Annotated in this window: 59 protein-coding genes and 1 tRNA gene (2 of these 60 cut by a window edge); 36 read left to right on the top strand and 24 right to left on the bottom strand. The window is 67.2% G+C overall.

All coding sequences use genetic code 11. The features are described 5' to 3' along the window. Positions 1–148, top strand: the 3' portion of a protein-coding gene (locus tag J2753_RS11880) for a hypothetical protein (RefSeq protein ID WP_209492272.1). Its footprint begins 257 nt before the window's first position; the window shows 148 of its 405 coding nt (coding positions 258–405); the start codon falls outside the window, past its left edge; the stop codon is at positions 146–148. Positions 149–153: 5 nt separating this feature from the next. Here the strand turns inward: J2753_RS11880 and J2753_RS11875 are convergent, their stop codons facing one another. Further along, positions 154–1,581 carry a serine hydrolase gene (locus J2753_RS11875; RefSeq protein WP_209492271.1) on the bottom strand — a complete coding sequence of 476 codons (1,428 nt, stop codon included), beginning with the start codon at positions 1,579–1,581 and terminating at the stop codon, positions 154–156. Positions 1,582–1,678: 97 nt separating this feature from the next. On the opposite strand from J2753_RS11875, the gene J2753_RS11870 reads away from it, so the two are divergent. After that, positions 1,679–2,467 carry a creatininase family protein gene (locus J2753_RS11870; RefSeq protein WP_209492270.1) on the top strand — a complete coding sequence of 263 codons (789 nt, stop codon included), beginning with the start codon at positions 1,679–1,681 and terminating at the stop codon, positions 2,465–2,467. A 292-nt stretch (positions 2,468–2,759) separates the two neighbouring features. Here J2753_RS11870 and J2753_RS11865 read toward each other — a convergent pair whose 3' ends face one another. Continuing rightward, positions 2,760–4,586 (bottom strand): S9 family peptidase, encoded by a 1,827-nt coding sequence (locus J2753_RS11865; RefSeq protein ID WP_209492269.1) that lies wholly within the window; start codon positions 4,584–4,586, stop codon positions 2,760–2,762. A gap of 398 nt (positions 4,587–4,984) precedes the next feature. Here J2753_RS11865 and J2753_RS11860 point away from each other — a divergent pair, with 398 nt between their 5' ends. Next, the gene (locus J2753_RS11860) at positions 4,985–6,406 is read left to right on the top strand and encodes an MATE family efflux transporter (protein ID WP_321168818.1); all 1,422 of its coding nucleotides are present in this window, start codon (positions 4,985–4,987) and stop codon (positions 6,404–6,406) included. Positions 6,407–6,427: 21 nt separating this feature from the next. On the opposite strand, the gene gatB is transcribed toward J2753_RS11860, so the two are convergent. The 4 genes from gatB to J2753_RS11840 all read right to left on the bottom strand — a co-directional run bounded on the left by gatB (position 6,428) and on the right by J2753_RS11840 (position 10,511). Beyond that, a complete protein-coding gene (gene gatB, locus J2753_RS11855) occupies positions 6,428–7,915 on the bottom strand; it encodes an Asp-tRNA(Asn)/Glu-tRNA(Gln) amidotransferase subunit GatB (protein ID WP_209492268.1) in 1,488 nt (495 codons plus the stop codon). Positions 7,916–8,113: 198 nt separating this feature from the next. Beyond that, positions 8,114–8,878 carry an amino acid ABC transporter ATP-binding protein gene (locus tag J2753_RS11850; RefSeq protein WP_209492267.1) on the bottom strand — a complete coding sequence of 255 codons (765 nt, stop codon included), beginning with the start codon at positions 8,876–8,878 and terminating at the stop codon, positions 8,114–8,116. Next, a complete protein-coding gene (locus J2753_RS11845; protein ID WP_209492266.1) occupies positions 8,875–9,585 on the bottom strand; it encodes an ABC transporter permease in 711 nt (236 codons plus the stop codon). The genes J2753_RS11850 and J2753_RS11845 overlap by 4 nt, the downstream gene beginning before the upstream one ends. Positions 9,586–9,587: 2 nt before the next feature. Then, the gene (locus J2753_RS11840) at positions 9,588–10,511 is read right to left on the bottom strand and encodes a substrate-binding domain-containing protein (RefSeq protein ID WP_379809843.1); all 924 of its coding nucleotides are present in this window, start codon (positions 10,509–10,511) and stop codon (positions 9,588–9,590) included. Between the two features lie 274 nt (positions 10,512–10,785). On the opposite strand from J2753_RS11840, the gene J2753_RS11835 reads away from it, so the two are divergent. From J2753_RS11835 to J2753_RS11795, 9 genes are read left to right on the top strand one after another with little or no spacing between them, the layout of a single operon-like run. Beyond that, entirely contained in the window at positions 10,786–11,820 is a 1,035-nt protein-coding gene (locus J2753_RS11835) for a monovalent cation/H+ antiporter subunit E (RefSeq protein WP_321168817.1), read from the top strand. Further along, positions 11,817–12,086, top strand: a complete 270-nt coding sequence (locus J2753_RS11830) for a monovalent cation/H+ antiporter complex subunit F (protein ID WP_209492263.1) — start codon at positions 11,817–11,819, stop codon at positions 12,084–12,086. The genes J2753_RS11835 and J2753_RS11830 overlap by 4 nt, the downstream gene beginning before the upstream one ends. Then, positions 12,083–12,394 (top strand): monovalent cation/H(+) antiporter subunit G, encoded by a 312-nt coding sequence (gene mnhG, locus J2753_RS11825; RefSeq protein ID WP_209492262.1) that lies wholly within the window; start codon positions 12,083–12,085, stop codon positions 12,392–12,394. Before J2753_RS11830 ends, mnhG begins: the two co-directional genes overlap by 4 nt. Further along, positions 12,391–12,927 carry a DUF4040 domain-containing protein gene (locus J2753_RS11820; RefSeq protein WP_209492261.1) on the top strand — a complete coding sequence of 179 codons (537 nt, stop codon included), beginning with the start codon at positions 12,391–12,393 and terminating at the stop codon, positions 12,925–12,927. The genes mnhG and J2753_RS11820 overlap by 4 nt, the downstream gene beginning before the upstream one ends. Further along, positions 12,924–13,391, top strand: coding sequence for an MnhB domain-containing protein (locus tag J2753_RS11815; RefSeq protein ID WP_209492260.1), 468 nt, complete (start codon positions 12,924–12,926; stop codon positions 13,389–13,391). The genes J2753_RS11820 and J2753_RS11815 overlap by 4 nt, the downstream gene beginning before the upstream one ends. Then, complete coding sequence (locus tag J2753_RS11810; RefSeq protein WP_209492259.1) at positions 13,388–13,744, top strand: cation:proton antiporter subunit C; 357 nt, start codon at positions 13,388–13,390, stop codon at positions 13,742–13,744. Before J2753_RS11815 ends, J2753_RS11810 begins: the two co-directional genes overlap by 4 nt. Beyond that, complete coding sequence (locus J2753_RS11805; protein ID WP_209492258.1) at positions 13,737–15,248, top strand: monovalent cation/H+ antiporter subunit D family protein; 1,512 nt, start codon at positions 13,737–13,739, stop codon at positions 15,246–15,248. The genes J2753_RS11810 and J2753_RS11805 overlap by 8 nt, the downstream gene beginning before the upstream one ends. After that, positions 15,248–16,885: a cation:proton antiporter gene (locus J2753_RS11800; RefSeq protein WP_209492257.1), complete on the top strand. Its 1,638-nt coding sequence runs from the start codon at positions 15,248–15,250 to the stop codon at positions 16,883–16,885. Before J2753_RS11805 ends, J2753_RS11800 begins: the two co-directional genes overlap by 1 nt. Next, positions 16,885–18,660, top strand: a complete 1,776-nt coding sequence (locus J2753_RS11795) for a Na(+)/H(+) antiporter subunit D (protein ID WP_209492256.1) — start codon at positions 16,885–16,887, stop codon at positions 18,658–18,660. Before J2753_RS11800 ends, J2753_RS11795 begins: the two co-directional genes overlap by 1 nt. A gap of 15 nt (positions 18,661–18,675) precedes the next feature. On the opposite strand, the gene J2753_RS11790 is transcribed toward J2753_RS11795, so the two are convergent. Continuing rightward, positions 18,676–19,416 (bottom strand): Lrp/AsnC family transcriptional regulator, encoded by a 741-nt coding sequence (locus J2753_RS11790; protein ID WP_209492255.1) that lies wholly within the window; start codon positions 19,414–19,416, stop codon positions 18,676–18,678. Between the two features lie 285 nt (positions 19,417–19,701). On the opposite strand from J2753_RS11790, the gene J2753_RS11785 reads away from it, so the two are divergent. Genes J2753_RS11785 through J2753_RS14690 form a run of 4 tightly spaced genes read left to right on the top strand, consistent with a single transcriptional unit; the run spans position 19,702 to position 22,648 of the window. Continuing rightward, positions 19,702–20,154 (top strand): zinc ribbon domain-containing protein, encoded by a 453-nt coding sequence (locus J2753_RS11785; RefSeq protein ID WP_245334614.1) that lies wholly within the window; start codon positions 19,702–19,704, stop codon positions 20,152–20,154. 2 nt (positions 20,155–20,156) lie between these two features. Next, positions 20,157–20,843 carry a potassium channel family protein gene (locus tag J2753_RS11780; protein ID WP_209492254.1) on the top strand — a complete coding sequence of 229 codons (687 nt, stop codon included), beginning with the start codon at positions 20,157–20,159 and terminating at the stop codon, positions 20,841–20,843. Between the two features lie 57 nt (positions 20,844–20,900). Further along, the gene (locus J2753_RS11775) at positions 20,901–22,451 is read left to right on the top strand and encodes a TrkH family potassium uptake protein (RefSeq protein WP_209492253.1); all 1,551 of its coding nucleotides are present in this window, start codon (positions 20,901–20,903) and stop codon (positions 22,449–22,451) included. Beyond that, positions 22,448–22,648 carry a hypothetical protein gene (locus J2753_RS14690; protein ID WP_345777190.1) on the top strand — a complete coding sequence of 67 codons (201 nt, stop codon included), beginning with the start codon at positions 22,448–22,450 and terminating at the stop codon, positions 22,646–22,648. Before J2753_RS11775 ends, J2753_RS14690 begins: the two co-directional genes overlap by 4 nt. 571 nt (positions 22,649–23,219) lie before the next feature. Here the strand turns inward: J2753_RS14690 and J2753_RS11765 are convergent. Then, entirely contained in the window at positions 23,220–24,176 is a 957-nt protein-coding gene (locus tag J2753_RS11765; RefSeq protein WP_209492251.1) for a permease, read from the bottom strand. A gap of 1 nt (position 24,177) precedes the next feature. Continuing rightward, on the bottom strand, positions 24,178–24,561 hold the full coding sequence (locus J2753_RS11760) for an ArsR/SmtB family transcription factor (protein ID WP_209492250.1): 384 nt from the start codon (positions 24,559–24,561) through the stop codon (positions 24,178–24,180). Between the two features lie 642 nt (positions 24,562–25,203). On the opposite strand from J2753_RS11760, the gene J2753_RS11755 reads away from it, so the two are divergent. From J2753_RS11755 to J2753_RS11725, 7 genes are all read left to right on the top strand, one after another. Further along, entirely contained in the window at positions 25,204–25,548 is a 345-nt protein-coding gene (locus J2753_RS11755) for a DUF7518 family protein (protein ID WP_209492249.1), read from the top strand. A gap of 6 nt (positions 25,549–25,554) precedes the next feature. After that, positions 25,555–29,142, top strand: a complete 3,588-nt coding sequence (gene smc, locus J2753_RS11750; protein ID WP_209492248.1) for a chromosome segregation protein SMC — start codon at positions 25,555–25,557, stop codon at positions 29,140–29,142. Between the two features lie 105 nt (positions 29,143–29,247). Beyond that, positions 29,248–30,249: a segregation and condensation protein A gene (locus J2753_RS11745; RefSeq protein WP_209492247.1), complete on the top strand. Its 1,002-nt coding sequence runs from the start codon at positions 29,248–29,250 to the stop codon at positions 30,247–30,249. Between the two features lie 40 nt (positions 30,250–30,289). Then, the gene (locus J2753_RS11740) at positions 30,290–30,460 is read left to right on the top strand and encodes a DUF7859 family protein (RefSeq protein WP_209492246.1); all 171 of its coding nucleotides are present in this window, start codon (positions 30,290–30,292) and stop codon (positions 30,458–30,460) included. A gap of 10 nt (positions 30,461–30,470) precedes the next feature. Beyond that, positions 30,471–31,652, top strand: a complete 1,182-nt coding sequence (locus tag J2753_RS11735) for an inorganic phosphate transporter (RefSeq protein ID WP_209492245.1) — start codon at positions 30,471–30,473, stop codon at positions 31,650–31,652. Between the two features lie 58 nt (positions 31,653–31,710). Then, positions 31,711–31,986, top strand: coding sequence for a hypothetical protein (locus tag J2753_RS11730; RefSeq protein ID WP_209492244.1), 276 nt, complete (start codon positions 31,711–31,713; stop codon positions 31,984–31,986). After that, positions 31,983–32,411 carry a type II toxin-antitoxin system VapC family toxin gene (locus tag J2753_RS11725; protein ID WP_209492243.1) on the top strand — a complete coding sequence of 143 codons (429 nt, stop codon included), beginning with the start codon at positions 31,983–31,985 and terminating at the stop codon, positions 32,409–32,411. Before J2753_RS11730 ends, J2753_RS11725 begins: the two co-directional genes overlap by 4 nt. A 9-nt stretch (positions 32,412–32,420) precedes the next feature. On the opposite strand, the gene tgtA is transcribed toward J2753_RS11725, so the two are convergent. From tgtA to J2753_RS11700, 5 genes are read right to left on the bottom strand one after another with little or no spacing between them, the layout of a single operon-like run. Then, the gene (gene tgtA, locus J2753_RS11720) at positions 32,421–33,902 is read right to left on the bottom strand and encodes a tRNA guanosine(15) transglycosylase TgtA (RefSeq protein ID WP_209492242.1); all 1,482 of its coding nucleotides are present in this window, start codon (positions 33,900–33,902) and stop codon (positions 32,421–32,423) included. Between the two features lie 46 nt (positions 33,903–33,948). Next, positions 33,949–34,716, bottom strand: a complete 768-nt coding sequence (locus J2753_RS11715; protein WP_209492241.1) for a CPBP family intramembrane glutamic endopeptidase — start codon at positions 34,714–34,716, stop codon at positions 33,949–33,951. A gap of 42 nt (positions 34,717–34,758) precedes the next feature. Then, positions 34,759–35,355, bottom strand: a complete 597-nt coding sequence (locus J2753_RS11710) for an NUDIX hydrolase (protein ID WP_209492240.1) — start codon at positions 35,353–35,355, stop codon at positions 34,759–34,761. Positions 35,356–35,395: 40 nt separating this feature from the next. Beyond that, the gene (locus J2753_RS11705) at positions 35,396–36,721 is read right to left on the bottom strand and encodes an arylsulfotransferase family protein (RefSeq protein WP_209492239.1); all 1,326 of its coding nucleotides are present in this window, start codon (positions 36,719–36,721) and stop codon (positions 35,396–35,398) included. Positions 36,722–36,770: 49 nt separating this feature from the next. Continuing rightward, positions 36,771–37,286 carry an AAA family ATPase gene (locus J2753_RS11700; RefSeq protein WP_209492238.1) on the bottom strand — a complete coding sequence of 172 codons (516 nt, stop codon included), beginning with the start codon at positions 37,284–37,286 and terminating at the stop codon, positions 36,771–36,773. On the opposite strand from J2753_RS11700, the gene J2753_RS14685 reads away from it, so the two are divergent. The 3 genes from J2753_RS14685 (at position 37,247) to J2753_RS11685 (ending at position 38,809) form a co-directional block, all read left to right on the top strand. Further along, the gene (locus tag J2753_RS14685; protein ID WP_345777192.1) at positions 37,247–37,768 is read left to right on the top strand and encodes a GAF domain-containing protein; all 522 of its coding nucleotides are present in this window, start codon (positions 37,247–37,249) and stop codon (positions 37,766–37,768) included. The genes J2753_RS11700 and J2753_RS14685 overlap by 40 nt on opposite strands. A gap of 51 nt (positions 37,769–37,819) precedes the next feature. Further along, positions 37,820–38,428: a sensor histidine kinase gene (locus J2753_RS11690; protein WP_209492236.1), complete on the top strand. Its 609-nt coding sequence runs from the start codon at positions 37,820–37,822 to the stop codon at positions 38,426–38,428. 141 nt (positions 38,429–38,569) lie between these two features. Beyond that, positions 38,570–38,809 (top strand): hypothetical protein, encoded by a 240-nt coding sequence (locus J2753_RS11685; protein ID WP_209492235.1) that lies wholly within the window; start codon positions 38,570–38,572, stop codon positions 38,807–38,809. A 902-nt stretch (positions 38,810–39,711) separates the two neighbouring features. Here J2753_RS11685 and J2753_RS11680 read toward each other — a convergent pair. Then, positions 39,712–39,784, bottom strand: a tRNA-Pro gene (locus J2753_RS11680). 75 nt (positions 39,785–39,859) lie between these two features. Next, positions 39,860–40,645, bottom strand: a complete 786-nt coding sequence (locus J2753_RS11675; protein ID WP_209492234.1) for a hypothetical protein — start codon at positions 40,643–40,645, stop codon at positions 39,860–39,862. A 152-nt stretch (positions 40,646–40,797) separates the two neighbouring features. On the opposite strand from J2753_RS11675, the gene J2753_RS11670 reads away from it, so the two are divergent. From J2753_RS11670 to J2753_RS11655, 4 genes are read left to right on the top strand one after another with little or no spacing between them, the layout of a single operon-like run. Further along, positions 40,798–41,598: a CopG family transcriptional regulator gene (locus J2753_RS11670; RefSeq protein ID WP_209492233.1), complete on the top strand. Its 801-nt coding sequence runs from the start codon at positions 40,798–40,800 to the stop codon at positions 41,596–41,598. Continuing rightward, positions 41,591–42,106 carry a hypothetical protein gene (locus J2753_RS11665; protein ID WP_209492232.1) on the top strand — a complete coding sequence of 172 codons (516 nt, stop codon included), beginning with the start codon at positions 41,591–41,593 and terminating at the stop codon, positions 42,104–42,106. The genes J2753_RS11670 and J2753_RS11665 overlap by 8 nt, the downstream gene beginning before the upstream one ends. A 34-nt stretch (positions 42,107–42,140) precedes the next feature. Next, positions 42,141–42,464: a transcription factor S gene (locus J2753_RS11660; RefSeq protein ID WP_209492231.1), complete on the top strand. Its 324-nt coding sequence runs from the start codon at positions 42,141–42,143 to the stop codon at positions 42,462–42,464. A gap of 42 nt (positions 42,465–42,506) precedes the next feature. Continuing rightward, entirely contained in the window at positions 42,507–42,932 is a 426-nt protein-coding gene (locus J2753_RS11655; protein ID WP_209492230.1) for a hypothetical protein, read from the top strand. On the opposite strand, the gene J2753_RS11650 is transcribed toward J2753_RS11655, so the two are convergent. Continuing rightward, positions 42,933–43,592, bottom strand: coding sequence for an alpha/beta hydrolase (locus J2753_RS11650; RefSeq protein WP_209492229.1), 660 nt, complete (start codon positions 43,590–43,592; stop codon positions 42,933–42,935). 96 nt (positions 43,593–43,688) lie between these two features. Between J2753_RS11650 and J2753_RS11645 the strand changes: the two genes are divergently transcribed. Further along, entirely contained in the window at positions 43,689–44,516 is an 828-nt protein-coding gene (locus J2753_RS11645) for a PspA/IM30 family protein (protein WP_209492228.1), read from the top strand. Positions 44,517–44,546: 30 nt separating this feature from the next. Next, positions 44,547–45,587, top strand: a complete 1,041-nt coding sequence (locus J2753_RS11640) for a hypothetical protein (protein ID WP_209492227.1) — start codon at positions 44,547–44,549, stop codon at positions 45,585–45,587. On the opposite strand, the gene J2753_RS11635 is transcribed toward J2753_RS11640, so the two are convergent. The 7 genes from J2753_RS11635 to J2753_RS11610 all read right to left on the bottom strand — a co-directional run bounded on the left by J2753_RS11635 (position 45,588) and on the right by J2753_RS11610 (position 50,736). Further along, positions 45,588–46,628 carry a dipeptide epimerase gene (locus J2753_RS11635; protein WP_209492226.1) on the bottom strand — a complete coding sequence of 347 codons (1,041 nt, stop codon included), beginning with the start codon at positions 46,626–46,628 and terminating at the stop codon, positions 45,588–45,590. After that, the gene (locus J2753_RS11630) at positions 46,625–47,650 is read right to left on the bottom strand and encodes a DUF1611 domain-containing protein (protein WP_209492225.1); all 1,026 of its coding nucleotides are present in this window, start codon (positions 47,648–47,650) and stop codon (positions 46,625–46,627) included. The genes J2753_RS11635 and J2753_RS11630 overlap by 4 nt, the downstream gene beginning before the upstream one ends. A 69-nt stretch (positions 47,651–47,719) precedes the next feature. Then, positions 47,720–48,619, bottom strand: coding sequence for a Vms1/Ankzf1 family peptidyl-tRNA hydrolase (locus J2753_RS11625; protein ID WP_209492224.1), 900 nt, complete (start codon positions 48,617–48,619; stop codon positions 47,720–47,722). 40 nt (positions 48,620–48,659) lie between these two features. Then, positions 48,660–48,791: a hypothetical protein gene (locus tag J2753_RS14570; protein ID WP_281064215.1), complete on the bottom strand. Its 132-nt coding sequence runs from the start codon at positions 48,789–48,791 to the stop codon at positions 48,660–48,662. A gap of 60 nt (positions 48,792–48,851) precedes the next feature. Next, positions 48,852–49,193, bottom strand: coding sequence for a DUF5802 family protein (locus J2753_RS11620; RefSeq protein ID WP_209492412.1), 342 nt, complete (start codon positions 49,191–49,193; stop codon positions 48,852–48,854). Positions 49,194–49,320: 127 nt separating this feature from the next. Then, positions 49,321–49,896: a peptidylprolyl isomerase gene (locus J2753_RS11615; protein ID WP_209492223.1), complete on the bottom strand. Its 576-nt coding sequence runs from the start codon at positions 49,894–49,896 to the stop codon at positions 49,321–49,323. Between the two features lie 162 nt (positions 49,897–50,058). Continuing rightward, entirely contained in the window at positions 50,059–50,736 is a 678-nt protein-coding gene (locus J2753_RS11610) for a DUF3800 domain-containing protein (protein WP_209492222.1), read from the bottom strand. A 143-nt stretch (positions 50,737–50,879) separates the two neighbouring features. On the opposite strand from J2753_RS11610, the gene J2753_RS11605 reads away from it, so the two are divergent. From J2753_RS11605 to guaA, 4 genes are all read left to right on the top strand, one after another. Next, positions 50,880–51,074, top strand: coding sequence for a XapX domain-containing protein (locus tag J2753_RS11605; protein WP_209492221.1), 195 nt, complete (start codon positions 50,880–50,882; stop codon positions 51,072–51,074). 320 nt (positions 51,075–51,394) lie between these two features. Next, positions 51,395–52,744, top strand: a complete 1,350-nt coding sequence (locus tag J2753_RS11600; RefSeq protein WP_209492220.1) for a 5'-deoxyadenosine deaminase — start codon at positions 51,395–51,397, stop codon at positions 52,742–52,744. 105 nt (positions 52,745–52,849) lie between these two features. Further along, on the top strand, positions 52,850–54,493 hold the full coding sequence (locus J2753_RS11595; protein ID WP_209492219.1) for a CTP synthase: 1,644 nt from the start codon (positions 52,850–52,852) through the stop codon (positions 54,491–54,493). Then, positions 54,493–55,144, top strand: partial view of a glutamine-hydrolyzing GMP synthase gene (guaA, locus tag J2753_RS11590; protein ID WP_209492218.1) — the 5' portion only. The gene runs 266 nt beyond the window's last position; only the first 652 of its 918 coding nucleotides appear in the window; its start codon is at positions 54,493–54,495; its stop codon lies off the right edge, out of view. The genes J2753_RS11595 and guaA overlap by 1 nt, the downstream gene beginning before the upstream one ends.

The following is a 55,144-nucleotide window of genomic DNA, read 5'->3' as shown; positions in this document are numbered from 1 at the left end:
CTCCCGGCGCTCCGAGCGATTCGGCGACGTGATGCTCCGCGCCGCGCGGGTGTATCTGGTCCTGCTGGTCGCGGCCGGCTTCGTCGTCTTCTGGAACAACCTCGCCGTGCTGCTCTTCCGCCGGAGCCTGTTCGCGGTGGTCTTCTGAGGCTGCTACACCTGCCGGAGCCGCCAGCGGTCGATCAGGAGCGACACCTCGCCGTCCTTCACCCGGAACGCCGCTGGCTCCCGGCGGCCGTCGCTGGCGACGTGCTCGTAGCGATACACCACGTCAGCCTGCTGCGGCCCGGACTCCCGGACCGGATCGCTCGGAGTCAGCGGCAGCGCACTGCGGTTCAGCGGGTGGTCGAAGCTGACCTGCAGGACGTTCCCCTCGCGCTCGACGGTCGCGTCCATCACGCCCTCGTAGGCCGTGTACTCCCCGCAGAGCCGCGCGTGGCGTCGCTGCTGGCGGAAGAACGGGACTGACTCGTGTGGATCCGCTCCGAGAGCGGCCGCTAGCACCCCTTCGCCGACGACGCCCAGCGGGAAGTCGGGTGAGGTGTTCGACGCTATCGCGACGCCGAGGTCCTCGTCCGGGAGGAAGCCCAGATACGCCGAGGAGACGGTGATCGACCCCGAATGACCCAGCAGCGTGCGGTCGCCGAGGAACGACTCGTCGCGGAACCAGCCGTAGCCGTACGTCCGGTCGTCGCCGGCCTGTTCAGAAGCCCCAGCGGCGCGCCCGGGCACGTCGACGTGGCCGACGTGGGCCTGCGCGAGCGTGTTCGCGTCGAGCACGCGCGACCCCGCCGCCTCGCCGCCGTTCATGTGCAGACGGAGGTAGGTCGCCAACTCCGAGACGGGCGCGAGGATGCCGCCCGTGGCTTTCCCGATATCCCGCGTGGGGAGCGACGACGCCACGAGGTCGCCGTCCTCGGTCCGGCGGTACTGGGTCATGTGGTCGTCGGCCATCGAGAACTCGTGGTCATCGAACGTCGAACGTTCCATCCCCAGCGGCTCGAACACGTGTTCGGCGACGTACTCGTCGAACGGCCGGCCCGTGAGCGACTCGACCACCTCGCCCAGCAGCGCGTAGCCCGTGTTGCAGTAGGCGAAGCGCTCGCCCGGCGGGTCAGTGCGCTCGTCGGTGGCCCCGTTGACGTGCGCGTAGAAGTCGTCGATGTCGCCCAGCGCGACGCCCGGATCGGGGAGGCGCATCCGCCGTGCGAGCAGCGTCTCGCTCACGCCCAGCGAGGGCAGTCCGGAGGAGTGGGTCAGCAGGTGGTGCAGCGTCGGTTCAGGGTCGTCGAACTCCACGGGGAGGTACGCCGAGACGGGGTCGTCGACCGAGCAGATCCCGCTTTCGGCCAACTGGAGCAGCGCGACGCCCGCGAACGATTTGGTGCAGGAGGCGATGCCGTACAGCGTGTCGGGCGTCGCCGGGCGGTTCCCGGCCAGATCCCGCGAGCCGAAGCCGTCGGCGAACAGCACGCCGTCGCCGTCGGTCACGGCGACGCTCAGCCCCGGCAGCCCCTCGTCGCGGACGACCCGGCGACAGAGCCGGGTGACCCCCCGTTCGGCGGCGTCGTCGATGGTCACGCACGGGGCTCGGGCTCCCGCGTCGAAGAAGCTAGTGGTGAGTCCCCGGTTCGCTCGTTCCCGTAGTTCTTTGGCCCGTCCACTCACACGAGCGCCCATGCCCGAGACTGACGACGACCTGTTCAAGATGACGTGGGAGGACGCCGAAGCGGCCTTCGAGGACGCCGACGCGGCCCTGCTGGGAACGGGGAGCATCGAACAGCACTCGGTCCACCTGCCGGTCTCGGTGGACACGCTCCGCGCCGAACACCTGACCGAAGAACTGGTCGACGCCACCGAGCGAAGCTCGGCCGCCAATCAGACGCAGTCTGATGACGCCGCCGACGAGCACGACTTGCAGTTCGTCCGCCTGCCCACGCTCCCCTACGGGATGAGCGAGCACCACATGAACTTCCCCGGAACGATCACCCTCCACCCCCAGACGTATCAGGACGCCATCGTCGACATCGGCGCCAGCCTCGCGCGCCACGGCGTCGACCGGTTCGTGATCGTCAACTGCCACGGCGGCAACCGCGAACCGCTCTCGCAGGCCGCGGACCGACTCGTACGGGAGTACGACCTCTCGACGCACTTCGTCCACTGGACGGACTTCGCCCGCGAGCGCCTGCAGGAGGTGTTCGGCGAGGGCTGGGGCCACGCCGGCGACCACGAGACCAGCGTGATCGAGCACTACCGCCCGGAGCTGGTGAAGGAGGGGAAGAAGGAGCCCCAGAACGCCGAGGAGATGCCTGAGACCGCCACCTACGGCTACTTCGACCGCGTGACCGACCTCGGGGGGATGGGCGACCCGACGAACGCCGATCCGGAGGCTGTCGCCGAGGTGATCGACCACGGGACCGAGCAGATCATCGAGGCGCTGAAAGACGACATCGACGCTGGGTGGTAGGCAGTGGACGGTTCGGTGACTGCGGCGACGTACGGCGCCGCAGCCGCGACCATCACCGCGATTGACAAATTGGACCGCTCCGCGACCGCAGCGGGCGGTGGCGCGAAACGCGAATCCCTCCGTGGATGAGCCGGCGCGAGTCGGCTGGGGAGGCTGTGGCCGCGGTGCGGGGCGGCGCGGTCACAAGTGGCCCTGGGAACTCCGCGGTCGTGTTTGCGGTTGCTGCGTCGTCGGCCACTCCTTCAAAAACCTCGTCAGATCACTCGACTCTCTCAGCAAAAACGGCGCCTAATCAGACATGCTCGTCCACGAACGCCGAGATCCGCTCGAACTCCTCGATCAGGTTCGCCCGGTCGGTCGTGTGGTGGCCCTCGTCCTCGAAGATGCACGTCTCGACAGGAATCCCCCGCGCTTCGACGGCCTCGGCGATCTGTTCGGCCTCGCCCACGGGCACCCGCGGGTCGTTCGCGCCGTGCTGGATGAACAGCGGACACTGGATCTCGTCCACGTCGTGGATCGGCGAGATGCGTTCGAGTAGCTCCGGATCGTCGAGGCTGCCGTACTCCGCCGCGCGGTGGCTGCGGCGCCACTCGCCCGTGTTCTCGAGGAACGTCTCGAAGTCGGCGATGCCGACGAAGTCCACTGCGGCGGCCCAGAGGTCCGGGTACTGCGTGATGGCCGAGAGCACCATGAAGCCGCCGTAGGAGCGCCCGTAGGCGATCAGCCGGTCGGTGTCGGCTGCCGGCTGGCGCTCCAGCCAGTTCACCGCGTACTCGATGTCCTGCACCGAGTCGAGGCGCTTCTCCTGATCGTCGAGGTGGGTGTACTCCTTCCCGTAGCCCGAGGAGCCCCGGACGTTCGGCTCCAGCACGGCGTAGCCCTGGTTCAGGAAGTACTGCTTGGTCGGGTAGAACCACGGCCGGCGCTGGTGCTCGGGGCCGCCGTGGATGTCGACCATTACGGGCACCTCACCGTCGCTCCCGTCGGCGTCGACGCCCTCCGGGAGCGTCCAGTAGGCCGGAATCTCCCGCCCGTCGAACGTCTCGTACCGGATCGTCTCCGAGCGCAGGAAACGATCTTCCGGGATGCCGAGCGTGCCGGGAGTCGTCCAGCGCTCCGTTTCGGCGGATCCGGAGTCAACGTCGGCAACGTAGATGGAGTGTGGATGGTCGTCGGCGCTGAACGCCAGCGCGGCCTGCTCGCCCTCGGGGCCGAGTTCGACGCCGGCGACGACGCCCTCCGGGAGGTCGGGTGAGGCGGTGTCGACGATGGCGTCGCCGGACTCGGCGAGTTCGCCGACGTAGGTTTCCGAGTAGCCGTCGGCGTTCAGCGTGTACGCAACGGAATCGCCCTCGATCTGGAGCGAGTCGACGTTCCAGTCCTCGTCGCCCGCCTCCACCGTCCCGACCGAATCGACGCCGCGGTCGCCCCGTCCGGCGGGGTCGATTCGCCCGACATAGGCGGTTTCGGCGCCGTAATCCGTGACTGCATAGAGGTCGCCGTCGGGGCCGAACGTGACGTGGTGGTAGCGCGCCTCCTCGGCGGCGTCGGTGAGGCGCTCGGTCTCCCCGCTGTCGATGTCGAGCCAGTAGAGCACCTGATCGGAACTGGAGTTCGACCCCTGCAGGACCAGCGCGTCGCCGTCGGGGTGCCACGCGGCGACGCCGACGAAGCCGCCCGGGCCCTCCCAGACGAGGTTGCCCGTGTCCCCCTTGCGACCCTGTACGTACACGTCGAAGGTGTCGCCCTTCCGGCGGTTCGCGGCGAAGGCGAATCGGTCGCCCTCCGGCCCCCAGCCGCCCCAGAGGTGTTTGGCCTCGGGCTGGTCGGTGAGTTGGTGCTCGTGGCCGGTTTCGAGGTCGTAGCGGTAGAGCTGGTCGCGCTCGTTGCTCCCCTCGTCCATCCCGAACACGAGTTCGTCGCGGGTGGGGGAGGCGTCGACGAACGAGACGCGCTCGTCGTGGGCGGTCAGGCGCTCGGGCCAGGCACCCGGTGAGCTGAGGCGGTAGACCTGCGGCGTGCCGGTGGTGTCCGCGAGGAAGGCAAGGTCGCCGCCGGCGGTGAACGTCGGCGTGTCGGTGCTGTCGATGCCCAGATAGCGGGCTATGTCGTCGGTCATGGGGATGTGTGGTGGGGGTTCGGCCAAAGGCGTTCGGGCACGGGCTGTGTGTGCCGCTATGGGGATTTGGTGGTGGGTTCAGGTGTGTCGTGGCTGATTGGGCCAGCAACACCGAGAAAGCCCCCGAGGGCTCCGCTCCCGCGACTCGCTGCGCTCCTCACTTCGCTGCGGTGCTTGCTTCGTCGGGGTTCGCGGAGCACCCGGCCCCTTTCAGTCCCACCACACAGCCCACACCCTCCCCAGCCGATTCGCTCACTCCGTTCGCTCATCCCTCGCGCTCGGTTCGCGTCCGTCGACGCGAACGCTTCGCGCCACCGCATCCCAGATCCGGAATCAAGAACCCCACCAGTTCGACCGCAACGGCGGGATTTATCGCCCCCGGACACGACGCCCTCGCCGTGAGCGACGACGCCCGCGTCGACATGACGACCGGCGCGATCACGCCCAAACTGTTCGCGCTGGCCTGGCCGCTGGTGCTCGGCAACCTCGTCCAGACACTCTACAACCTCGCGGACATGTTCTGGGTCGGCCGCGTCAACGCCGAGGCCGTCGCCGCCGTCTCGCTGATGTTCCCCACCTCGTGGATGTTCGTCTCCGTCGCCATGGGGATCACCGCCGCCTCGGTCGCGCTGGTCTCGCAGTACGTCGGCGCCGACGAGCAGCGCCAGGCCGACCACGCCGTGGGCCAGACGGTGCTGCTGACGGTCGTGATGGGGCTGGCGCTCGCCTCCATCGGCTTCGCGATCCGCTACCCCCTCGTGTCCCTGATCGGCGCGCAGGGGCAGGTGTTCATCTACTCGATGGACTACCTCGAACCGATTCTGGCGGCCATCCCGTTCACCTTCCTCTTCTTCGCGTTCCGGGCGGTCCTCCGGGCCGCTGGCGACGTGCGGACGGCGATGTGGCTGGTCGTCATCTCTGCCGGCGTGAACGTCGTCCTCGACCCGTTCCTGATCCTCGGCTGGACGCTCGTCGAGGGCGCACCGCTGATCGGCACGATCAGCTTTCCGGCGATGGGTGTCCGCGGCGCTGGCGTCGCGACCCTCATCTCCCGCGTGCTCGCGGCGCTGATCGGCTTGGGTGTCCTGCTGAACGGTGGCTGGGGCGTCCGGCTCCGCATTCCGGACCTCCGCCCCGACCGCGAGGTGCTGACCGAACTGGTGCGAATCGGCGCGCCAGGGTCCGCCGACGGCCTCGCGCGCTCGTTCGCTGCAGTCTTCTTCGCCGCGCTAGTCGCCCGCTTTGGCCCGATTGCGACTGCCGCGTACGGCATCGGCGTCCGGCTGATGTCGGTCTCGTGGACCGTCTCGGGCGCCGTCGGGCAGGCGACCGCGACCGGTGTCGGGCAGAACCTCGGCGCCGACACACCCGACCGCGCCGAAGAGGTCGCTCGGAAGGCGACGGCGGCGACGATGCTGTTCCTCTTTGCTGTGGGCGCGCTCGCGTTCGTCTTCCCGGCGAGAGCCATCGGCATCTTCGTCGACGAGCAGGCCGTGATCGAGGAGGGCGTGGTGCTGCTCCGGATCATGTCCCCGTTCTGGGCGTTCACGGGCGGGCTGATGGTGGTGCAGGGCGGCTTCCGCGGTGCCGGCCAGACGACACAGGCGATGGCGCTCTCGCTGGCCTCGCGCTGGCTGTTCCGAATCCCGGTCGCGTGGCTGCTCGCGTACGCGCTGGCGTGGGGGGTCGCCGGCCTCTGGTGGGCCATCGTCTTCTCCGGCGTCGTGACGTTCGTCATCGGCGCCGCGTGGTTCAACCGCGGGAACTGGCGGGAAGGTGTGGTGGACACGGAGCCGGATGTGGCCGCCGGCGACGACTAAGAAGAGCCGAAAAAACCGCGGTCAGTCGTCCAGTTCTTCCCGCAGTAGCTGATTCACCTGCCCCGGATCCGCGGAGCCGCCGGTCTTCCCCATCACCTGCCCGACGAGGAAGTTCAGCGCGCCCTCGTCGCCGGACTCGTAGTCCGCGACGGCGTCGGGGTTCTCCTCGATGGCCGCCTCGACGGCCTGCTCGACCTCGCCGCCGCTGGCTTTCCCGAGGTCCTCCGCCTCGATGATCGCCTCGGGGTGCTCGCCCTCGTCGAGCATCCGGCGCAGGACGACCTCCTCGGCGTTTTTCGCGGTGAGTTCGTCCTCAGCGACCAGCCGGATCACGTGCTCGATCTCGTCGAGGCGGTCGGTGATGTCGACGATCTGCATGTCGCGGTAGTTGAGTTCGCCCAGCAGGTTGTCGGCGACCCACGTCGCCGCCAGATCCGGTTCGAACTCCTCGGCCATCTCCTCGTAGAGGTCGGCGACGGACTTCCGGGAGGTGAGTTTCGAGGCGGCCTCCTCGCTCAGGCCGTACTCCTCGCGGAAGCGCTCGCGGCGGTCGTCCGGGAGTTCCGGGATCGGGATCTGCTCCTTCCAGTCGGCGACCTGCAGCGGCGGCAGGTCCGCCTCGCGGAAGTAGCGGTAGTCCTTCTCCTCCTCCTTCGAGCGCATCGAGACGGTGACGCCGCGGCTCTCGTCCCAGTGGCGGGTCTCCTGTTCGACCTCGCGGCCGCGCTTGACCGCGTTCTTCTGCCGGGTGACCTCGTAGGCCAGCGCCTGCTCGGCGCCCTTGTGGCTGGAGATGTTCTTGACCTCGGTGCGGTTGGCGTTCCCGAGGGCGTCCTCGCTGATCTCGCGGTCCTCACCGATCTCCTCGGCGGGCACCAGCGAGATGTTGGCGTCGACGCGCAGGCTGCCGTCGCGGGTGGCGTCGAACACGCCGAGGTACTCCAGTACCTCCTCCAGTTTCGCGAGGAACGCACGGGTCTCGGCGGGCGAGCGGAAGTCCGGCCGGGTGACGATCTCCATCAGCGGCGTGCCCGCGCGGTTGTAGTTCACCAGCGTGTAGTCGGCGGTGTCGATGTTCCCGCCCTCGTGCTGGAGGCTGCCGGGGTCCTCCTCTAGGTGGGCGCGGCGGACGCCGATCTGGTAGCGCTCGCCCTCCACCCGAACGTCGAGTTCGCCGTCGGCACAGATCGGCGCGTCGTACTGGGTTAGCTGGAACCCCTTGGGGAGGTCGGGATAGAAGTAGTTCTTCCGGTGGAACGTGGTCCCCTCGGGGATGTCGGCGTCGAGGGCCTTGCCGATCTTGACCGCCGACTCGACGGCGGCCTCGTTCAGCACGGGCAGCGCGCCCGGCAGCCCCAGACAGACGGGGCAGGTGCGGCTGTTCGACTCCTCGTCGTCGGCGGCGTCGGTCGAGCAGTTACAGAAGATCTTCGTGTCCGTCTCCAGTTGAACGTGGACCTCCAGCCCGATGACGGCCGCGAGCTCCCGGTCCGCGAGCGCCTGACTCATTGGTTTCCGGTTCCCGTGGTTCGTGGTTAAGCGTGTCGGGAAGCTTGCGTCGCCACGGGAACGGCCACCCGCGGCGTCGGAGATCTCCGCGGGAACGGCCACCCGCGGCGTCGGAGATCTCCGCGGGAACGGCCACCCGCGGCGTCGGAGATCGCCACGGGAACGGTCACCCGCGGCGTCGGGGGCGTCGGCGCCGGCTCAGTACACCAGTTCCCCGGAGATGAACTTCCGGGTGCGCTCGTCGCTCGGGTCATCGAAGATCCGCTCCGTGGGGCCGACCTCGGTGAATCCGTCGCCCAGCAGCACGCCAACGCGGTCGGCGACGCGCTCGGCTTGGTGCATGTCGTGGGTGGCGACCACGACGCCGATGCCGCGGTCGCGAGCCTCGAACACCGCCTCCTCGATCAGTCCGGTGTTCCGCGGGTCGAGGTCGGAGGTCGGTTCGTCGAGCAGGAGGTAGCTCGGCTCGTACGCGAGCGCTCGCGCGAACGAGACGCGCTGGGCCTCGCCGCCCGAGAGCGAGCGGGCCTGCTGGTCGAGTTTGTCGGCGAGGCCGACGACCTCCAGCGCGTCCTCGACGGCCGCTGCGGGGTTGGTCGAACCGGCGAGCGACCGAAGCTGCTCCCGGATCCGTTCGCGCCAGTCCTGCCTGACCCGCAGGCCGTACTCGACGTTCCGGGCAACGGAGGCGTCGAACAGGCTGGCCTCCTGAAACACCATCCCGATTCGGCGGCGGAGCGCCAGCCGTTCGTCCTCGGCGGCGTCCCACACCGCGTCGCCGTCGAGTGCGACCGTCCCCGCGTCGGGTTCGAGGAACAGCGCCATCGTCCGGAGCAGGGTGGTCTTCCCGACGCCGGAGGGGCCGATGACGGCGACGACTTCGCCCGGTTCCACGTCGAGGGAGACGTCGTCGACGACCTGCTCCACGCCGTAGCTGTGCGAGACGTTCGAGAGCCGGATCATCGGTTCATCGCCCCCGTCTCGCCGAGGCGGACCACGATGGCGTTGACCAGCAGCACGATAGTCACGAGGACGGCGCCGAGCACCATCGCCGTCTCGTAGCGGCCCTGTCGGGCCTCAAGTTGGATCGCAGTGGTCAGCGTCCGGGTCTTCGAGATGCCGTCGGCGCTGGTGATGTTCCCGCCGACGATGAGCACCGACCCGACCTCGCTGATCGCGCGGCCGAAGCCGGCGAGGACCGCTGTCGCGATGCCGTAGCGGGCCTCCTTGATGACGACCAGCGCCACGTCGAGGCGTGTGCCGCCGAGTGCGCGGGCGGCGTCGCGGACGTTCTCGTCGACGCCCGTGATGGCTGCGAGGCTGATGGCGGTGATCGGCGGCGTCGCGAGCACGAACTGCGAGATGATCATCGCCTGCTTGGTGAAGATCAGATCAAGCGCCCCCAGCGGCCCCTGGTTCGACACCGCGAACAGCACCATGAGGCCGACGACGACGCTGGGAAACCCCATCCCGGTGTTGATCACCGACTTCACGAACTGCTTGCCCGGGAACTGGGTGAACCCCATCACGAGGCCGATGGGGAGGCTGACCAGCGTGCTCAGCGTCACCGCGATCACGCTCACGTACAGCGAGACGTAGACGATGCTCGGGACGTACCCCCGCTGGAAGGGGTTGTCGAGCAGCAGCGGGACAGCCGACTCGATTGGCACGCTTACTCGCTGTCGGAGTCGCTACTCCAACCTTCCGGAACGTACTGCTGGAAGTTGGGCTCCTCCGAGACGGCCTCGGGGTAGAACAGCTGTTCCCCGTTCATCTCGTAGTTCGAGATGGCGTCCTGCGCGCCGGGGCTCGTGATCCAGCCGATGTACGCCATCGCGAGGTCGTAGTTGGCGTTGTCGTGGACCCCGGGGTTGACCGCCATGATCCCGTAGGGGTTCGCGAGAATCTCCGGGCCGCCCTCGATTGGGCCCTGCACCAGAATGGTGAGGTCGATCTCGGAGCGCTGGGAGATGTACGTCCCGCGGTCCGAGAGCGTGTAGGCGCCCTGCTGGTTCGCGTTGTTCAGCGCCTCGCCCATCCCGGCGCCGATCTCCTGGTACCAGTCGCCGCCGGGGTCGACGCCCGCGGCCTCCCAGAGGTTCTTCTCCTTCGTATGGGTTCCCGAGTTGTCCCCGCGGGAGACGAACGCCGACTGGGTCTCGGCGATGGTGGCGAGGGCCTCCGTCGCCGACGACGAGCCCTCGATCCCGGCCGGGTCGCTCGTGGGCCCGACGATCACGAAGTCGTTGAACATCAGGTCCCGACGGTTGATCCCGTAGCCGTTGCGCATGAACTCGTCCTCGAGGCCGCGTGCGTGGACCATCACCACGTCCGAGTCGCCGTTCCGGGCCGACTCCAGGGCGGCGCCGGTCCCCTGGGCGACGGCGTCGACGGTGACACCGTACATCTCCTCGAAGTCGCTGTGAATCGCGTCGAGCAGTCCCGTGTCGTACGTGCTCGTCGTCGTCGTGAGCGTGAGCGTCTCGCCGCTCACGCCCGCGGCCTCGGTTGACTCCGATCCGGTGATTTGGGTACAGCCAGCGGTGCTCGCGACGGCGGCGAGGCCGACTCCCTGTAGGAACTTGCGGCGTTGCATCGTACTCGGCATAACGCTGGTGTGACAAAAACGTTCCCCTCCGTAGATCCGACTGTAACCGAGATAGACTGACGGATCGTGAATCTGGAGAGCGTTCGTTAACGGGTTGCTGTGTGACTGCCGGGTTTGATGCTCGATCCGTTATCGTTTCTCGTATGCGGGGCCGGGGGCGAGTGGGAAATCCTTTAAACCGCGTGGACGAACCAATAAGCGAACTACCGATGCCACTCGATCCCATCCGTTCGGAGGACCGTCCGTCGGTGGGGTGGTCGCCGTGACCGAGTCGGGGCTGCTGGTACCCGTGGCCGAGTCGGCCAGCCTCCGGAACACGGTTACGTACGCGGTCGAGCACGCGCTCGACCACGCCGACGAGGACGGATCGTCGGCGTCGATCCACTTCGTCTACCCCCTACCCGAGCGCGTCTCGTACGTCGACCGGTCCGGCCGCACGGACGCGGCCGAGTCGCTGCTGGATCGCGTCGCCTCGTGGGCCGAGGAGGACGCCGGCGACGCCGACCTGACCGTCGAGACGGCGCTGATCGCCACCCACGTGTACCTCTCCACGCCCGGCGACTACGCCGACGTGCTCGTCCGCTACGCCGAGCGGGAGGGGCTGGACCGTGCGATGTTCGACCCCCGCTACGACCCCATCGGGTCGACGCCGCTGCTCCCGTCGCTGGAGGCGGAGGTGCGCCGCGCGGGCCTCGATGTCGACGAGGCACCGGTGTCGGCCGAACAGCAGCAGTCCCAACTCGTCCGCAGCGGGACGCTCACGCAGTTTTTCACGCTGTTCGCCGCCTCGTTCCTGTTCTACCTCGTGCTCGCTGGCTCGCTCAAAGCGTTCGAACTCGCGACCGGCGCCATCAGCGCCGGCATCGTCGCCGTCTCGCTGTGGCGCGTCTCGCTGACATCGTCGGTCGACCCGCTCCGGACCGTCAAGCGACTGGCCCGCTTCGTGCTGTACGTCCCGTTCCTGCTCTGGGAGATCGCGAAGGCGAACTTCCAGATCGCGTACATCGTGCTCCACCCGGCCCTGCCGATCCAGCCCAAAACCGTGGAGTTCGACGCCGCCGTCTGGTCGTCGCTCCCGGTCACGACGCTGGCCAACAGCATCACGCTCACGCCAGGGACCCTCACCGTCGACGTGGAGCGCAGCCATCTGGTCGTCCACAGCCTGACTGCGAGCGCTCGCGAGGACCTGTTCGCCGGAACGCTCGAACGCGCGGTCCGGTTCGTCTTCTACGGCCGCGCGGCCGCCCGGATCCCCAGCCCCATCGAACGCCGCGAGTCCGAGGAGGGTGAAGAATGATCGAGACCATCCTGCTGGGCGCCGCGACCGTGTTCGTCCTCACGTCGCTGGTGGGGATCTACCGCGCCGTCGTCGGGCCGACAGTGCCCGACCGGGTGATCGCGATCAACTTCATCGGCTCGAACGTCGTGATCGTGATCGCGCTGATCGCCGCCGCCATCGGCGAACCCGGCGCGCTCGACATCGCGCTGGTGTACGCCCTGCTGAACTTCCTGCTCAGCATCTCGATCTCGAAGTTCCAGGTCGAACGCGGGGGTGCGCTATGACGCCCCGCGAGATCGCGGTGCTGGTGCTCTCGCTTGGCGCGGTGTTTTTCGCCATCGTCGCCGCCGTCGGGCTGCTCCGGCTCCCCGACATCTACGCCCGGGCCCACAGCACCTCCAAGAGCGAGACGCTGGGCGCCGTGCTGGCGCTGGCGGCCGTCGCCACGAGCTACGGACTCGGCCACAACACGCTGAAAGTCGTGCTCCTGCTCCTGTTCATGTTCCTGACGAACCCGACCGCCGCCCACGCCATCACGCGGGCGGCCCGCGAACGGGGCATCGAGCCCTGGACCACGGAGGACGAGCAATGACGGCGGCGCTCCAGATCGCGCTGCTCGCGCTCGTCGTCGCCGCCGCCGCCGCGACCGCCGTGCTGCGCAGCGTGCTCAGCGCCGTGGTCGCGTTCGGCGCGTACAGCCTCAGTATCGCCATCATCTGGGTGTTCCTCCGGGCCCCCGACGTGGGGCTCACGGAGGCCGCCGTGGGTGCCGGCGTGATGACCGTCCTGTTCCTGCTCACTATCGTGAAAACCGATTCACCGACCGTCGAACGGACGTTCGAACAGATCGACCTGCGGGCCGCCGCCGTTGCGCTCGCACTCGTGCTCGCGCTGTCGTCGACGGTGTTTGCCCTCCCCGCAGTGGGCGACGCCGGATCGCCGGTCGCGACCGACGACGTAACGAGCTACTACCTCGACAGCGCCTACGAGGAGACCCACGTCGAGAACGTCGTGACCGCGGTGCTCGCGGCGTACCGTGGGTTCGACACCATGGGTGAGGCCGTCGTGGTCTACTCGGCGGGCGTCGGACTGCTCGTCGTGCTCAACCGGGAGGTGTTCGGATGAGCGACGCGCCCGAGACGGTCGGCGTCTCGTCGTACGTCGGCAGCCCGATCATCATGGCCACGGTGCGCGTGGTGATGCCGTTCGTGTTCACGTTCGGCCTGTTCGTGATGTTCCACGGCGCCGACTCCTCCGGCGGCGGCTTCCAGGGCGGCGTCATCGTCGGCACCGTCGTCCTGATGCTGGGCATCGCCTTCGGCATCGGCGCCACCCGCGACTGGATCGGGCCACGACTCCCGGTCGCGCTGGTCGGGATCGGCGTGCTCGCGTTCCTGTTCACCGGGTTCGGGAGCGTGCTGCTCGGCGCCGGCTTCCTCGAGTACTCGGTCTACCACGACCTCGGCATCCCGCACGCCACGAAGTACGGGATCGAGTTCGTGGAACTCGCCATCGGCGTCATCGTCGCCGGCATCGTCACCGGCCTGTTTTTCAGCATCGCCGCGGGAGTCGGGGGTGAGCGCGAATGATCGACATGCTCGCGTCCCGGAGCTACTTCCTCGTCGCCTTCCTGCTGTCGGGGATCGGGACGTACATGCTGATCGGCAACGCCAACCTGATCAAGAAGGTGATCGGGATGAACGTGTTCCAGACGGGGATCTTCCTCTTTTTCATCGCGTCGGCGTTCGTCGACGGCGCGAGCCCCCCGCTGGTCTCCGCGCCCGAACCGTACGTCAGCCCGCTGCCACACGTGCTGATCCTGACCGCCATCGTCGTCGGGGTCAGCCTCACCGCGGTGGCGCTGGGGCTGATCGTCCGCATCAACGACGCGTACGGCACGCTTCGCGAGGGCGAGATCCGGGAGGTGGTCCGCGATGAGTGACCTGCCCGCCATGCTCGTGGCGTTCCCGATGCTGTTCTCGGTGGTCGCACTGCTGGCCGGCCTCGTCCGGCAGGACACTGGCTGGCCGGTGGCGGTCGTCGCCACGGCCGTCCAGGTCGTCGCCGCCGCCGTGCTCGCGGACCGCGCGTTCGAGGAGACGGTCACCTACGTCGTCGGCGGCTTCACCGCGCCGTATGGCATCGAACTCGTGGTCGACGGGCTCTCGGCGACGATGGCGCTGCTGGTCGCGGTCATCTCGCTTGCGGTGCTCGCGTACTCGCGGGTCGCCGGCCCCCGGACCAACGCGTTCTACGCCGTCTACCTGCTGCTGGTCGGCGGCCTGACGGGGATGAGCATCACCGGCGACATCTTCAACATGTACGTGTTCCTCGAGATCACGGGGCTGGCGGCCTACGCGCTGGTCGCCAGCGGCGAGGGCGGCCGCTCCGCGCTGGCCGCGCTCAAGTACCTGATCGTGGGCACTGTCGGCGCCAGCCTGTTCCTGCTCGGGATCGGCTACGCCTACATCGCGACGGGGACGCTGAACATGAACGACCTCTCGGCGCAGTTGGCCGAGGTCGGCCACACCGACCCGCTGGTCCAGGCGTCGTTCGCGCTGCTGGTGGTCGGCCTGTTCGTCAAGGTCGCCGTCTTCCCACTGCACGCCTGGCAGCCCGACGCCTACGCCGGCGCGCCCGACTCCGTGAGCGCGTTCATCTCGGCGCTGGTGTCGACGGTCGCGGCCTACGCGCTGATCCGGATCGTCTACACCGTGTTCACCGTCGAGTTCCTGCAGGCGAACCCGGCGGCCCAGTCGCTGCTCGCGGCGGGCGCCGTCGTGAGCATCGTGTTCGGTAGCGTGCTCGCGGTCGCCCAGACCGAGATCAAGCGCACGCTGGCGTACTCCTCGGTGTCGCAGTTCGGCCTCGTCGTCGGCGCCGTCGCCGTCGCCAACGAGACGGCGATGATCGGCGCGACGGTCCAGCTCGTGGGCCACGCAGTGATGAAGGGCGGCCTGTTCCTCACCGCCGGCCTGATCGCGACCGCCACGGGCGCCCGGGCCGTCGACGACTACGAGGGGCTGATCCAGCGGCTCCCGCTCGGCGCGGGCGTGTTCGGCGTGCTCGCGCTGGCGATGGTGGGTGTCCCGCCCGCGGTCGGCTTCGTCGGCAAGTGGTACATCGTGTTGGGCGCCGTCGAGGCCGAGGCGTGGCCGCTCGTGGTCGTGATCCTCGCGAGCACGCTGCTCACGCTGGCGTACTTCGCGCGGGTGCTCGAACGGATCTTCTTCCGTGACCCCGACGGGAGCGGCGTCGACGAGAGCCAGAGGCACTCGTCTGCCAACCAGAACGCGGAGCGTTCTGGTGACGTCGACGTGAGCGCGCTCTCGACGGGGATGCAGATGACCATCGTCGTCGCCGCGCTCGCGGCGGTCGGCCTCGGCATGCTCGCCTTCGAGTACGGACAGATGCTACAACCAACCGTCGCGGAACTACTCGCATAATGGAATCACTCAGACCCCTCGCGGCAGTGCTCGTCACGGCAGCCGCCATCCTCCCGATCCTGGCCTCCCGCGGGCGGCCGGACCTCCGGGAGGGATGGACGCTGCTCGCAGCAGTAGCGAACCTCGCTATCGTCGGCAGCATGGTGCCGGGCGTGCTCGACGGGCAGACCTACGAGACCACGGTCGGCACGCTCGTGCCCGGCGTCGAGTTCACGCTCCAGGCCGACGCGCTCGGCGTGCTGTTCGGCCTGGTGGCCAGCCTGCTCTGGCTGATCACGAGTTTCTACAGTATCGGCTACATGCGCGGCCTCGACGAGAGCGACCAGACGCGCTACTTCGCGGCGTTCGCGGGCAGCGTCGCCTCCGCGGTCGGCATCGCGTTCGCCGGGAACCTCCTCGTGCTGTTCGTGTTCTACGAACTGCTCACGGTGGCGACCTACCCGCTGGTCAGCCACGACGAGACCGACGAGGCCCGCGCGGCCGGCCGCAAGTACCTCACCTACACGTTCGGCGGCGGCGTCGCCGTCCTCGCGGGTGCGGTACTGATCTACTGGCTGACCGGGACGACCGCGTTCACGCCCGGCGGCATCGCCGGCCTCTCGGGCGTCGACCTCACGCTCGCCCGCGTCGCCTTCGGCCTGCTGATCACCGGCTTCGGCGTCAAGGCGGCGCTGATGCCGCTGCACTCCTGGCTCCCCGACGCGATGGTGGCGCCGACGCCCGTCTCCGGCCTGCTCCACGCGGTCGCGGTCGTGAAGTCCGGGATCTTCGGGATCGCCCGCGTCGTCCTCGACGTGTACGGCCCCGAAACCGTCGCCGAGATCGGGATGGGGCTCCCGCTGGCGGCCGTCGCCGGCTTCACGCTCGTGGTCGCGAGCGTGATCGCGCTCCGGCAGGACAACCTCAAGCGCCGGCTCGCGTTCTCGACGGTGAGCCAGCTATCCTACATCGTGCTCGGACTGGCCGTCGGCGCCGCGGCGGCGCCGAGTCAAGCCTCGGCGTACGCGCTGGTGGGCGGACTGCTCCACATCCCCGCTCACGCGTTCATGAAGCTCACGCTGTTTTTCTGTGCGGGCGCGATCCACGTCGAGACCCACACCGACGACATCAGCGACATGGCGGGGATCGGCAAGCGGATGCCACTGACGATAACCGCCTTCGGGATCGCCGCGTTGGGGATGGCGGGTATCCCCCTCGTCGCCGGCTTCGTCAGCAAGTACTTCCTGCTGATCGGGACGGTGTCCGCGGGCTATCTCGTCTTTACGGGCGCGCTGCTGCTCTCGGGCGTGCTCAACATCGCGTACTTCTGGCCGGTGGTGTACGCCGCCTTCTTCGAGTCGAAAGAGGGGAGCGACGAGAAGCCGCTGATCGAGAGCCCCCTCGGGGGGCGCCTCTTCGGCGACGACGCCGAACTGGCTACCGACGGCGGGCACGGTGACGACCACGAGGGTGATCACGGCCACGGCGGCGACTGGGACGTCCGTGGCTGGGGCGGCCAGGAGTCGACGTGGTTCATGCTCGGCCCGATCCTGTTCGCGGCCGGCGGCTCCATCGTGCTCGGCGTGATCCCGGACGCCGCAGTGTTCCTGCGGATCGTCAGGGAGATCGTCTTCGCGGTCACGGGGGTGCGTGTCTGATGGAACCGATCGTTCCCCCCTTCCTGCCCGTGTTCGTCGCGGCGCTGTTGCTGCCGCTGCTCGGTCGCCGACTCGGCCACGCCGTTGCTGGTCTCGTGACGTTCGCGATGGTGCCGTACGTCTGGCTGGTCGACTCCGGCGCCCACTTCACCGAGTTCGGCCTGTTCGGCTTCGAGACGGTGATCTTCAACGTCGACCCGTTCTCGACGCTGATGGGGCTGATATTCGCCTTCATCGGCGCCGTGGGGGTGCTCTACTCTTACTACAGCGACGCCGAGGCGATCCAGACCGCGTTCGCGCTGACCTACGTCGCGAGCAGTCTGGGCGCCGTCTTCGGCGGCGACTGGCTCACGCTCGTTTTCTTCTGGGAGCTGATGGCCGTCACCAGCACGCTGCTGGTCTGGCACTACGGCGGGAAGGCGGTGCGCGCGGGCTTCCGCTACGCCGTACTCCACGGCATCGGCGGCACGCTCTTTTTGGGCGCCGTGATCTGGCACTTCGCCGAGGCTGGAACCTTCCTGTTCGCGAGCGTGCCCGGCGGCCCCGAGAGCGCGGGGCTGGCCGGCCCCGTGGCGCCGGTCCTCGCGGCGCTGGGCATCGGCGTCAACGTCGGCTTCGTGGGCCTGCACGCGTGGCTGCCCGACACGTACCCGCGCCCGCATATCGCGGCAAGCGTGTTCCTCTGTGTCTTCACCACCAAGACCGGTGTGTACGGACTGTACCGCGTGTTCCCGGAGCACGGGAGCGTCGCCGTCGCCTACATGGGCGGCATCATGGCCGTCTTCGGGGCGACGATGGCGCTGTTCCAGAACGACATGCGCCGCCTGCTCTCCTACCACATCCAGTCGCAGGTGGGGTACATGGTCGCGGGGGTCGGTATCGGCTCCGCGCTGGCCCAGGCCGGCGCGTTCGCCCACGTGTTCAACCACATCCTCTACAAGGGGCTGCTGTTCATGACCGCCGGCGTGGTGATCTACCGCACCGGCGAGGAGAGCCTGAAAAAGCTCGGCGGCCTCGCCCGGGAGATGCCGATCACCGCAGGGGCGTTCACCGTCGCCGCGCTCTCCATCGCGGGCTTCCCCGGCTTCAACGGCTTCGTGAGCAAGGGTATCGTGATCGCCGCCAGCCACTACGACTTCCAGGGCGTGGTCCACATCGCCGGCCGCACGGGACTGGAGTGGCTGCTGCTGATCGGTGGCGTCGGGACGTTCATGTCGTTCATCAAGTTCGGCTACTACGCCTTCTTCCACGGCGAGTACGAGGGGAGCGTGAAAGACGCCAACCGCGGCCAGTCGGTCGCGATGGTGACCGTCGCGGCGCTCTGTGTGTTCTTCGGCGTCGCCGACGGCGCGCTCTTTAGCCTGCTGCCGTTCGACGTGACCGACAAGGCGGTCGTCTCGCACGTCTACCACACTTACACGGTGAGCCACGTCGCCGAGGGCGTCGCGCTCGCGGTGGCCGGCCTGATCGGCTTCGGCCTCGTGAAAAAGCCCCTCTCGGGGCTGGGGCGGGTGCCCGACATCGACCGGCTCTACAACCCCGCGACGTTCTACGGGACGCGCTATCTCGTCGTCGGCGTCACCGAACTCTACGCCCGCGTCGACGACGCCGCGGTGGCGCTGGCGAAGTTCTCGGTCCGGACGGCGAAGGACCCGGACGCGGCCATCGCCCGGGCGACCGGCCGCGAGGAGGTCGACACGAAAGCCGGCATCGACCGGAGCCTGATCCTCCTGCTGGCGACGCTGGTGGCGGCGATGGCGCTGCTGCTGGTCTGAGCGCCGGCGGCGTTTTCAGTAGTCGGTGAACGCTTCGAGCGTCTCGTCGGTCACGCCCGACCGCGAGTGGACCGTGACGAAATCGCCCGGGCGGATCTGTGTCTCCCCGGTCGGCGTGATGGCTTCCTCGTCGCGGTTGATCTGCACGACGAGGATGTCTGAGCCGACCAGTCCCGCCTCGTTCGCTTCCTGCAGCGTCATCCCGGCCATCGGTGCGCCCTCGCGGACGATCACTTCGACCACGTCGGCGTCGCCGGCGAGACCCGCGACGCCCGTGACCGGCGAGACAACCTCGTCCCGCGGACCGAACGGCGCGTACGGGCGGAAGTACTCGCGGTGGATCAGGTCCTCGTCGTCGATTTCGATCCCCAGCGACGTGATGTCCTGGGCGATCCGGGTGAGGTCGTCAGTGTCGTCGCCGACGACGGTGATCCGGAGGTCGCCCTTCCCGGACATGATCTCCCGGACGTTGGTCACGCCGGGCACGTCGAGCACTCGCTGGGCCATCTCCTGTCGGTTGCGGTTCCCGGTACTGCAGATGTAGTGGTTGGTCAGCCGACCGTCCACTTTCTCGTAGTCGATGTCGGCGTGATACCCCCGGATGACGCCCGCCTCCTCGAGGCGCCGGATCCGGTTGCGTACTGTCGGCGCCGAGACGTCCACCCTCTCCGCGATGTCCGGCGCGGACGTGTGGCGGGCTTCCTCGGTGAGGAAGTAGAGGATCTGCTCGTCGATTACATCGATCTGAAGACCCATATTTATACCCCGGGTTGGTCCCCTGGCGCCTTTTACGTTACTGGTACGCGTCTGTTTGCGCTCCGGGTCTCGGGGCCGTCCTAGAACTGCGTAACCTCGCCCTACTCCCGCCGCAATCGGCCGTAGAGGGTCTCTCGGAGAGATCGAACGAAAAGAAAGAAACTTTCTGGGAAAGTACGCTATCGTTCGCGTATTCGGCAAATACTTATTGATCGCTGTAGTCGGTTCGCCCATGGATTCACACGGTTCCGTCGGCGTCGTCGCTGTCGCCGGGGTGGTGCGTGCATGAGCGACTCGGTCGGAGGGCCGGCCCCGTCGGATCGCCTGCCCGACACGCTGATCGAGGCGGTCGACAGGTTGGGGATGTCCGAACTGCGGGCGCTCATGTCCCACGTCGAACAGCGGATCGAGTCGCTCCGGACGCCACTGTCCGAGGAGATCGAGGCCGAGGCGGCCGGCGAACTGCTCGGGATCGAGAACCACGGCGTGTACGCGCTCGTACGGATGCGCCCGCCGGGCCCCGACGGCGAGGTGTCCGAGGCCGAACCGGCCTCGCTCTACCACGTCAGCCGGGAGCGGGGGCTGGACGGCGAGGAGTCGCTGCACTGGGCGTATCTGGGCGACATCCGGAACACCGGCCGCGTGCGCTGTAAGAACTGCGGCCGGAGCGTCGACGAGACCGTCGCCGTCTGCCCGCACTGTGGCAGTGAGGACGTCGAACACACGGAGGAACACTGACCATGTACATCATCATCGTGGGGGCGGGCGACATCGGGTCGCCGCTCATCGAGATCGCGACCCGCTCCGGGAACGAAGTCGTCGTGATCGAACAGGACGACGAACGCGCCAACCGCGCGGCCGACGCGTACGACTGTCTGGTCATCGACGCCGACGCGACGACCAAGGAGACGCTGGCCGACGCCGGGGCCGAGCGCGCCGACGCCATCATCTCGACGACCGATCAGGACGCGACCAACATCATGGTCTGCCTGCTGGCAAAGGAGTTCGATATCCCGTCGATCCTCTCGGTCGTCCACAACCCCGAGCATATGGGTGTGTTCGAGCAGATCGGCGTCAACACGATGGAGAACCCCCAACAGCTGATCGCCGAGTATCTCTACCGGGCGGTCGCGCGCCCGGCCATCGTCGACTACATGCGCATCGGCGATGAGGCGGAGGTGTTCGAGATCACCGTCACCGAGAACGCGCCGATTGCCGGGAAAACCCTGCAGGAGGCCGCGCGGTCGGGCGACCTCACCGACGACATGCTCGTCGTCGCCATCGAGCGCGAGGAGGAGTCCCAGCCGATCACGCCCCGCGGGGACACGGTGATCCGAGAAGGCGACCTGCTGACGGTCTACTCCGCCGTCGGCGCCGACCCGGAGATCACGGACATCTTTGGCCACTATGAGGACCGGATCGACTGACAGCGCGGGCCCGGGCGCCGACGCGTTCGGCGTCACGGCGCCGCGCAGGAGGACAGCATGAACGGCGCGACCGCGACGGTCGCCCGGGACCTCGGCCGGATTCTGGAGGCGCTCGGCGCGCTGATGCTCGTCTCGGTGGTCGTCCCCGTCGTCTGGGGGGAGTACTACGCGCTTCCGGGGCTTCTGCTCGCGGGCGCCATCCCGCTGGGGATCGGTCGCGTGCTGTACAGGCGGTTCCGGAACGCTGAGGCGCCCGGCCGTCTCCACGGAATGATCGTCGCCGCGACGGGGTGGTTCTCCGTCGGCGTCTTCGGCGCGCTCCCGTTCCTGTTCACCGCCTGGAGCGTCGAACTCGGCGTCCCGATGCTGGCGACGCCGAGCGGGACGGCGACGCTCGCGGCGTTCACCGACCCGCTCAACGCCGTCTTCGAGAGCATGAGCGGCTTCACCGGCACGGGGCTGACGATGACCGACAACGAGGCGGTGCTCCCCCGGACGCTCCAGTGGTGGCGCACGTTCACCGAGTGGATCGGCGGCGTCGGCGTGATCGTCCTCACGACCGCGATCCTCTCGCGGCCCGGGAGCGGGTCGCTGACGCTCTACGAGAGCGAGGCGCGCTCCGAGAAGATCCACCCGAGCATCGTCTCGACGGTCCGGACGATCTGGTGGATCTTCATCCTCTTTACGTTCGGGTCGATCCTGGCGCTCTGGCTGGCGGGGATGCCGATCTGGGACGCGATCAACCACGCGATGACGGGGCTCGCGACGGGGGGGTTCTCGATCACGGACAACTCCATCGCGACCTACGACAGCACGGTGATCGACTTCGTGCTGCTCCCCATCATGCTGCTGGGGAGCATCGCGTTCCCGGTCCACTACCTGATCCTGCAGGGTGACCTGAAGAACCTCTACACGGACCTCCAGACGCGCTGGGTGTTCGGCTACATGGGCGCCGCGTCGGCGCTGCTGTGGGCGTTCCTCTACGCCAGCGGCACCTACCAGACGCCCTTTGCGGCGCTGCGCTACGGCCTGTTCCAGTTCGTCTCGGCGGCCACCTGTACGGGGTTCCAGACGGCCGTCGACGCCACCAACGTCGCGCTGGGACGCTGGCCGGCACAGGCCCAGCTAACCGTCGTGTTCGGGATGTTCGTCGGCGGCGCCGCCGGGTCGACCGTCGGCGGGATCAAGATCATCCGCGGGCTGACCCTCGCGAAGGGGATCTGGTACCAGATCACGGACGTGTTCTACCCCGACAGCGCGCTCCGGCGACTCGAGATCGATGGCCGTCGACTCAGCGAGGAGGAGGCCAGCCGCGAGTTCATGGAGGCGGCGATCATCGTCGTGCTCTGGGCGGCGTTCCTGATCGTCGGAAGCTTCGTGCTACTGGTTGCGCTCCCGGCGTCTGCGTACTCGCTGCCCAACATCCTCTTCGAGGTCGCCAGCGCGCAGGGGAACGTCGGCCTCTCGGCGGGGATCACGGGGCCCGAATCGCTCCCGGCGGTCGGGAAGATCACGTTCCTCTTTCACATGTGGATCGGGCGCCTCGAGATCATCCCGGTGCTGGTGACGCTGCGAACGCTGTTCAAGCGCGGAGGGCTCTACGCATGAAGTTCCGGGAGCTCCCGCTCGTCGCCCACGTGTTCGAGTCGGGCGCCGACGACCGCGTGTTCGACTCGCTGCTGCTGCTCGGCCCGCCCCTCATCCTGCTGATCGCCGTGCTCGGGCGGTCGCTCGCGACCGAACTGCTCGCCGTCGCGTATCTCGTCGCGTTCGTCGGCTACGCGCTGTATCGGGGCGTCAGGTAGCCCCGACGCGGCGTGCTCGGCGTCGACGCCTAACTCCACGTCGGGTTCGACACCCACGTCCGCGACCGAGTGGTCTTCAACTTTCTCGATACCCTCTAACTCCGCCTCGTACTCCCGTTTCGGGATAAGGTAGGTGAGGTCGTGGCTATCGAGCGTGTGGAGCACCTCACGGCCGTCGAACCCGCTGTCGGCCATAAGTTGCTGATGTTTCATCGGTCGTACAGCACCCCGTTAGCGTCTCTGTGTCGGTATCGTCACTTGTCGGTGGTTCCGTACCACTACAGCAGTCAGCGGCCGAACTCGATTCGCAACAGCCCGTGTCATCAGATGCCACTTCCGCGTAGCGGTCGCGGACTGTCCCGTGCTGTTCATCGTCAGTGAAAGTCGATTCTTCTCGAGGGGTCGTGTTTTCAGTCGTTGTTGTTTATAGCTGGGTGCCAGTTTTTCCGGAATCTGCTGCTACGGGGGTTGTGTCAATGTTGGTTCGACGGGCCAAGACCCGGTTTACAGTCAAACGGGCTTGCGACCTTCACCAGCGGGGTCTGAGTGTTGCGCTCTCGTATTTTGGAAATCAGACGATGAAGAGATTGAACACGACGCCAACGGTAATACCGATTGTGACGACGGTTCCGGCGTAGACGAGCAATAGCCGGCGCTGGAACAGCTTGTTCAGGAGAATTAGGTTTGGAATGCTCACACCGGCTCCGCCGATGACGAACGCGAGGACGGTTCCGATGGCGATTCCCTGTTCGCTGAGGGAGGCCGCGATCGGAAGCATTCCACTGAGGCTGACGTAGACAGGAGCGCCGGCGAGCGCGGCCAGTGGCACGGCGAGCGGGTTCTCCGGGCCGAGCACGGTGTGCAGTACGTCGACGGGGACGACCCCGTGAATTAGTGCTCCGAGGACCATCCCGAGGAGAAGATACGGAAGTGTGTCGACGAAAAACGACCACGCTTCACGCGCGGCTGATTCGAAATGCTGTTGGTGCGTCTGCTCTGTGTTCGCCGTTCCTCCAGCACAGCAGTCGACTGTCCCGCCGTCCGCTACGGTCTGACTTGTACCATCCGTAATGCGGACCTCCTTGACGTGGTCGGCTAACCCGAGCCGACCGATAACGAGCCCACCGACGACGGATGCGATGAACGTTATGATGACGTACCAGACGGTCACTTCGAGTCCAAACAGCCCAATGAGCAGCAGCACGGCGATCTCGTTGACGAGTGGGGAAGCAAGGAGGAACGAGAAGGCAAGCCCGAGCGGCGCACCCGCTTGAAGAAGGCCGGCCAGAACCGGGACGGTCGAGCACGAGCAAAACGGCGTTACCGCGCCTAGTCCGGCGGCGGCGACATTACCAGTGCCTTCATCGTGGCCGCGGAGTTTTTGCTCGACTCGCTCCGGTGGGAGATACTCCTGTGTTAATCCGACGAGGAACGACGCTCCGATGAACAGCGGGACGAGAAGGAACGCGAGGTGGAGGAAGTAGTTCCACGAGTCGAGGAGCGCGTTGGGAAGGCCCGGTGGAAGCATCTCACGCGTCCTCCTGCATAGCGTGGGCGAGATCGAGTAGTTCGAAGACCGCGGTATCGGCGATGCGGTAGTAGCTCCACTTGCCCTTCTTCCGGGATTTGACCAGTCCTGCCTCTTTCAGCTTCCGGAGGTGGGTTGCGACCGTCGATTGGGGGGCGTCGAGCACGATCTGTAACTCACACCCACAGCACTCCGATTCACGGAGTGCGCTGAGAACGCGGAGGCGGTCCGCATTCCCGAGGGCCTTGAAGACGGTTTCCTGACCGGCGACAGCTTGTTCAGAAGGCCGGATGTCCTGTAAGGCGGCGATTCGTTCCTCTGGATCGTCGTACAGCCGTTCGAGTGCGCTGTGGGCTTCGTCGGGTGGCGAATCTGTCTCAGACATATTTGAATTTCTCGGTTCGAATTATTCGCAGCAGCTCTCGGATTCGGTTTCTATCGAATCAGATTGGGCTTCTTCGATAGTGGCTCCACAACAGTCGGACCCCTCATCCTGCCCGTAACGGTTTACGAGGCGGTTCCAGATTCGGTCGAGGGTACTCTGTGCCATCTCTATCGTATCGTATTTTCCCGATTCATATGAAAGTTGTGGTGGCACAGGTTTGGCCTCGCAGTCAAGAGGTGGATTCGCGTAGTCACGCTTCAGCACAATAGTTAGACACGGGAGCGACGTTGACGTGAGTGGGCGCTTGATGATCCCAACGGACATCTAGATCGCGTGCGTGAAATTCACGATGAGATCGAACAGCGAGTTCTTGACCTGTTCGATAAGTTCAGCGGGATCCCAGAAATAGCCTCTCTACTCCCTACTGGAGTAAATAGCGGTCAAGTTCGTGGTACGCCGGACTGTTTCCCACTGGACTGGTTAAATATCCTACCTTCTGAGTTGGAACCATTGTGATTTGTAGCTACTCACCTTCTGAATCTCTGGGGAGCCGTCGTTCGGTGTTCGATATCCCTGCATCCGGTTTATCGATCCCGCGATCACCGTCCGTGGGTTTATACTAGTGGCCTCGGTAAATCGCCCATGACCAACCGAGGCGACGATCTCGAGTCGCAGGTCGCGGACCTACAGGCGACGGTCGACGGGTTGACCGAGGAACTCGTGGAGACCAAAGAGCGCGTCCGCCAGCTCGAGGAGACCACCGAGTCCCTCGAGGAGGCCGACGCCGCCCGAACGGAGCGCAGCCAGCAACAGGGCGAGCGCAGCACCGCCGAGGAGCAGGCGCAGGCCCGCGGGACCGACGAGCGCCGCGACGCCGAGTTCGTGGCCAACCGCGACGACAGCGAGGAGGAGCAGGCCGAGCCGGAGGCGGCCACTGAAGAGGAGGACGACTCCGACGACGACGGCGACGACATCATCGTCGCCTGAGGCCGCATGCACATTCAGGAACTCGTTCTGGACGACTTCAAGAGCTTCGGGCGCGAGACCCACATCCCGTTCTACGAGGACTTCACGGTCATCACCGGCCCAAACGGGTCGGGCAAGTCGAACATCATCGACGGCGTCCTGTTCGCGCTGGGACTGGCCCGGACGCGGGGCATCCGCGCGGAGAAGCTCACCGACCTGATCTACAACCCCGGCGACGACGATACCCAGCGCGCCGGGCCACGGGAGGCGTCGGTGATGGTCGTGCTGGACAACTCTGACGGCACCCTCTCGCGCTCGCAGGTGACCACCGCCGCCGGCACCGAGAAGGTCGGCGATGTCGACGAGATCACCGTCAAGCGCCGGGTGAAGGAGACCGACGACAACTACTATTCCTACTACTACCTCAACGGTCGGTCGACGAACCTCTCGGACATCCAGGACCTGCTGGCCCAGGCCGGGATCACCCCGGAGGGGTACAACGTCGTCATGCAGGGCGACGTGACCGAGATCATCAACATGACCCCCTACCAGCGACGGGGGATCATCGACGAGATCGCCGGCGTCGCCGAGTTCGACGCCAAGAAGGAGTCCGCCCGCGAGGAGTTGGCGGTCGTCGAGGAGCGCATCGGCGAGGCCGACCTCCGGATCGAGGAGAAGGAGGACCGCCTCGAACAGCTGGCCGACGAACGGGAGACCGCCCTCGAGTACCAGGAACTCCGCGACGAGCGTGAGGAGTACGAGGGCTACCTCCGTGCCGCCGAACTGGAGGAGAAGCGCGAGGACCTCGAGCGGACCGAGGCCAAGATCGAGTCCGCCGAGGCCGACCTCGCGGAGAAACAGACCGAACTCGACGAGGCCGAGGGGAAACTCAGCCGCCTCGAGGACGAACTCGACGACCTCGACTCGGAGATCGAGCGCACCGGCGAGGACGAACAGCTCCGGGTCAAAAGCGAGATCGAGGCGGTCAAAGGCGAGATCGCCCGTCTCGAGGACCGTATCGAGGCCAATCAGGAGCGCATCGACGAGGCCGAGGCCGAGCGCCGGAGCGCGTTCGTCGACATCGACCGGAAGGAAGAGGAGATCGAGGAGCTCGACGACCAGATCCGGAGCCTGAAAGTCGAGAAAGCCAACGTCAAAAGCGACATCGTCTCGAAGGAGAGCGAACTCGCCGAGGTCGAAGCGGAGATCGAGAACGTCGACACCGCGTTCGACGAACTCAAAGCCGACCTGCAGGCCGAGAAAGAGCAGTTAGAGGACCTGCGCGAGGCGAAAAACGAGAAGCAACGGGAGAAGGACCGCCTGCTCGACGAGGCGCGGCGTCGATCCAACCGCGTCAGCGACCGCGAGGACGAACTGCAGAAGGTTCGTGACTCGCTGCCGGACCTCCGGGCGCGGGTGTCGAACCTCCACTCGGAGTTGGACAAAGCCGAGAAGAACGAGTCGACCGCCGACGAGATGGTCGAGGAGCTCAAAGACCGGAAACAGGAGCTCAACGGCGACCTCTCGGAGATCGACGAGGAACTCCGCGAACTCCGCAACGAGTACGCGGAACTGGAAGCGAAGGCCAGCGACACCGGCGACACGTCGTGGCCCCGCGCGGTCACGTCGATCAAGAACGCCGGCAAGCGCGGCGTCCACGGCCCCGTGGGCGAACTTGCGTCCGTCCCGCGGGAGTACGCCGAGGCGTGTGAGACCGCCGCCGGCGGCCGCCTCGCGAACGTCGTCGTCGACGACGACGGCGTGGGGTCTGAGTGTATCGACTACCTGAAGTCCCGGAACGCGGGGCGGGCGACGTTCCTCCCGATGACGGAGATGGACGACCGCAGCCTCCCCCGCGAGCCGAACGACCCCGGCGTCGTCGGCTTCGCCCGGGAACTCGTGGAGTACGACGACCGCTACTCGGGCATCTTCTCGTACGTGCTGGGGTCGACGCTGGTCGTCGAGGACATGGACACGGCACAGCACCTGATGGGTCAGTACCGGATGGTCACGCTCGACGGCGACCTCGTGGAGAAGTCCGGCGCCATGACCGGTGGCTCGGGCGGCGGGTCGCGCTACTCGTTCTCGAAATCCGGCGGCGGCCGACTCGAACGGCTGGCCGAGGAGATCCACGACCTCGAGGACGAGCGCCGGTCGATTCAGAACGACCTGGACAGCGTGGAAACGGACCTCACGGACGCCCGCGAGCGCAAGAGCGCGGCCTCGGAGAAGGTCCGGTCCATCGAGGCCGACATCGAGAGCGCCGAAGACGACGTGACCGAGGCCGAGGAGCGAATCGGGGATATCGAGGACGAACTCGCCGACCTCCGCGCGGAGCGAGAAGCGGTCGACGCGCAGATGACCGAACTCGATTCGGAGATCGCCGACCTCGACGGCGAGATCGAGGCGACCGAGGCGACCATCGAGGAGTTGGAAGCCGAGATGGCCGACTCCAAGATCCCGGAGCTCTCGGCCCGCGCCGACGAGATTCAGGAAGAGATCGACGAACTCGAGGACCGCAGCGACGACCTCGACGCCGACCTCGGCGACCGCCGCCGCGAGAAGGAGTACGCCGAGGAGTCACTGGAGGACCTCCACGACACCGTGGAGTCCGCCCAGAACAAGAAGGCCGAACTCGAGGACGACATCGCGGAGTTCGAGGCCCAGATCGAGGAGAAGGAGGCCACACTCGAGGAGAAACACGAGAAAGTCGCGGAGCTCGAGGAGCAGCTCGCGGAGCTCAAGGAAGAGCGCGAGGAGCTCAAAGCCGAGGTCCGCGAGGCTCGCAGCGAGCGCGACGAACAGAAGGACGCGGTCGACCGCGTCGAGTCGCGACTCGACTCGCTCAAGCGCAGCGCCGTCGCACTCAGCGAGGAGATCGCCGACCTCGAGAGTCAGGTCGGCGAGTACGACGCCGACGAGATCCCGGACCACGACGAGGTCGAGGCCGAGATCGAGCGCCTGACCGCGGCGATGGAGGAGCTAGAGCCGGTGAACATGCTCGCCATCGACGAGTACGACGAGGTCGAGAGCGACCTCGAGGAACTCCGCGAGCAGCGCGGCGTGCTCGTCGACGAGCGCGACGGGATCGAGGAGCGCATCGCTGGCTTCGAACAGCGCAAGGTCGAGACGTTCATGGACGCGTTCGAGGCCATCGACGAGCAGTTCCAGCGCATCTTCTCCCGGCTCTCTGATGGTTCCGGGGAACTGGTGCTCGAGAACCCCGAGGACCCGTTCGAGGAAGGGCTGACGATGAAGGCCGAACCCGGCGACAAGCCGGTCCAGCGCCTCGACGCCATGAGCGGCGGCGAGAAATCCCTGACCGCGCTGGCGTTCATCTTCGCGATCCAGCGCCACAACCCCGCGCCGTTCTACGCGCTGGACGAGATCGACGCGTTCCTCGACGCGGTCAACGCCGAGCGCGTCGGCGAGATGGTCGACGACCTGGCGGGCGACGCGCAGTTCGTCGTCGTCAGCCACCGCTCGGCGCTGCTCGACCGCTCGGAGCGCGCTATCGGCGTCACGATGCAGGAGAACAACGTCTCGGCGGTGACGGGGATCGACCTCGCGGGCGGCGAGACGTCCGAGACGGAGGTGGTGACAGACGATGATTAGTGAGGCGCGAGGCGGGAAAACGGGAGGGAGCATCGCGACCGAGCGGGAAACCGTCTCGGTATGTCGAACGGTGAGTGAAGCGAGCCGTGAGCCCGAGGCGACGCGATGAGCGAGGACGAGGAGTTTTCCTTCAGCCTCTCGCCGGACCGACCCGACACCGGCGACCCCGGCGTCGACGACGGCCTGCTGAGCGACGATGCGCCGCCGGAGGAACCCGACGACGATGGCGAGGTCGAGCCGGTCGAAGTCCTCGTCAACCTCGCCGAGGCCGGGGAGATCGACCCGTGGGACATCGACATCGTCGCCGTCACGGACGCGTTCCTCGAAGAACTCGATGCGGCTGACCTCCGGGCCTCCGGCCGGGCGCTGTTCTACGCGTCCGTCCTGCTCCGGATGAAGTCCGACGCGATGCTCGGCGAGAACGAACCCGAGGAGCCCGAACCCGAACCCTGGGAGCTGGCGATGGAGGGCGAGGCGCCGCCGCCTGGCGAGGAGCCGGGATTCGACCCGGTCGACCAGCTCGAGGACGAGATGGACCGCCGACTCGAACGCAAATCCACCCGCGGCACCCCCGAGACGCTGGACGAACTGGTCCGGGAGCTACGGGACGCCGAGCGCGGCACGTGGTGGAAGGAGTCCCGGAGCTACGACACCAGCGAGTCGCCAGCGGGCTACGACCGCGGGCCGCAGACGCTCGACTACCACGCCGGCGACGACCTGCGGCGCGACGCCGAACCGACCGAGGAAGAGGTCACCGGCACCACCCACAGCGAGGACATCGACGTCGTCATCGCCGACGTGGAGGCGGCGCTCGCCGAGCAGTACGACCGCGGGCGCGACGAGGTGCTGTTCGCGGAAGTGCGCGACGCCGGCGGCCGGCCGGTCATGACGTATCTCGGCCTGCTGTTCCTCTCGAACCGGGGCGACGTGCGGCTGGCACAGGACGACCTGTTCGGCGACCTCTGGGTGCAGGACCCGGACGCCGTCGATGTCGAGGGCCCCGCCGGCGCGGGCGTCGTCGAGGCGGAGGCCGATCCGGAGACGGAACCGGCCGAGTCCGGGAGCGCGGACGAAGCGGGGACGGCGTCGGAGTCCGACGTCGCGTAGCCGCCGAAACGCCTAACCGAGACCCGACAGAACGCCGGGTATGGCTGCTCCAGCGAACATCGTCGGCGAGGCCCTCGACTTCCTCGTCTCGAACCCCCTGTTTACCGTGGTGCTGGCGGGGATGCTGGGGTTCGTCTTCTTCATGTATCTGCTCGTACGCCGGACGGTACTCGGACTCCGTGAAGGGTTCGAGAGCGGGAAGGACCGATGACTGAGCGACGATGGTAGACCCGGCAACCCTCGGAACGGCCGTCGTGGCGGCGCTCGCGAGCCTGTTCATGGCGTGGGCCATCGGCGCCGGCTCGTCCGGATCGACGCCGTTCGCCCCCGCAGTCGGCGCCAACGCCATCTCGGTGATGCGGGCCGGCCTCATCGTCGGCGTGCTCGGCTTCGCCGGCGCGGTGTTGCAGGGCCAGAGCGTCACCGAGGCGGTCGGCTCGGACCTCATCGTCGGCGTCTCCATCTCCGCGATGGCGGCGACGGTCGGCCTGCTCACGGCGGCGATACTGGTCGCGCTGGGCGTGTTCAAGGGCTACCCCATCGCCACCGCGTTCACCGTCACCGGCGCCGTCGTCGGCGTCGGCCTCGCGATGGGCGGGGAGCCGGCGTGGGGGAAGTACCAGCAGATCGTCACTCTCTGGGTCCTCACACCCTTCATCGGCGGCGGCATCGCCTACGCGACCGCGCGCCTGCTCCGCTCCGACCGGGCGCCCGAACGGCTGCTCGTCCCGGGGCTCGCGGGGCTGGTCGGCGCCATCGTCGCCAACATCCAGTTCGCGCTGCTCGGGCCGCCCGACGAGGGTGGCTCCATCGCCGGCGAGGCCGCACAGGCGCTCGGCGGCGGCGGACTCCCCTCGCGCGGGGTGGCCACCCTCGCGCTCGCGGCCGTTGTCGTCGCCGTCGTCGCCGCTGACGCCCGGCGCGACGAGGACGGCGCTCAGCGACGGTTCCTGCTCGCGCTGGGTGGGCTGGTGGCGTTCTCCGCCGGCGGTTCGCAGGTGGGGCTGGCTATCGGCCCGCTCGTGCCGCTGCTGGACACGTTCCAGTCGATCCCGGTGTTCGCGCTGCTGTTCGGCGGCGGCGTCGGCCTGCTCGCTGGCTCGTGGACCGGCGCGCCGCGGATGATCAAGGCGCTCTCACAGGACTACTCCAGTTTGGGGCCGCGGCGCTCGATTGCGGCGCTGATCCCCAGTTTCGCCATCGCGCAGGTCGCCGTCGCGTTCGGCATCCCCGTCTCGTTCAACGAGATCATCGTCTCGGCCATCGTGGGGTCGGGCTACGCCGCCGGCGGCGCGGGCGTGAGTCGGCGGAAGATGCTCTTTACGGTGCTGGCGTGGATCGGCTCGCTGGCGCTCTCGCTGCTCGTGAGCTACGGGGTGATGGCCGGGATCGAGGCGCTCTGAGCTGGCAACCGCTTCTGATCGTAGCAACGTTTACCCAGTAGTACGTTCTACTCCCCGTATGGCCACCTCGGTGAAGATGGATGATGAGACTAAAACCCGTCTCGAACGGCTTCAGGCCGAAATCCGTCTGAAAACGGGGAATCGCGTCACCCAACAGGAGGTGCTCGCTCGCCTCGTCGAGAACGCGATCGAATCGAAGGCGGAGTTGATCGACTCCTTCCGAGAGGAACGCGTTCCGGTTTCTGCGGACGAACAGGGGGCGTTCCACGAGGGGATGATCTCGTCGGGGACGGCGACGAGCGAGGAGGATATCGACGATCTACTGTACGGATGAGCGTCCTCGTAGACACTGGTGTGTTGTTTGCTCACCACGACACGGACGCCGAGCGCCACGACGACGCCGTGGCCGCTCTCGAGAAGCTACTTGCCGGAGAGTACGGCCAACCGTACACGAGCGACTACGTGTTCGACGAGACGGTGACGCTCACCCGCGTCCGGACGGACTCCTTCGAGGCGGCGGAAACGGTTGCGGACCGTATACTCGGGAACGGGACGTTCCCGAAGGTGTTCGAACTGGTCCACGTTGCGCCGGATGATCTGCAGGCGTCGATGGAGACGTTTCGACGGTATGACGACCAGTCGCTTCGCTTCACGGACGCGACAACGGTTCACCTCTGTGAGTCTCGAGATATCGACGCAGTGTTGAGCTTCGACGACGACTTCGACGGCGTGATAAAGCGGATCGAACCCGGGAACTGACTCTGCGTACTACTCACCCAGCGCCGAGAGGTCTTCAGTTTCGACGTCGTCAGGAACCGTCCCCAGCGCCGCGGCGGGCCAGTCGTCGTGGCCGAGCGTGAACTCGGTCTCCGGATTTGCCTCCGCGAGCGACACAACCCCATCGGCAGCGGCGACATAGGCAACGTCCTCCAGCCGATCCGGCGTCTCGGCGTGCAGCGGGTACGTCTCGGAGAGCGACGGCGGGAACGGGCCGAACGGCGGTTCGACGCGCCAGACGGCGTCGTGGTCGTGGTCCGCAGGCTCGCCGAACTCTGTCAGCAGCAGTTTGCCGGGCGTCTCCAGTCGCTGGAGGCGCTCGTGGTGCCGGAGCACTTCCGGCCGGCGGGCGCTCTCGGGCGAGGTGTAGAAGAACGTCCCCTTCGAGACGCGGTCGCTCTCCTCCAGTTGCTCGGCATGATCCAGCAGCGCGCGGAAGCCGTCGGCGCTCGCCGGGTGGGCGCGGGCACGCTCCTCGACCAGTTCCAGCAGGCTCCCCTCCCGGATCGCCTGCCGGACGCGGCGGATCTCCGCGAACGTGACGTGGAGGTTGTGCTCGGCGAGTGCGTTCTCCCGGTCGCGCTGGTCGAGTGCGCGCAGGGATTCGGGGTCGTGCTCCGTACAGATCGGGCACGGACAGGGGAGGTAGGCGAGTTCGTCGACCTGCTCGGTCCCGCGAACCGTCAGATACCGGCCGTCGCGGGCGTACAGCGCGTACGCGGCGGAGTCGAACAGGTCACAGCCCACGGCGGCGGCCATCGCGAACATCATGGGGTGGCCGGCGCCGAACAGGTGGACCGGGCAGTCCGCGCCGAGGCCGCGCTTGGCGGCGGCGGTCACGTCGATCATGTCGTCGTATCGGTAGCTGTTCAGCAGGGGGACCACGGCGCCGACGGGGAACACGTCCAGATCCGTGCTCGCGGCGTGGGCGCCCGCTTCCTCGCGGAGGGCGGGGTACGTGGATCCTTGGACGGGCGCGTTGACCAGCATCTCGCCCGTATCGACGGCCTCGGCATCCGACAGCGCCTCCTCGGTGGCGGCGAGTTCTTCTTCGGCCTGCTCGCGGGAGACGTCCGGCGGCGTCGGGATGTCGACTGGGGTGCCGATGTCGGAGCCGATCTCGTGCTGGAAGTTCAGGATCTCGGTCGTCGTGGTGTCGATCTCGCCGTACTCCGCCAGCTGGAACGACCCGGAGTCGGTGACGATGGCGCCGGGGAAGTCGAGCATCTCGTGGAGGCCCTCCTTCTCGGCGCGCTCCCGCAGGTCCTCGGTGTTGCGGATGATGTAGGAGTTGGTGATCAGGATGTCGGCGCCGAACTCCTCGTGGAGTCGGCGGGGGGGGATCGTCTGGAGGTTGGGGTTGACCACCGGCATCAGCGCCGGCGTCTCGACGGTGACCCCCGCCCGTGGCACCGTCAGCCGACCGACGCGGGCCATCCCGTCGGTCGCCCGGATCTCGAAGGCGTCGCGCATGGGCGAGATTCCGGTGCCCCGGCCTAAGGGGGTTCCGTTCGGCGGTTCAGGGGAGAACGGCGACGATGGCCGCGGCGGCGTTGCCTGACTCCTCGACGGTGCCGGTGGCGACGGCGTACAGCGCGAGGAAGATGAGGGCGTCGTAGGTGCCGTGGACCAGGATCGGCACCACGAGGTTCCGGGTGTACTCGTAGAGGCCACCCAGCAGCAGGCTCGGGCCCATCAGGCCGATCAGCGACACCAGGACCGCCGAGGCGTCGGTCCCGACCAGCGAGGTGACGTGGATCGCGGCGAAGACGACGCTCGCGATGAACACGCCCGATTTCGCGCCGAAGGACTCCCGGATACGGTTCTGGACGACGCCTCGGAAGAGCAGTTCCTCGCCCGGCCCGATCAGGAGGTACGCGCCGGGCAACAGATAGAGCACGATTTCGGGGTTCTGCACCGCTAGATCGGCGATCTGGTTGTTCGCGGACTCGGTCCCGGTCGCCTGCAGGAGCGATCCGAGCACCATCAGGTAGACCATCGACGCCACGAGCGCCCCGATCACCAGCCCGAACTCCTTGATCGAGGGCACCTTGATCCCCAGCGAGCGCAGCGGGATCCCCCGATACCGGAGGTAGGCGACCGCGGTGCCCATGAACCCGACGCCGGTCAGGAACAGCAGCGAAACGACGATGTTCAGCACCGGCGTGATGTCGACGCCGGCCGCGGACAGTGACAGCGCGATGAGGAGGGCGATCACGTTGCCGCCGATGAAGCCGGCGACGCCGACACCGAGGCCGACGCCGGCGGCTCGCAGCCGTGAATCCATACGCCGGAGTCGGGCCCGGACCGTCAAAGCCGTTGTCCTCGATCAGTCCAGTTCGTGGCGACTCACCGCCAGCGTCGTCCGGCCGTCGCGGATCTCGCCGTCCCGGACCGCCGCCACGAGGTCGTCGTAGTCCGCGGTCAGCGCCCGGATGCTCTCGTTGTGGTCGAGATCCTGCTCGGCGGCCGGCTCACAGCCCCGCGCGACGAGCGTGTGGTGGATCGAGTTCGCGACGCCGTTGACCGGTTCGGTGGTGCAGAGATGCTCGACCGTCTCGGCGGTGTAGCCGGTCTCCTCCCGGAGTTCACGCCGGGCCGCACGCTCGAGGTCGTCCTCCTCGGGTTCGACGCCGCCGGCCGGGAGGCCGCGGTTGACCCGGCCGACCGCCTGTCGCCACTCTTCGATCATCACCACCTCGTCGCCGTCGGAGAGAAACGGGAGGACGACGACTGTCTCGACCTCCTCGACGTAGTGGTAGTCGGTCTCCGTGCCGTCGGGGAGGGTCACGTCGTCCTGCCGGACCGAAAAGCCCGGGCAGCGGTAGTCGATTTCGGTGTCGTGGGTCTCCCACGCGAGTTCGTCGGCGTGGGCGTCGGCCTCACTTTCGCTTGCGTCGCCCGCGGCATCGATGTCGTCGGTCATGGCTGGGGGTGGCGACCGGCTGAAGGAAAAGGGGTCGGTCCTACCGCGTCCGCCAGAGGTCGCGGGCGCCGACACCGGCGACGGCGACCGAGACGATGGTCAGGCCGAGTTGGGCGCCGTTGAACCAGAACGGCAGCCACGGGAACACGCCGGGGAGTAGTGCCGCAGCCTCGGTGAGTACCGGGATCTCGCCGCTCCGGCCCTCGTTGGGCGACTCGCCAACGTACCACTCGGCCTGGGTCAGTTCGCCCTGTGGCTCGCGGTCGGCCTCGTAGGGGACCTTATGGTTGAGCGCTTTGTAGCCGATCGACCAGACGACCGTCCCGTTCTCGGTGACCTCGAAGACGCGCTTGTTGAGCGTGTCCGTCACCAGCGTGTTGCCGTTCGCGAGACGGTCGGCGTCGCGGGGCCAGCGCAGGTCGATGCCGCCCGCGCGTTCGAGCGTCCACGCGACCTCCCAAGAGCCGTTCTGGCGGTGGAGTTCCGCGACGCGGTCGTTGTCGCTGTCGGCGACCAGCACGGCCGCCTCACCCTCACCGGTCGGGTCGCCGCCGAGCCACTGTGGGTTGTGCTGGTGGTTGAGCACCGCGGGGTCGCCACAGCGTACGTCGCCGTCGCCGTCCTGATCTTCGAGTTGGTTCCGGCCGGAGGGCGTACAGGTGTTGTCGGAGCCTCCCTCGTCGGCGTTGATGGTCTCGACGACGCCCTCCTGGCGGTCGACGACGAGGATCTGGTTGGCGTTCCTGACCGAGACGAGGAACTGCCCCTCGCCCACCACGTCCACGTCGTTGATGTGGAGCCAGTCGACGCGGGTCGGATCCGCCGGCGCCTCGTAGTAGCTACTGGCGTTCCACTGCCAGACGACCTCGTCGTTTTTCACGATGGTCAGCCCCTCGCGGTCCATGTCGGTGAGGAGGAACTCACCGTTCTCCAGTTGCTCCACGTCGTGGACCTCGCTGTTGCTGCTGGATCGGACGGGGTAGGAGTACTCGTACTGGATCTCCTTGGTGTCGGGGTCGAGGATGCGGAAGCCGGTGTGGGTACACGGCGACTCGTAGGGGCCACAGTCCTCGTAGCCGCCGTGCATGAACCCGGCCATCACGCTGCCGTTGTCGAGCAGCGTCACGTCGAAGTAGCTGTCAGTGTCCGCGAGGCGCCAGGTCACGTCGGTCCCCTCGACGTTGGCGATGCTGCCGTATTCATGCCACCCTGGCCCGCCGCCCTGAATCCCGACGAGCGTCCGTCGCTCGCTGTCGTCGCCGGCGACCGCCGTGTCGGGCGCCAGCGCCGCGCTGACGCCGAGCGTGGCGACCAGCAGTACGACGGCGCCGACGACGAGAACGGTCCCGCGCGTCTTCCTGTCCATTACCGTAGCTTGCGTGGGGCGTGTGGCATAACCTTTGTGAGGTACAGAATCAGGCGGCTGCGACGGCCCGGAACGCGTCGTCGACGGCCGCGAGCGTCTCCACGAGCGGGCCGGAGTTGTCGATGACCATGTGGTCGTCGCCCTCGATGGGTTCGAACTCCGCTTTGAGTTCCGTGTAGATATCGAAGTCGGCGTCGCTCTCGTCGTCTTCCTCGGTCTGGCGCTTGCGGATGCGCTCGCGCACGACCGACTCCTCGCAGGCGACCCGCACCAGTTGGTACTCGGTGTCGGCCTCGTGGGCGAGGGCTGCGGCGCGCTCGCGGAGTTCGCGTCGGCGGAACGTGGCGTCGAGGACGACGTGCTCGTTCGATGCGAGCGTCTCGCGGGCGCGGCTGAACAGTTCGTCGTACACCGTCGCGGACTCCGCGGCCGCGTAGGTCGGCTCGGGAAACAGTTCCTTTCGGACCACGTCGGTCCGGAGGCGCTCCGCCGAGAGCAGGTCGGCGACGCGCTCGGCGACCGTCGATTTGCCGGTCCCGGGGAGCCCGCAGACGAGGACGAGCATTCGCTCGGAGGGCAGGTAGCGTCGTACTAATAGTCAGCGCTTCAGGCCGATCCGGGAGCCTCGCCCAGCACGAATGTCCCGACCGATACTGGCCCTCGCGGCCGTCGGCATGCTGTTCCTCGCCGGCTGTTCCGGCATGGAGGAACCGCGACCGAGCCGACGGTGACCGAGAACTACTGCCGCGAGGTCGTCGAGAGCGGCGAGTCGATCAGCGTCGGCGACACCGGCGCAGTCGGCTGGGGAAGGAGGCGCTCTATCACGAGTTCGGCCTCGAGTGCTACGCCGGGACGCGGATCACCGTCCGCGGCGAGACGTACGGCACCGTCTTCTTCACGAACACGGCGCCACGCGAGGCGTTCACCGAGGCCGAGCAGGCGTTCCTCGACCTGCTGGGCCAGTGTGTCGGCTACGAGATCGAGCGCCGCCAGCACAAGGCCGACCTCGAGGAAACCATCGAGCAACTGGAGCAGTCCAACGACTGACTGAAGCAGTTCGCCTACGCGGCCTCCCACGATCTGCAGGAGCGCCTTCGGATGGTCTCCTCGTACCTCCAGCTACTGGAGAACCGCTACCGCGACGACCTCGATCAGGACGCACAGGAGTTCATCGACTTCGCGGTCGACGGCGCCGACCGGATGCGGGCGATGGTGGACGACCTGCTCGCGTTCTCGCGGGTCGAACAGGCCGAGAACGCGTTCGAGCCGGTCGACTGCGAGGCCGTCGTCGACCGAGTCACCGACGACCTCCAGATCCAGATCGCGGAGAACGACGCGGTGATCGTCGCCGACTCGCTGCCGACGCTCTCCGGCGATTCCGAACAGCTCCAGCAGCTGTTCAGCAACCTCGTCTCGAACGGGGTCAAGTACAACGAGAGCGAGACGCCGCGGGTGGAGATCAGCGCGGAGCGACGCGGCGACGACTGGGCGTTCGCCGTCGCCGACAACGGGATCGGGATCGACCCCGACCGGACCGACCGCATCTTCGAGATGTTCAAGCGACTCCACAACGCCGACGAGTACGAGGGCACCGGGATCGGCCTCTCGCTGTGTCAGGAGATCGTCGAGAACCACGGCGGCTCGATCGGCGTCGATTCGGCGCCCGGCGAGGGGTCGACGTTCCGGTTCACGCTGCCGGCTGAGTAGGGGTGTTGGTGGTTTCTGGTCCGATTGGCGGCTATTTGGGGCGGTTTTGATGGGGTATGCCCGGCTACGACGACGGGTCCTGCTGACGAATCGACGGTAGTCGGCGTCAGCTTCAACTGTCGACAGTGTCAACGAAGCCGTATGGGGACGAAGCAGATCCGCGTGAGCGAGGACCTGCACGCTCGCGTCAAAGCGGAGCGAGAGGATGGGGAGACCCTCGGGGAGACGCTCGAGCGGCTGCTGGGCGACTACGGGCTGGTGGACTTTGCGGACGACATGGCCGACGTGGCCGACGAGCACCCGACCGTCGAAAACCTTGAGCAGGCGATCGAGAACTCCGACGAGCGGGCCCGCGAAGAGATCGAGGAGCAGCTTTCGTGATTCTCGATACGCAGTATCTCGGGGCGCTGGCCTAACAGGATCGGATGCCCGAACGCTAGCGGCGGAAATCGACGCCAGCGAGGCACCGACGCGAATCCCGTCGACGGTCGTCTGGGAGATCTTCTACGGCCTCGGGAAGCTCACGGCCGGTCGCGCCACACGGATCCGCCGGAACTACGAGTCGTTGTTCGAGGCGTCGACGATCATCGAACTGGATGAGAAGGGGGCTCGCCGTGCCGGAACACTCCGGGGAAACACGAGGCGTCGGACCGGCTGAAGAACCTCGATGGTGCCGATTCTGCAGTCGCCGCTCACGGGCTGGTCCTCGCTGAACCGGTGGTGTCGAACGACGCCGACTTACGGGACGTGGAGGGGCTGGAAGTGATGACGTACTGAGCGGCCACAGCCAGTCCCCGTTCGCTCGAGATGCGGGCACAGCCACCCGAAAGCCGTTGCTCGGTGTGTAAGAATGCGGGAGAAGTGGGCCGGCGCGAATGTCGAACTCCGGGAGACTCGCTTCGCTCGTCTCCCGTGCCCGAATTCGCGCGGCGTAATTGACACACGCACTACGGACTCATCGCTAGTGCTCGTCGTTGCGAAGTGGGGTGAAAATGGGCCGGCGCGAATTCGAATACAGACAAGACGTTCCGGGTCGCTCCCTTCGGTCGCTTCCCGGGCATGCGACTCGTCGTTCCCCGTTCGCTTCGCTCACGGGGACGCGGTTACGGCCACCCGAAGGCCGTTGCTCACAGTGTGAGAATGCGGGAGAAGTGGGCCGGCGCGAATGTCGAACTCCGGGAGACTCGCTTCGCTTGTCTCCCGTGCCCGAATTCGCGCGGCGTAATTGACACACGCACTACGGACTCCTCGCTAGTGCTCGTCGTTGCGAAGTGGGGTGAAAATGGGCCGGCGCGAATTCGAATCGCGGTTACGGCCACCCGAAGGCCGAAGGATACCAAGCTACCCCACCGGCCCGCACTTGAGAAAACGACCCCAGCGAGGTTAAGGGTTACCATCTGACAGCGGCGCCGTCGCCCGACCCGAGCCGGATCAGGCGTAGTCGAAGCCCGAGTCGTCGTCGAGGTGCTCGACGCCGTCCTCCTCCTCGGTCGTGGTCGTCGTCGTCGCCGCCTCGCCCTTGAGCTGCTGGTAGGCAGCGACGAGCACGCCCCACGAGAAGATGGAGATGAACCCCGTGACGACGTAGTTCAGCACCGATCCGGCGAGCGGGCTCAGGATCGAGACGATGGCCGCCGGGATCGACGCCAGCAGGCTGACGACGAAGAGGATCACGCCGAGACCGAACAGCGGGAAGCGGTCCCCCTTCGCGAGCGACCAACTGGAAGAGAGCGCCTCGAAGGGTCCCTCGTCCTCGACGGCGATGTACACCTGCGTGAAGATCAGGCTGATCATGATGAAGAACCCAGGGATGATCAGCGCGATGAAGCCGAGGAAGATCGCGATCCCCTGCACGATGCTGGCGATCACGAGGAACACGCCGGGCTTCAGCAGGCCGTCGGCGACGCCGCTCGGGATGCTGCCGAGTTCGCTCGAACTGTGTGCCAGCGTCCGGAAGGCGACGATGGTCAACGCGATGTTGAGAATGATCCCGAGCGCAACGAGTGCCGCGCCGCCCGCGATCCCGATCGGCAGCGAGAGCGCCGGGGTGCCCATGCCACCAGCACCGGTACCCGTGTCGATGGTCGAGATGGCCGAGTTGGTACCCAGCGCCGTAATCAGTTGGAGGACGACGTAGGCAACGCCGAGTTGGATCCCCGCCGTCGTCGTCAGCTTTTCCGCTCCCGTCGAGAGGGCCTCTCCGATGTTCAGGGACATGTCCAATTCTGCCGAGAGATAGTTGATAAACGTATTGGTAGCGGATGCCTATCACTCGGCGTTCGATCCGCGGTGAACGACTCTACATTCTTACGCGAACGGGGCCACCGTAGTGCGGAGTTACTTATGTTGCCGAACAGTAGCCATCGGCAATGGCAGAAGAGCAGCCTCAGTCGCTCCCGGCCGACCTCGAGGGGTGGCTCGACGAACAGGCCGCCGAGAGCGGCCGGGACCGACAGGAGGTGCTCGTCCGTGCGGTTGCGACGTATCGACTGCTCTCGGAGGCCGAGGACGCGGCCGACGTGGCGCCCCTGGATCAGCAGGTCGGGGATCTCGCCGACCGCGTCGAGGAACTGGACGCCGACACCGACGACCGGATCGAGGACGTGCGCGACCGGATCGTCCAGGTGATGCAGGTCGCGAAGGCGAAAGCCGACGCGAACCACGACCACCCCGAACTCGCCGAGCGCATCGACGAACTCGAGGCTGAGAGCGCCGAGGACGTCGAATCGCTCCGGCGCGCGCTCGCCCACCTGGACCGCCGGGTCGAGAGTGGGTTCGACAACTACGAGGCGGTGCTGACCACGCTGGCGGACCGCGCTGACGGGACCGACGAGAAACTCGACACACTAGCCAGCGCCGTCGTCGGCCTGCGCCGCCGCGTCGCCGAACTCGAGGCGGCGGACGCCCGCCGGGACGCCGTCGAGGCGATTCAGCGCGAGGCCAACAGCCGCAACGTCGCGGCCGCCGACTGCGAGGGCTGTGGGAAGCAAGTCCAGATCGGCCTGCTGTCGGCGCCGCGCTGCCCCCACTGCGAGGAGCCGTTCGAGGGGATCGAGCCCGGAAGCTGGTTCCTGGGGTCAGCGACGCTGGTGATCGGCGACCGCCCGGCGCTGACCGGCGAGTCGTTCGAACCCGAGACGGCCGAGGAGGTGTTCGTCGACGATGACTGAGGACGCCGACGCGGAGCGCGACGAGGATCGGGAGTCGGACCACGAAGCAACGGCGCCGGCGGACGAAGCCGAGGAGGAGACCCCGCTCTCGGGGCTCCGCGAGCGTGTCGAGGCCCGGCGGGAGGCGGGGGAGGCGAGCCCGTTCGCCGAAATCGACACCGAGGCCAGCGCCGAGGGAGGGGAGCTGTTCGAGGAGGTCGACGTGGCAGACGTCGACACCGAGGAGGTCTGGGACGCCGTCGTCGAGGGCGAACAGCCCCCCGAGGACCTGCTGGAGGAGGAGCCAGCCGTCGACACCGAGCGGGCCCCGGCGCCCGACGAGCACGTGATCAACAAGCGGGAGTACTGCCAGCGCTGTGAGTTCTTCGCCGCGCCGCCGGACGCCACCTGCACCAATGCGGGCACCGAGATCGTGGAGATGCTCGACAGCGACCAGTTCCGGGTGCGGAACTGCCCGAAAGTCGCCGCCGACGACGAGGCGCTCTCGGGGTTCGTCAGCGAGGAGTGAACAGGCTTTCCCGGGCCCAGCGCCTCGTTCGGGTATGCAGTTCTGCGACGACTGCGGCTCGATGATGGTCGCCGAGGGCGACCGGATGGTCTGTACCGACTGTGACGCCAGTCAGCCCCGCGACGCCGAGGCCGAGGAGGCGTTCGTCTCGACGGAGGAGCAGACCCACGGCGACCTGATCGAGGCCGACGAGGACGCCGAGTACGAGGGCAAACCCACCGCCTCGGACGTGACCTGCAAAGAGTGTGGCCACGGCGAGGCGTGGTACGAGATCCGACAGACGGCGTCGGCCGACGAGCCCCCGACGCGGTTCCTGCGTTGCAAGGAGTGCGACAACACGTGGCGCGAGTACAACTGAGCCGTCGGCACGCTTTTCTCCCGCGGCACTGATCTCCGGGCGATGGCCCTCCAGGACCGCTTCGAACCGTGGCATCTCCTCGTCGTCGCTGCCTTCCTCGTCGGCGCCGCCGGATCGCTGGCCGGCGCGGGCACAGCGGCGTTCACCGTCTCGGCGCTGCTTGCGGCCGCCGTCAGCGGCGTGCTCTGGGGGTTCGCGGTGTACGTGTTCGTCTCGACGTTCCGGAACTACGTGGGTAGCTACGCCGAGACCGGCGGCTCGCTGTGGGATCCGCGCTTTCTCGCGCCGTTCGTCGTCGGCGCGCTCGCGGCCGCCGTCGTGTTCGTCTGGGAGCCGATCGAACGGGCCTCCACGGCCGCGCTGGTCGCCGACGCGCTCCAGGTCGGCTTCTGGGCGTTCGTGCTCGCGATGGTCCTGATCCTCACCGGGAGCTACGTCCTCGCGGGCTACCGCGAGGCAGCGGAGTAGTCAGAGCGCGTCCAGCAGGAACTCCCCGACGATGTCGCCGACTTTGCCAGTTCGTCCGACGAAGAAATGATCGGCCGACAGCGCCGTCGTCGGCCAGCCGAGTTCTTCCGCACGTTCGACGACTGGCTCCCAGTCCGCGATATCGTCGCGCTCGCCGTACACCACTGTCGCGGGGGCGTCGATGCGCTCCATCGCCGGCACAGCATCCAGATCCTGGTTCAGCCGCGCGGGCGGCGCGAGTGCGGCGACGGCCTCGAGGTCCGGCGTCGCTGCTGGTTCTCCATCGACGCCGATACCGCCCGCCGCAAGCAGCGTGAGACAGCCGCCGAAACTGAACCCTGTCAGGGCCACTGTCTCGTAGTTCTCGCCAGCCCACGCGAGCGCGTCGTACGTGTCGCCGAGTTCGCCGTACCCCCCGTCCCAGTCGCCGTAGTCGAAGCGCAGGCAGTCGACGCCGCCGTCGACGAGGCGCTCCGAAATGGCGACGAGGCGGTCGTCGCCGCGGTGGCCGCGCTGCTGGGGGTGGGGCGGGCAGGCGACGACGCAAGCGTCGGCGCCCGGCCGACCGTCGCCGGGCGCACCTTCGTCCGCGTCCGTCGACGCCGAATCGAGGCTCGCACGCACGTCCCGAACGCTGGGGAGCCTGATCGAGTCGCTCACGACGGGGGGTGGGTCGCCCGGCTGCAAGCCCTTTCCGGTCGCCGAACTGGTCATCTCCGCGGGAAGTTTAAGGCGCTGACGACCCCACGCATGGGTATGGGAATCCTCTCGCGCGCCTCCTACGTCGTCCGGTCGAAGCTGAACGCGGTGCTCAACCGGGCCGAAGACCCGAACGAGACCCTCGACTACTCCTACGAGCAGATGCGTGATCAGCTTCAGGAGGTCAAGCAGGGTATCGCCGACCTCACGACCCAGAAGAAACGCCTGGAGATCCAGAAGCGCCGGCTGGAAGAGAACGTCGAGAAACACAACGAACAGGCCCGCGAGGCCGTCCGGCAGGACCGCGACGACCTCGCCCGCGAGGCCCTCGAGAAGAAGAAATCGAAGATGAACGAGATCGAGGACCTCGAGGCCCAGATCGCCGACCTGCAGGAGTCACAGGACCGCCTCGTCGAGAAGAAAGACGACCTCCAGAGTCAGATCGAGGAGTTCCGCACCCGGAAGGAGACGCTCAAGGCCCGCCACGACGCCGCCGAGGCCGAGACCCGCGTCTCCGAGGCAATGACCGGCGCCGGCGACGAGATGAGCGACGTGACCCGGGCTATCGAGCGCTCCGAGGAGCAGACCGAGGAGATGGAGGCCCGCGCGGAGGCGATGGACGAACTCCAGGACACCGGCGCCTTCGAGAACGCGCTCTCCGAGGAGGACCGCATCGACCGCGAACTCGAACAGGGCCGGGCCGACACCGAGGTCGAGTCCGAACTCGCGACGCTGAAGGGGGAACTCGGTGAGGGTGCCGAGGCCGACGGTGCTGACGAGACCGAGAGTGAGTCGAGCGAATCGTCCGCCACCGAACCCGAGACCGAGGTGGCAGACGCCGAGATCGAAAGCGAACTCGAGGAACTCCGCGGCGACGAGGAGTAGCCCCGTGTCCCGTCGACGGGGTGAGCACCGGTGAGCGACGCTGACGGCTCCCCGGGCGAAACCCGGGACACCATCCGGGAGCGTGCCGACGTGAGCACCGCCAAACTCTGGCTGTACATGGGCGCCGACCGCCGGCTGGTCGCGCTGGGGGTCGTCGGCGCCCTCTTTCTCGGCGTCGTCGCCGGCGGGTTCGCCCACCCGAAGTCCGCCTACCCGCTGCTCACCGACGGCGACCCGATGGAGACGCTGGCCCAGGCGCTCGTGGGGTCGACGATCACCGGCGTGACGCTCGTGTTGACGCTCTCGCAGTTGGTGCTCTCACAGGAGCAGGGAGCCGTCGGCGACCAACGCGAGCGTATGGAGGAGGCGACCGCGTTCCGGTCGGACGTGGCCGACGAGATCGAAGAGGCCGTCAGCCCCACCGAGCCCTCGGCGTTCCTCCGGGCGCTCGTGGGCGCGACCGAGCAGCGCGCCGAGGAAGTGGCGTCGGCCGTCGAGGATCTCGACGACGCCGACCTCCGCGAACGAATTACCGAGTTCGTCGACGCCATCCGGGAGAACAGCGAGGGGGTGCGCGCGGACCTCGAGGGCGCCCGGTTCGGCGAGTTCGAGGTGATCACGGCGGCGCTTGACTTCAACTACTCCTGGAAGCTCTACACCGCGAAGCGGCTCCGGGCCGAACACGCCGACAGTTTGAGCGACGGGGCGACCGACCGACTGGACGCACTCGCGACCGTGCTCGAACTGTTCGGGCCCGCCCGCGAGCACTTCAAGACGCTCTACTTCCAGTGGGAGCTAATCGACCTCTCGCGGACGATCCTCTGGGCGTCGCTGCCGTCGCTGCTGGTGTCGACGTGGGCGCTGCTGTTCTTCGATCCGGCGCCGGGCGGCGTCGCCGGCGTCCCGTTCGCGCTGCTGCAGGCCGCCGCCATCGTCGCCATCGCGCTGCTGCCGTTCGCGGTGCTGCTGGCGTACATCCTCCGGATCGTCACTGTCACCAAGCGCACGCTCTCCATCGGTCCGTTCATCCTCCGAGAAACCGACCGGAACGTGGCGCTCGAGACGGAGTAGCTACGCTTTGCGCGCGCCGGTCCCGGGCAGGCCGAGTTCCGCGAGCCGAAGTTCCCCTTTCGCGAGGTCGACGCCGTCGTAGGGATCCGACTCCAGCAGCAGCGAGCCGTCGAGGTCCGCGTAGTCCAGCAGCGGCCCGAGGTGGGCGCCGGCGGCGATGCTGGCGTTGCTCTCGATCATGCAGCCGAGCATCACCTCCAGCCCCTCCGCGCGGGCGGCGTGGACCATCCGTTTGGCCTCCAGCAGGCCGCCGCACTTCATCAGTTTGAGGTTCGCGATGTCACACTTGTCGGCGATTTCGGGGATGTCCGACAGCGTCACGCAGGACTCGTCGGCCGCGATTGGGAGTTCGCTGCGTTCGTAGGCGAACTGCAGGCCCCCCGGGTCCTCGGCGGGTACCGGCTGTTCGATGAACTCCACGCCGTGGTCGGCGAGCCAGCGGGAGTTCTCGACGGTCTCGCGGGGCGTCCACGCCTCGTTGGCGTCGACGCGCAGCGTCGCGTCGGGCGCGGCGTCGCGGATGGCCTCGATGATCTCCCGGTCGCGGTCGGTGCCGAGTTTGACCTTCAGCACCTCGTAGCCCTCCTCGACGGCCTCTTCGGTCTTCTCGCGGATGCGCTCGGTCGTGTCGAGGCCGATGGTGAACGAACTGGTTGGCGTCTCGTCGGCGTCCAGCCCCCACATCCGGTAGAGCGGCAGCCCCGTGCGCTTGGCCGCGAGGTCGTGCAGCGCGATGGAGACCGCACAGCGGGCGGCGGGGTTGCGCTCGACCGTCTCGCGCATCCGTGCCTCGATCTCGGTGAGTGCGTGGGGGTCACCGACCTCCTCGACGACATCGAGCAGGTCCGGTAGCACCGCCTCGACCGTGTCGGCGGTCTCGCCGTAGTGTGCGGAAGGGGCGGCGCCGCCGATGCCGGTCATCCCGCCCTCGTCAGTGATCTCGACGATCACGTTCTCGGCGGTCTCCTGTGTCCCGCGGGAGATGGTGAACGCGTCCGCTAGCGGGAGCGAGACGCGCTCGAACTCGGTGTCGAGGCTCATAGCTCCTCCACGATCTCGGCGGCGTCGAACCGGACCACGTCGGTCGCGGGGGCGCCGATCTGTTCGCTGAACGCCCCGACGGCCTCGCGGGCCGCCGCGTCGTCCTCGATATCCTTCGTGTTGAGCGCGCCGGCGACGACCTCCGTCTCGTGGACGGGGTTCGCGAGCGATTCGTAGAGGTCCACGTACTCCGAAACGGGTGGGAGTTCGGTGTCCTCGTAGCCGTGGACGACCTCGCGGCCGGCCTCGTGACAGAGTACGAGTTTGTCGGCCATCGAGCCGTGGAGAATGCCGCAGGTGACCGCGGAGTAGGCCGGGTGGACGATGCTCCCCTGCCCCTCGACAAACAGTACGTCGTGTTCGTCGCCTTTCTCCAGCAGCATCTCCCCGACGGCGCCGGCCGTGAAGTCCGAGACCACGCGATCCACGGGGTTGCCCCACCCGGCGATCATGATCCCGGTCTGGCCCGTCGGGATGAATCCGGCGTCGATGCCGGCCTCCCGGGCGGCCGTGACCAGTTCGCAGGTGGCGGTCATCTTGCCGACCGAGCAGTCGGTGCCCACCGTGAGCACGACCTCGGCGTCGATCTCGTCGGAGCGCCCCTCCGCGACGCCGATCCCGGCGTGCGGTTCGCGAACGTCGTGGATGTCGGCGCCGTGTTCGGCCGCGAGCGTGGCGAACTCCTCGTCCTCGTTCAGGAAGTAGTGGAGGCCGGCAACGACATCGACGCCCGCTTCGAGCGCGGCGCGCACGTCCGGGCGCCACGACTCGTCGAAGCCGCCGCCGATGGGTGCGATACCGATCAGCAGCGTGTCGACCTCCTCGTTGATGTCCTCGAACGCGCCGACGATGGGCGCGTCCGGGACGGTCTCGGTGTGGTCGTGGACCCGGCTGCCGGCGGTGTCACGGTCGATGACGGCGACGGTATCGTCGTCGCTGTAGCGCATCACGCCGAGGGCGGTTTTCGCGCGGTCCGGGAACTTCTCGTGGGCGAGGATCGCGAGGCGCCTGCTTTCGGTCATGGTTCGGGAATGGGCGAGGGGGTAGATAAATCGGCGGTCTGCGGAAGCCGGTCGGCGCGGCCGTGGTGCCTACAGCCCCCGGACGCGCACGCTCCAGAAATCCGAGAACGCGTGGGCCAGCGCTTCCTCGGGGTCGCCGGTGGCGTCGACGGTCGCCGTCACGTCCGCGAGGTCCCGGAGGTCGCCGAGCACGCTCTTCTCGCCGACGACGATGACGCGGTCGGCGTCGGCTGTGTGGTTCTCGATGGCTTCGGCGGCCCTCTCCAGGTGCTCCTCGATCTGGGCGTCGCGCCGGCGCTCGAAGCGGTCCTGGGAGAAGCCGCCCTTCGAGTGTTCGTTCATCACGTCGCTCTCGAACCCCGCGAACTCGACGCGCTCGCCGTCCTCGTACATGCCGAGAGCGAACTTATCGGAGCGCACGAGCGCGAAACAGAGCCGACCGGTTGGCCGGACCCACTCCGGTTCGACCCGGAAGCTGTCGTCCCACTCGCTGAAGGGGTCGGGTTCGACCGGAAGCGAGAGCGCCGTCGCGACGAGGCCGGCGTCGTCAACACAAACGAGGCAGGGAGCGGCCCGCGAGACCAACGGCGCCCGGTCGCCCAGCGTCTCACGGACGGCGTCGGGCAGGTCGCCGTCCGCAACGAACGCAGTTAGCGCGCCCTCACGGGCGGCGTCGACGCTGCGCAGGCGGTCGGCGACGGCGGCGACTCGGTCGCCGCGGGCGGTCTCCTCGTGGCGGTAGGTCAGGTCGGCTTCGCCGTCTCCTTCGGCCCGGGAGAGGCGATCCTCGAGTTCGGTGATCCGGTCCTCGAGTCGGTTGATCTCGTGTTCGGCCTGCTGGCGGGCGCTGACGGCCTCGGCACGGCTCCGCTTTGCTGATTCGGCCTGGGCCTGCAGGCTCTCACACTCCTCCTCGAGTTCCTCGATACGCGCTTTCAGATGGGCGCGGCCCAGCAGGCGGTCGAGCATACCGAACCCGCGGGCGGCGAGGGGTTTGTAGCTTCGGGCCTTACTCGCTGTCGAGGTGGGGGAACTGCATCGACTCGCGGATGTGGCGGCGGGCCCCCTCACACTCGGCGGCGTCGAGGGCGGCGCGGAGCCCGCCCGCGCCATTCGTGTTCTTGCGTTGTCTCTTACCCATGGCCCCACCTAACTATCTCTCTTTAAACGAACGGGATGCTTACCCCGTGGTTTCCGGCTGCTACGCGGCGTCCGCCGGCCGCCAGCCGCCGTACTTCAGTAGCTGTCCGGCACGCTCGGGACGGGCGAGGAACACCTCGCGGCGCGCCGGCAGGTCGCCGTCGGCCAGCGACGCGGGCACCGTCAGCGTGCCCGACGGGACACCCTCGTCGCCCCGGACCGGGAAGTGGATGCCGTCGAGTTTCATCACGAGCGGGGAGTCGAGCCGTTCGATCCCCTCGCTGTCCGCGTAGAGCTGTCGGTTGACCGCCTCGTGGTCGTCGACGTTGAGGGCGGCGCGCTCCTCGCCGGGTTCGACGTACAACACACCCAGGTAGTAGCCGCTGGAGAACTGCTCGAACATACTGTGCATGTGAACAACTACCACGGACGCGGATAAGCCTTGCCGGCAACGCTTATGTGGAGTGAAATCACGGTAGTTGCGTCGCTGGGGAGGGTGAAAAGCGCAGAACGGAGCCGCAGAGATCGGTTTACTGTTCGATTGCGACCGACTCCAGCTTCGCCTCGACCTGCGGCTGGTCGTTGCGGTCGGTCGGGACCGAACCGAGCTCTTTCACCACGTCCATGCCGTCGATGACGCGCCCGAAGACGGCGTGCTTGCCGTCCAGGTGGGGCTGGGCGTCCAGCGTGATGAAGAACTGCGAGCCGTTCGTGTTGGGGCCGGAGTTGGCCATCGAGAGGACGCCCGGGCCGTCGTGGCTGAGTTCGTCGTGGAACTCGTCCTCGAACTCGTAGCCGGGGCCGCCGCGACCCGTCTCGGTGGGGTCGCCGCCCTGAATCATGAACTCGGAGATGATGCGGTGGAACGCGACGTCGTCGTACAGCGGGTCGACGCGCTTCTCGCCGGACTCGGGGTCTTCCCACGCCTCGCCCTCGGGGCCGACCTCGGCGTCCTCGTAGTCGTCGGCGCTGGTCGCCAGCGTGATGAAGTTCCGCACGGTCGTCGGCGCGCGCTGTTCGAACAGTTCGACGACGATGTCGCCGTGGGTGGTCTGAATCGTCGCGACCGGGTTCTCGGGGTTCTCCATTTCGTCCTCGTAGCTCATACTGGTGTTCGACGCTCCCCAGTAATAGGCACGGCGGTCATCGACGACTATGAGACCCTTCCGGTCAGGGTTGGTCCAAATAATGCCATGTTTAAATATCTGGAAGCGGAATACATTGATGTCTTCAGGAGGAGGAGCCGTTATGGTTCGTCCTCCGTCTCTCTACAACCTCAGCTCGTTCAGATAGCTCTGCCCCTCTTTGCAGTCGCCATCCATAATGAAACTACGACGCATATGGGCTGCGATATCGGCTAATTGAATCCCTGGAACAGCTTGGCTATTATGCACGCTGAACCTCACCTCCGGGATCCACTCGATAGGGGTAACGAGGGATTCGATCTTGTCGCTCGGTGTTTTCCAAGTTTCTGCGTCTAGTAGCACGTGACCCATCTCAATATTCGGTTCGTGTCGAGCCAATAGCCGGAAAAGCGGGGTTATCGCCGACGAGAGGCCAACAATCTGATCAAGGAATTCTGATCTTCCTTCTCCGAGGTAATCCTGACTGATACGACTTCCAAGTTCACTCTCGCTCTCGTAAGAAGTGAATCGTATCGGCTGCCGGTCAGACCATGGCAGACCAGCCGTAACGATTGTGCCGTCGCCTTTACCGATCTTTCGAAGGTAAGCGAAGGCCGAATTGAGCTTTGTATCCGTTATTTCGGCCCCCTTGAGCTCCCGTCCGGGTGACGGTTCGTCGCGAGGATAGATGACATTGTCCGAGATTTTGTTCTTTGTCGACCGCAGCACTCGATTCGGATCGTCGTACTCAGTAACGCACCAACAACACGACACGATATAACAGTCTGGCCGACTGTGGTTCCCACTTTCGTCTACGAACACGTTCAGTCGGGGCCCATTCTATTCGCTTTATGTTCTCCCAATGATTGTTAAATCATAGGGGTGAGTACCGCTTTGGCTGGGCAGGGAAAGAATCGCCGGCGATAGCCGCCTTTACGGCCGCCGGCCCCGTGGTTTCGCAGGCTATGAACCTCGTCGCCGTCGTCGCCGCCCTCGCTGTCGGCATCACCACTGGTGCGCTGTTCACGTTCCTCCGCCTCCCGCTGCCGGCGCCGCCGGAACTCCCGGGCGTCGTCGCCATCCTCGGCATCTACGTGGGCTACGTCGGGATAGAGCGTCTCGGCTGGGGGTTCGACCTGCTTGAGGCGCTGGGGTTCTGACGATTCGTACTTTCCGGGTGAATCGTGTGCCGATCCGTCTAGATTGGTAACAAGAGAAAGCCCCTGCGGCGTCGGCTCCCGGGACTCGCTGCGGTCCTCACTTCGTTGCGGTCCTTACGTCGTCCGGGTTCGCCGACGCCGCAGCCCCTTTCAGTCCCGCCCGACCACACAGTCCACAGCCTCCCCAGCCGACTCGTTCGCTCCTTTCAGTCGCTCACTCGTCCCTCGCGCTTGCTCGCGCACGACGGCGCGATCGCTTCGCGCCGACCACCGCTTCGCATAGCCATACTCTTAAGCACCGAAACCTTCGCCCGTGGAGGATGCTACTCACCGGAACCGTCGTCGTCGACGCCGACACCGTCGTAGAGGACGGCGCCGTCGTCGTCGCCAGCGAGGAGCGAAGCACCTCTAGCAGCCGGACGGAGTCCGGCGACGGCGACCGTATCGAAGCCGTCGGCCCCGCTTCCGACCTCCGCGAGCGGTTCCCGGCGCACGACCACCGCGAGTTCGACATCGTCGCCCCGGGTCTCGTGGGCGCGCACGTCCACTCCGTCCAGTCGCTGGGCCGCGGCGTCGCCGACGACGCGGAACTGCTCGACTGGCTGTTCGACTACGTCCTCCCGATGGAGGCCGGCCTCGACGCCGAAGGCATGCGCCTCGCCGCCGAACTCGGCTATCTCGAGTGTCTGGCCTCCGGCACGACCACCGTCATCGACCACCTCTCGGTCCACCACGCCGACGCCGCCTTCGAGGCCGCCCGCGAGCGCGGCATCCGCGCCCGGATGGGGAAGGTGCTGATGGACAAGGAGTCCCCCGACGGCCTCGAAGAGGCGACCGAGCAGGCGCTCACGGATAGTGAGGCCCTCATTCGCCGGCATCACGACACCGAGAACGGCCGGATCCAGTACGCCGTGACGCCCCGGTTCGCCGTCTCCTGTACCGAGGAGTGCCTGCGCGGCGCTCGCGACCTCGCCGACCGCTACGACGGCGTCCGGATTCACACCCACGCCAGCGAGAACGAGGACGAGATCGCGGCCGTCGAAACCGAGACCGGGATGCGGAACGTCCACTGGCTGGACGAAGTCGGCCTCACCGGCGACGACGTGGTGCTGGCCCACTGCGTCCACACCGACGAGGCCGAACGCGAGGTGCTCGCGGACACGGACACCCACGTCACCCACTGCCCGTCCTCGAACATGAAGCTCGCATCCGGCATCGCGCCGGTCGAGGACTACGTCAGCCGCGGGATCAACGTCGCGCTGGGCAACGACGGCCCGCCGTGCAACAACACGCTGGATGCGTTCACCGAGATGCGGCAGGCTAGCCTGCTCGCGAAAGTCGACGACCGCGATCCGACCGCCATCGCCGCCGAGATGGCCTTCGAGATGGCGACGCTCAACGGCGCCGACGCGGCCGGCTTCGAGCGCGTGGGCGCGCTCCGCGAGGGCTGGAAAGCCGACATCGTGGGTCTCACCACCGACAACGAACGCGCGACGCCGATCCACGACCCCGTCTCCCATCTCGTGTTCGCCGCACACGGCGACGACGTGCAGTTCACGATGGTCGACGGACAGGTGCGCTACGAGGACGGTGAGCATATCGGCGTCGACGCCGCCGCAGTCCGGGAGCGCGCGCAGGCCTACGCCGAGGAGCTGTTCGCCGAGATCTGACGTGTCCCCCGAGAACTGACGCGACCGACGCCGTATCGAACGGGAGTGATCCCCACCCCGGGGCCCCTCCGAAATCGTTTTCCCGGGTGGACGGGGATGGTCGGTATGCCGACGGACCCGCAGCGCTACGACCCCGACCTCGGCCGGAAGTTCGTGTTCGTCACCGGCGGGGTGATGTCCGGACTCGGCAAGGGCATCACCGCCGCGAGCACCGGTCGCCTGCTCAAAAACGCCGGCTTCGACGTGACCGCCGTCAAGATCGACCCCTACCTCAACGTCGACGCCGGCACGATGAACCCCTACCAGCACGGCGAGGTGTACGTGCTGAAAGACGGTGGGGAGGTGGACCTCGACCTCGGGAACTACGAGCGGTTCCTCGGGGTCGACATGACCTCCGACCACAACGTCACCACGGGGAAAGTGTACCAGGAAGTCATCGAGAGCGAGCGCGCCGGCGACTACCTCGGCGAGACTGTCCAGGTCATCCCCCACATCACCGACGACATCAAGCGGCGCATCCGCGAGGCCGCCGAGGGCAGCGATGTCTGCCTCATCGAGATCGGCGGCACCGTCGGCGACATCGAGGGGATGCCGTATCTCGAAGCTCTCCGCCAGTTCGCCCACGAGGAAGACGAGGAGGACCTGCTCTTCGCCCACGTGACGCTCGTCCCCTATTCGAAGAACGGCGAGCAGAAGACCAAGCCCACCCAGCACTCCGTGAAGGAGCTCCGGTCCATCGGGCTCCAGCCGGACATCCTCGTCGGCCGCGCCACGGACGAACTCGACCCGAAGACGAAGGAGAAGATCGCGCTGTTCTGTGACGTGCCCACCGACGCGGTGTTCTCGAACCCGGACGTCGAGGACATCTACCACGTCCCGCTGATGGTCGAGGCCGAAGGGCTCGACGAGTACGTGATGGAGCGCCTGAACCTCAAAGAGGAGGCGCTCCCCGAAGAGGAACGCTCGACGGAATGGCGCGACCTCGTCACCCGCGAGCGCACCGAGACCGTCGACGTGGCGCTCGTCGGCAAGTACGACCTCGAGGACGCCTACATGTCGGTTCACGAGGCGCTGAAACACGCCGGCATCCAGCGCGGCGTCGAGGTCGACGTGGAGTGGGTCGACGCCGACGAGATGGCCGAGCACCACACCGAGCGCCTGAAGGACGCCGACGCAATCGTCGTCCCGGGCGGCTTCGGCTCCCGGGGCACCGAGGGGAAGATCGAGGCGATCCGCTACGCCCGCGAGAACGACGTCCCCTTCCTGGGCCTCTGTCTGGGCTTCCAGATGGCGGTCGTCGAGCACGCACGCAACGTCCTCGGCCTCGAGGACGCCCACAGCGCCGAACTCGACCCCGAGACCGAGCATTCCGTGATCGACCTGCTGCCCGAGCAGTACGAGACCGAGGAGATGGGCGGCACGATGCGGCTGGGCTCCCACGACACCGATATCGACGAGGGCACGCTTGCGGCCGCGGTGTACGGCGACACCTCCTGCACCGAGCGCCACCGCCACCGTTACGAGGTGAACCCGGAGTACATCCCACAGCTCGAAGCCGACGGGCTGACGTTCTCGGGGGACGCTGGTAACCGTATGGAGATCGTCGAACGTGCCGACCACCCGTACTTCCTCGGCACCCAGTTCCATCCGGAGTTCCGTTCCCGTCCCGACCGCGCGAGCCCGCCCTTCGTCGGCCTGCTCGACGCGATTCTGGACGAGCAGGAGGCGACCGAGGAGGTGAGCGCCTGATGGTCGACGCCCCCGAATTCGTCGACGAGAAGATCGAAGAGATCCGCGAGCAGGTCGGCGACGGCAAAGCCGTCATCGCGCTCTCGGGCGGCGTCGACTCCTCGGTCGCGGCCGCGCTGGCCTACGAGGCCATCGGCGACCGCCTGATCCCCGTGTACGTCGACACCGGCCTGATGCGGAAAGGCGAGACCGAGAGCATCCGCGAGACGTTCGCGTTCATGCACTCGCTCACCGTCGTCGAGGCCGAGGACCGCTTCCTCGCCGAACTCGCGGGCGTCACCGACCCCGAGGAGAAGCGCAAAGTGATCGGCGAGCAGTTCATCCGCGAGTTCGAACGCGAAGCGACGGAGGCCGACGCCGACTACCTCGTGCAGGGGACCATCTACCCCGACCGCATCGAGAGCGAGGGGAACATCAAGTCCCACCACAACGTCGGCGGCCTGCCGGAGGTCGTCGACTTCGAGGGCATCGTCGAACCGGTTCGGGACCTCTACAAGGACGAGGTCCGCGAGGTCGCCCGCGAACTCGATCTGGAGGAGGTCATCGCCGAACGGATGCCGTTCCCCGGGCCGGGGCTGGCAGTCCGCATCGTCGGCGAGGTCACCAAGGAGAAAGTCGAGGTCGCCCGCGACGCCTGTCACGTCGTCGAGG

The organism is Halolamina salifodinae (assembly GCF_017874235.1).
In the GTDB taxonomy this organism is placed as follows: Archaea; Halobacteriota; Halobacteria; order Halobacteriales; family Haloferacaceae; genus Halolamina; species Halolamina salifodinae.
The sequence above is the reverse complement of the archived record's forward strand: the minus strand, read 5'-3'. Positions and strand labels throughout refer to the sequence as shown.

Bases quoted from the DNA above. Each gene is read 5' to 3' on its own strand.
- J2753_RS11870 (WP_209492270.1), top strand. From the start codon at position 1,679: ATGCCCGAGACTGACGACGACCTGTTCAAGATGACGTGGGAGGACGCC.
- J2753_RS11865 (WP_209492269.1), bottom strand. From the start codon at position 4,586: ATGACCGACGACATAGCCCGCTATCTGGGCATCGACAGCACCGACACG.
- gatB (WP_209492268.1), bottom strand. From the start codon at position 7,915: ATGAGTCAGGCGCTCGCGGACCGGGAGCTCGCGGCCGTCATCGGGCTG.
- J2753_RS11850 (WP_209492267.1), bottom strand. From the start codon at position 8,878: ATGATCCGGCTCTCGAACGTCTCGCACAGCTACGGCGTGGAGCAGGTC.
- J2753_RS11840 (WP_379809843.1), bottom strand. From the start codon at position 10,511: ATGCAACGCCGCAAGTTCCTACAGGGAGTCGGCCTCGCCGCCGTCGCG.
- J2753_RS11830 (WP_209492263.1), top strand. From the start codon at position 11,817: ATGATCGAGACCATCCTGCTGGGCGCCGCGACCGTGTTCGTCCTCACG.
- mnhG (WP_209492262.1), top strand. From the start codon at position 12,083: ATGACGCCCCGCGAGATCGCGGTGCTGGTGCTCTCGCTTGGCGCGGTG.
- J2753_RS11820 (WP_209492261.1), top strand. From the start codon at position 12,391: ATGACGGCGGCGCTCCAGATCGCGCTGCTCGCGCTCGTCGTCGCCGCC.
- J2753_RS11815 (WP_209492260.1), top strand. From the start codon at position 12,924: ATGAGCGACGCGCCCGAGACGGTCGGCGTCTCGTCGTACGTCGGCAGC.
- J2753_RS11810 (WP_209492259.1), top strand. From the start codon at position 13,388: ATGATCGACATGCTCGCGTCCCGGAGCTACTTCCTCGTCGCCTTCCTG.
- J2753_RS11805 (WP_209492258.1), top strand. From the start codon at position 13,737: ATGAGTGACCTGCCCGCCATGCTCGTGGCGTTCCCGATGCTGTTCTCG.
- J2753_RS11800 (WP_209492257.1), top strand. From the start codon at position 15,248: ATGGAATCACTCAGACCCCTCGCGGCAGTGCTCGTCACGGCAGCCGCC.
- J2753_RS11795 (WP_209492256.1), top strand. From the start codon at position 16,885: ATGGAACCGATCGTTCCCCCCTTCCTGCCCGTGTTCGTCGCGGCGCTG.
- J2753_RS11790 (WP_209492255.1), bottom strand. From the start codon at position 19,416: ATGGGTCTTCAGATCGATGTAATCGACGAGCAGATCCTCTACTTCCTC.
- J2753_RS11785 (WP_245334614.1), top strand. From the start codon at position 19,702: ATGAGCGACTCGGTCGGAGGGCCGGCCCCGTCGGATCGCCTGCCCGAC.
- J2753_RS11780 (WP_209492254.1), top strand. From the start codon at position 20,157: ATGTACATCATCATCGTGGGGGCGGGCGACATCGGGTCGCCGCTCATC.
- J2753_RS11775 (WP_209492253.1), top strand. From the start codon at position 20,901: ATGAACGGCGCGACCGCGACGGTCGCCCGGGACCTCGGCCGGATTCTG.
- J2753_RS14690 (WP_345777190.1), top strand. From the start codon at position 22,448: ATGAAGTTCCGGGAGCTCCCGCTCGTCGCCCACGTGTTCGAGTCGGGC.
- J2753_RS11765 (WP_209492251.1), bottom strand. From the start codon at position 24,176: ATGCTTCCACCGGGCCTTCCCAACGCGCTCCTCGACTCGTGGAACTAC.
- J2753_RS11760 (WP_209492250.1), bottom strand. From the start codon at position 24,561: ATGTCTGAGACAGATTCGCCACCCGACGAAGCCCACAGCGCACTCGAA.
- J2753_RS11755 (WP_209492249.1), top strand. From the start codon at position 25,204: ATGACCAACCGAGGCGACGATCTCGAGTCGCAGGTCGCGGACCTACAG.
- smc (WP_209492248.1), top strand. From the start codon at position 25,555: ATGCACATTCAGGAACTCGTTCTGGACGACTTCAAGAGCTTCGGGCGC.
- J2753_RS11745 (WP_209492247.1), top strand. From the start codon at position 29,248: ATGAGCGAGGACGAGGAGTTTTCCTTCAGCCTCTCGCCGGACCGACCC.
- J2753_RS11740 (WP_209492246.1), top strand. From the start codon at position 30,290: ATGGCTGCTCCAGCGAACATCGTCGGCGAGGCCCTCGACTTCCTCGTC.
- J2753_RS11735 (WP_209492245.1), top strand. From the start codon at position 30,471: ATGGTAGACCCGGCAACCCTCGGAACGGCCGTCGTGGCGGCGCTCGCG.
- J2753_RS11730 (WP_209492244.1), top strand. From the start codon at position 31,711: ATGGCCACCTCGGTGAAGATGGATGATGAGACTAAAACCCGTCTCGAA.
- J2753_RS11725 (WP_209492243.1), top strand. From the start codon at position 31,983: ATGAGCGTCCTCGTAGACACTGGTGTGTTGTTTGCTCACCACGACACG.
- tgtA (WP_209492242.1), bottom strand. From the start codon at position 33,902: ATGCGCGACGCCTTCGAGATCCGGGCGACCGACGGGATGGCCCGCGTC.
- J2753_RS11715 (WP_209492241.1), bottom strand. From the start codon at position 34,716: ATGGATTCACGGCTGCGAGCCGCCGGCGTCGGCCTCGGTGTCGGCGTC.
- J2753_RS11710 (WP_209492240.1), bottom strand. From the start codon at position 35,355: ATGACCGACGACATCGATGCCGCGGGCGACGCAAGCGAAAGTGAGGCC.
- J2753_RS11705 (WP_209492239.1), bottom strand. From the start codon at position 36,721: ATGGACAGGAAGACGCGCGGGACCGTTCTCGTCGTCGGCGCCGTCGTA.
- J2753_RS11700 (WP_209492238.1), bottom strand. From the start codon at position 37,286: ATGCTCGTCCTCGTCTGCGGGCTCCCCGGGACCGGCAAATCGACGGTC.
- J2753_RS11690 (WP_209492236.1), top strand. From the start codon at position 37,820: ATGGTCTCCTCGTACCTCCAGCTACTGGAGAACCGCTACCGCGACGAC.
- J2753_RS11685 (WP_209492235.1), top strand. From the start codon at position 38,570: ATGGGGACGAAGCAGATCCGCGTGAGCGAGGACCTGCACGCTCGCGTC.
- J2753_RS11675 (WP_209492234.1), bottom strand. From the start codon at position 40,645: ATGTCCCTGAACATCGGAGAGGCCCTCTCGACGGGAGCGGAAAAGCTG.
- J2753_RS11670 (WP_209492233.1), top strand. From the start codon at position 40,798: ATGGCAGAAGAGCAGCCTCAGTCGCTCCCGGCCGACCTCGAGGGGTGG.
- J2753_RS11665 (WP_209492232.1), top strand. From the start codon at position 41,591: ATGACTGAGGACGCCGACGCGGAGCGCGACGAGGATCGGGAGTCGGAC.
- J2753_RS11660 (WP_209492231.1), top strand. From the start codon at position 42,141: ATGCAGTTCTGCGACGACTGCGGCTCGATGATGGTCGCCGAGGGCGAC.
- J2753_RS11655 (WP_209492230.1), top strand. From the start codon at position 42,507: ATGGCCCTCCAGGACCGCTTCGAACCGTGGCATCTCCTCGTCGTCGCT.
- J2753_RS11645 (WP_209492228.1), top strand. From the start codon at position 43,689: ATGGGAATCCTCTCGCGCGCCTCCTACGTCGTCCGGTCGAAGCTGAAC.
- J2753_RS11635 (WP_209492226.1), bottom strand. From the start codon at position 46,628: ATGAGCCTCGACACCGAGTTCGAGCGCGTCTCGCTCCCGCTAGCGGAC.
- J2753_RS11630 (WP_209492225.1), bottom strand. From the start codon at position 47,650: ATGACCGAAAGCAGGCGCCTCGCGATCCTCGCCCACGAGAAGTTCCCG.
- J2753_RS11625 (WP_209492224.1), bottom strand. From the start codon at position 48,619: ATGCTCGACCGCCTGCTGGGCCGCGCCCATCTGAAAGCGCGTATCGAG.
- J2753_RS14570 (WP_281064215.1), bottom strand. From the start codon at position 48,791: ATGGGTAAGAGACAACGCAAGAACACGAATGGCGCGGGCGGGCTCCGC.
- J2753_RS11620 (WP_209492412.1), bottom strand. From the start codon at position 49,193: ATGTTCGAGCAGTTCTCCAGCGGCTACTACCTGGGTGTGTTGTACGTC.
- J2753_RS11615 (WP_209492223.1), bottom strand. From the start codon at position 49,896: ATGAGCTACGAGGACGAAATGGAGAACCCCGAGAACCCGGTCGCGACG.
- J2753_RS11605 (WP_209492221.1), top strand. From the start codon at position 50,880: ATGAACCTCGTCGCCGTCGTCGCCGCCCTCGCTGTCGGCATCACCACT.
- J2753_RS11600 (WP_209492220.1), top strand. From the start codon at position 51,395: ATGCTACTCACCGGAACCGTCGTCGTCGACGCCGACACCGTCGTAGAG.
- J2753_RS11595 (WP_209492219.1), top strand. From the start codon at position 52,850: ATGCCGACGGACCCGCAGCGCTACGACCCCGACCTCGGCCGGAAGTTC.